This window comes from Streptomyces sp. NPDC006529, from assembly GCF_040611795.1.
Lineage (GTDB): Bacteria > Actinomycetota > Actinomycetes > Streptomycetales > Streptomycetaceae > Streptomyces.
Genome location: NZ_JBEXPB010000044.1, coordinates 1 through 55,565 on the forward strand (window position 1 = coordinate 1; position 55,565 = coordinate 55,565).

A 55,565-nucleotide genomic window follows, 5' to 3' on the forward strand; every position below is an offset into this window, starting at 1 on the left:
GTGGGCCGTGGGCCCCAGGGCTCGGGACCAAGGCCCGCGGGCGCCCGGGCCCAGGGCCGGGGGCCGCGGGCGGCGGGCCCGGGCGCCCGGAGCCGAGGGGCGGCGGGACCCGGCCGAGGCCGAGGTCCGCGGACACCGGCGCCCGGAGCCGGTGCCCGTGCGCACCGGCGCCCGGGACCGAGGTCCGCATGCACCGGCGCCCGGGACCAAGGCCCGCGGGCGCCCGGGCCCGGGGCCGGGGGCCGCGAGGCAGCGCTTCGGGCTGGGGGCGGCGCTGCCAGGCGGCAGAGGCGTGGGGTGGCGTCGGGGCGTGTGTCGGCGCCCTCCGTCCGGCCGTACGCGGGGCGGCCGGGGTGGAAGAGGGGGTCCCGCGCCGGGCGGCTACGGGTAGCACGCCGCCGCCCGGCCCGATTCCGTCGAGAGGTCGAGGGTGCCGGGCGCGGCCGGATCCGCCATGCCCGGGGCCACGTCCAGGCGTCCGCTGCCCGCCCGGCTCGTCACCCGGAAGCGGGTGGCGACGGGCAGGGTGAGCGCGATCCTCCCCGAGCCGGTGCGCGCGGCGAGCCGGTCCGGCGGGGCGAGGAAGCGGGCGTCGACCATGCCCGAGCCGGCGCGGAGGTCCGCTTCCGGGGAGGTGAGCGCGGTGGCTTCCAGCGCGCCCGAGCCGACGACGGCCCGCAGCGGGCCGCGCAGCGCGGTCAGCCGCACGGCGCCGGAGTCCGTCCGCACGTCGACGGCGCCGCCGAGGCCGCTGATGTCGACCTTGCCCGATCCGCCGGTCACCGTGACCGGGATGCCCACCGGCACGGTGACGCCGAGGTCGACCCCGCAGCCGCCGCCCGCGTCGAGCACGCCGCCGGCGCCCGGGCAGCGCGGCGTGAGCCGCAGGGTGCCGCCGAGGCGGCTCACCTCGATCTCCGGGCGCGCCAGGGACCAGCGGAGGTCCGCGCGGTAGGCCACCCGCTGGTCCCCGCGGGGGCTGACGGTCACCGCCGCGTCCCCGGCGTCGATCTGCAGCGCGGTGACCGTGAACCCGCCGCTGTCGCCGCGCAGCACCCCGCTCTCGGCGGACCGGTGGCTCCAGGCCTTCCAGGCGGCCGGGGCCACGATGAACACGGCGCTCAGGGCCGCGGCCACGGTCCACGCGGTGCGGCGCCGGGGCCCCGGGCGCTGCGCCGCAGCCCCGGGCCGCGCCGGAGCCGCCGCGCCGGTCGCGGCCGCCGCACCCGCGTCCGCCCCCGCCGTGGAGGCACCCGTACCGCCGTCCCCGCGCTCGCGGCTCACGGGGATCCGTCCAGGAAGCGGAGCACCGCGAGGACCCGCCGGTGGTCGCCGTCGGCCTGCGGGAGGTCGAGCTTGGCCAGGATGTTGTTGATGTGCTTGGCCACCGCGCTTTCGCTGATGACGAGTTCGGCCGCGATGCCCGCGTTGGAGCGGCCCTCGGCCATCAGCGCGAGCACCTCGCGCTCGCGCGGGGTCAACCGGTCCAGGGGGTCCAGTCCACCGCCCCGGCGCAGCAGCAACTGCGCGACCACCTGCGGGTCGAGAGCGGTGCCACCGGCCGCGACCCGCTTGAGGGCGTCGATGAACTCCTCGACGTCGGCGACCCGTTGCTTGAGGAGGTAGCCGATGCCCCCGGTCTGGGTGGCCAGCAGGTCGGCGGCGTAGCGCTCCTCGACGTACTGCGAGAGCAGCAGCACGGAGGTGCCCGGCCACTGACGGCGAATCATCAGCGCGGCCCGGACGCCCTCGTCGGTGAAGCCCGGCGGCATCCGGACGTCGACCAGGGCGAGTTGGGGGGCGTGCTCCTCGACGGCGGCGAGCAGCCCCTCGGCGTCCCCGGTTTCGGCGGCCACCTCGAAGCCCGCCATTTCGAGGACTTTGACCAGCCCTATTCGCAGCAGCACCGAGTCCTCGGCGATCACAGCGCGCACGGCAGCTCCACAGTCACGGCGGTCGGGCCCCCGAGAGGGCTGTTGATCACGATGGTTCCGTCGACCGACCCTACGCGCTTGCGCAGGCCCACCAGCCCGGTGCCGCCCGCGGGGTCGGCGCCGCCCACCCCGTCGTCGGTGACGGTGATGCGCAGCCGGTCGCCGTGGCGCCGGGCGACCACCTGGCAGCGGTTCGCCCGGGCGTGCTTGGCGACGTTGGCGAGGGCTTCGGAGACGACGAAGTAGGCGACGGCCTCGACGGTGGGACCCGGCCTCTCGGCCAGTTCCACGGTGAGTTCGACGGGCAGCGGCGCGCGGGCCGCGATGCCGGAGAGGGCCGCGTCCAGGCCGCGGTCCTCCAGAACGGCCGGATGCAGGCCGCGCACCAGGCTGTTGAGTTCCTCGATGGCCTCCTTGGCCTCGCGGTGGGCCTCGTCGATGACGGCCTTCGCCTCGGGCGGCAGGTCGCGCAGGGCGGCGCGGGCGATGCCGAGGTTCATGGCGAGGGAGACCAGGCGCTGCTGTGCGCCGTCGTGCAAGGCCCGCTCGATGCGCCGGCGTTCGAGGTCGGCGGCGTCCAGGACACCGGCCCGGCTCTCGGCGAGGTCCTCGACCCGGCGTTCGAGTTCGCGGGCGCGGTTGGGTCCGAGGAGCCTGCGCGCGAGGCCGCTGTCGAGCCGGGCGAGGCCCGCGGCCAGCCAGGGCGTGAGGAGCAGCAGCAGCGCGCCCGCCACGGTGAGGAGGACCTCGTCGTCGGTCCATCCCGTGCCGCGTTCGGAGACGGGCCGCATCCACGACCAGGCGAAGACGCTCGTGCCCGCGAGCCCGACCGCCCAGCCCAGCGCGACGAGGCCGCCGCCGAGGCCGGCGAGCGGGCTGACCAGCAGGTGGTAGCCGTACTGCCGCCAGGTCGATTCGGCCCGCAGCCGCTCCAGCCAGCCGCGCGGGGTCCACCAGGGCCGCAGGTGGCCGACGGGCGGCACGTCCTGGGCCAACAGGGCCCACAGGCGGCTGCGTTGGAGCACGGTGAGCAGGGGTTGGAGGAGGAGCAGGAGGAGCAGCGCCACGGGGGCCCGGCCCGGGGCCGGGATGAGGACGGCGAACGCGGCGGTGGCGGGCAGGGCCGTCGGGACGGCCGCGACGGTGAAGACGGTGTTGCGCCGGGCCCAGGCCGACCACGGCGTGTGCCCGGCGATCCAGGTGTACGTACGCCGCAGCGCGCCGGGAGGTGCCATGCGCTCACGGTAACGGCACTGGTCAGGGACCTGCCACCACCCTGGTGCCCGTGCGGGGGTGTAGCCAGTGCCACCCCCTTTTCGGACCGTGCCACTACTGACCCGGGCGCTCCCGACCAGCAGTGTTGTCACCGTGCCCGGGGGACGGACCGCCGGGCCGGAGGGAGTTCCGCCGCATGACGCTCGTCGCCCCGCAGTTCCGGACCCGCGGTGTCCCCCTGAACCCGCTCCCCCGGCTCCCCCGTCCCCGGTCGGCCGCCTCTGCGCTCAGCCGGCGCCGGTCCCCGCGCGTCCCCCGGCCCGCCACGGTGCTCACGACGGCGGGGATCGTGCTGGTGCCGTGGATCGCGGTGCTGGCCAGGACCCTGCCGCACACCGTCGAGGTCTCCCACTGGTCCACGGCCTGGATCGGACTGGACGTCATACTGGCCGCAGGCCTCGCCGGTACGGGGCTGCTCCTCGGCCGGGGCGACCCGCGGGCCGGGGCGGCGGCCGCCGCGACGGCCGCGGTGCTGGTGCTGGACGCCTGGTTCGACGTGACGACCTCGGCGGCGGGCGGCGCCCGGATGACGGCGGTGGCGCTGGCGGTGTGCGCGGAACTCCCGCTGGCCGCACTGTGCGCCCGGGCCGCGGTCCGGAGCCCCGAGCCGGAAGCGGCCCCCGCCACCGTCTAGTTCGGCTCCGGGAGCGGGTGGCCGTCCGGGTCGGTCGCGTCCGCCTGGGTGGAGAAGCGGGACAGGAACGCGTCGAACCGGCCGTCCGGGCGCCGCACGAGCAGGGCGCCGTCCTGCCAGGTGCCGTTCTCGGCCCACCACCGGGTGCCGAGGGGGTCGCCCTGGTTCTGGTGCACGCGGCGCAGGCCGAGCCCTTCCTGCGAGGGCTCGCCGAAGACGAGCACCGGCCGCCCCGGCACGAGGAGCGCTTCCAGCGCCTGCGAGGCCTCCCGGCAGGAGCCGGAGGTCCACGGCCGCGGCGGCCTCAGCCGGTCGAGCGGGCCCCGGAGCCATCCGGGCACCCGGCGGCCGAAGAGCCGGCCCGCCCGGACGCCGAGCGCGGGGTGCCGGAGGTAGTCGAGCGCGCCCGATCCGCGGGCGCGGGACAGGTCGTGGTAGCCGGGCGCCGGCGCGTCCACCGGTTCCAGCACGGAGGGGTAGAGGGTGAGCACCTTCCACTGCACGCCGGCGCCGCGCTGCCCGCCGTCCACGTCGATCGCGCACGTGTGACGGCCCGCCGGGGTGTCGATCTCCAGGTGCACGCGCGACCAGCGCCCCTGCGCGTCGGGGTCGTCGCGGACGTGCCGGTGGAGGGTCCCGGACAGTACTCCGTAGTTCTCGAGGGGCATGGGCTCCAGTCAAGCACCGGGGCCCGCGGAAATCCGCGGGAAGAATTCTTCCGGCGTGTGTCGATCCCGCCGGGCGCCGTTCGACGTATGAGTGAGGGGCGGGGAAGGACCCCCGCCCCGGACGGAACGGCACAAGGAGTACGTCATGCCCCGCTACCTTTCGATGATCCGCCTCGACGAGGCCAACGCCCCGGCCGAGGGCCCCAGCGACGCGCTGATGGAACGGATGGGCCGGCTCATCGAGGAGATGACGAAGGCCGGTGTCCTGCTGGACACCGCCGGTCTCGCGCCCACCGCGCAGGGCGCCCGGGTGACCTGGGAGGGCGGCCGGACCTCGGTCGTGGACGGGCCGTTCACCGAGGCCAAGGAGGTCGTCGGCGGCTACGCGATGCTCCAGGCCAAGGACCTGGCGGAGGCGGTCGAGTGGACGAAGCGGTTCCTGTCGGTCCACGAGGACTACTGGACGATCACCTGCGAGGTCCGCGAGGTCGCCGAGGGCTGAGCCCGCCGCGGGCACCGCGCCCGGCCCGGCCCGGCTGCGTTGCCGGGCCGGGCCGCGGGGTGCTCTGATGGGTGGTCGTGAGCACTGACAGCACGGTGGAGACCGTCTTCCGGATCGAATCCGCGCGGATCGTCGCCACGGCCGCGCGGATCGTGCGGGACGTCGGGCTCGCCGAGGAGATCGCCCAGGACGCCCTCGTCGAGGCACTGGAGCAGTGGCCGCGCACGGGTGTCCCGGACAACCCGGCGGCCTGGCTGACGACCACCGCCCGGCGCCGGGCCGTCGACCTGGTGCGCAGGCGGGAGACCTACGCCCGCAGGCTCGCCGACCTGGGGCGCGACCTGGACGAGGCGGCGTACGATCCCGAACCCGCCGGGCCGGGCGACATCGACGACGACGTGCTCCGGCTGATCTTCACAGCGTGCCACCCGGTGCTGCCCCGGGACGGCCGGATCGCGCTCACCCTGCGGCTGCTGGGCGGGCTGACCACGGACGAGATCGCCCGGGCCTTCCTCGCCCCGGAGGCCACCGTCGCCCAGCGCATCGTGCGGGCGAAGCGGACCCTGGCCGCGGCGGGCGTGCCCTTCGAGGTGCCGTACGGGCCCGAGCGCGCCCAGCGGCTGGCGGCCGTGCTGGAGGTGGTCTACCTGATCTTCAACGAGGGGTACTCCGCCACCGCGGGCGAGGACCTGATCCGGCCCGCGCTCTGCGAGGACGCGCTGCGGCTCGCCCGGCGGCTGGCCGCGCTGATGCCCGCGGAGGCCGAGGCACACGCGTTGGCTGCGCTGCTGGAGATCCAGGCCTCGCGGACGGCGGCCCGCACCGACGCCGCGGGCCGCCCGGTCCTCCTCGCCGACCAGCGGCGCACCCGCTGGGACCGGCTGCTGATCCGGCGCGGGTTCGCCGCGCTGGCGGCGGCCGGGGACCTCGGCGGCGAGCCGGGGCCGTACGCGCTGCAGGCCGCGATCGCCGCCTGCCACGCCCGGGCCGGCAGCTACGAGGAGACCGACTGGCGGGCCATCGCCGCCCTGTACGGGAGGCTCTCGGCGCTCACCGGCTCGCCCGTGGTGGAACTGAACCGGGCGGTCGCCGTCTCGATGGCCGAGGGTCCGGCGGCGGGCCTGGCCCTGGCCGACGCCGTGGCGGGGGCGCCCGTACTCAAGACGTACCACCTGCTGCCCAGCGTCCGGGGCGAGCTGCTGGCCCGGCTCGGGCGGTCCGCCGAGGCGCGCGCCGAGTTCGCCCGCGCGGCGGAGCTGACCCGCAACGCGCGGGAACGGGCCCTGCTGCTGCGCCGGGCCGAAGCGGCCGGGGCGGACGTACCCGGCGCGCCCGGCACCGGTTCGCCGGCAGCACCGGAACCGCGCTCCCCCGGCGCGCCCGTCAGAGAGCGGCGTCCAGGAACGCCCTGAGCCCCGCCCGGTCCAGCGCCCCTTCCCGGGTGGCCACCACCTCGCCCGCCGTGACGAGCACGAACCAGGGCGCGCTGGTGACCCCGTAGCGGGCGGTCGGCCCCGGGCAGCGGGTCATGTCCGCCTTGACGGCGGTCAGCCGCCCCTCGTACGCGTCGGCCGCCTCCCGCACCAGGGCGTCCATGTCCTTGCAGACCGCGGCCACCTTCGGCCAGGTCCCGGTGAAGCAGACGAGGACCGGCCCGGGGACGTGTCCGAGGATGAAGTCGAACTCCTCGTTCTCCAGCGGTTGGTGGACCCGGCTCGCCATCGGTGCTCCTGGGGTGGTGATCGGTGCGGCAGCACCATCATGCGAGCACGGGCCTCCGCCCCGCCAACCGGGGCCGCCGTCAGCGGGGGCTGACCGTGATGGCTCCCACCGGGCAGGCGCGGGCCGCCTCGCGCACCAGCGCGCTTCCGTCGCCGTCCTCCTTGCCGGGCAGCAGTTCGCTGAGCCCGTCGTCGTCCTGCGTGAACACTCCCGGGGCGGTCAGGGCGCACTGTCCGGCGCCGATGCAGACGTCCTTGTCGATGTCGATGCGCGGGCTCACGGCAGGCCTCACCAGGTCACGGGGAGTTCGAGCATCCCCTGGATCGTGTCCCCGGGTTTGAAGGGGATCCGCTCGGCCGGTGCGGCGAGGCGCAGCCCCGGCAGGCGCTCGAACAGGGCGCCGAGGGCGATCTCCATCTCGGCTCGGGCCAGGTTCTGCCCCAGGCACTGGTGGATGCCGAAGCCGAAGGCGACGTGGTGGCGGGCCGAGCGGTGCCAGTCCAGGGCGTCGGGGACCGGATAGGCGGATTCGTCGCGGTTGATGACCGAGGTGGAGAAGACCACCCCGTCGTCCTTGCGGATGGTCACCCCGGCGATGTCGATGTCGACGGCGGCGACCCGGAGCATGCCGTCCGCGATCGAGAGGAACCGCAGCAGCTCCTCCACGGCGGCGGGCATCAGCTCCGGATCGGCGCGCAGCTCGGCCAGCTGCTCGGGATGGCGCAGCAGGGTGAAGGTACCGAGCGAGATCATGTTGGCGGTGGTTTCGTGCCCGGCGATCAGCAGGATCGTGGCCAGGTCGATCAGTTCGGTACGGTCCACCTCGCCGGTGACCAGCCGCTGGGCGATCAGCTCGTCCAGCAGCCCGTCACCGCCGGGTGCGGCGCACTTGCGGTCGATCAGGTCGCCCAGGTAGTCGGTCAGTTCGTCGCGGGCCCGCTCGGTGTCGGCGGCGTCCTTGCCGCGCAGCAGGCGGCGCGAGCGGGCCTCGAAGAACTCGTGGTCGGCGTACGGCACCCCGAGCAGGGCGCAGATGACCATGGACGGCACGGGCAGGGCGAAGGCGCTGACGAGTTCCGCGCCCGGGCCGTTCTCGATCATGGCGTCGATGAGGCGGTCGACGGTCTCGCGGATCTGCGGCCGCAGGGCGGCCGTCCGCTTGAGGGTGAAGCTCGGGATCAGCATGCGGCGCTGGACGTTGTGTTCGGGGTCGTCGAGGCCGAGCAGCGCCACCCGCCGGTTCCGCAGGCCCTTCAGGCGGGCCACGGTGTTGGGGAACGACGCGTTCTCGCGGTCGGCGGAGAGCCGGGAGTCGGTCAGCAGGGCCCGCGCCTCGGCGTGGCCGGTGACCACCCACACGGAGCGGCCGTCGTAGAGGGTGACCCGCGAGAGGGGTCGCGCCTCGCGCAGCGGCTGGTAGGCGGCCGGCGGGTGGTAGGGACAGGTGCGGTCCTGGGGAAAGGCGACGGCGGGTTCTGTCATGTGTTGACCTCACAAGCGATCGATCGGTCGTGTGCCGCTCCCCATTAGATGCCTGAGGCACCTATAACTGCTATGTGAAGTTCGGCCAAATCACCCGACCGGCCGCAATGCCGGATCAGACGGCCGACGGCGCCGGACCGCGGCCCGTGCGCCGATCCCGGCCGGATCAGCCGCGCCCTTCGGGATCCCACGGCGGCCGGTCCTGCGACGGGCGCCCCGGCAGGAGGCTGTCCACCAGCTCGGCCATCTCCAGGCACGCCTCCTCGATCTTCTCCCGGATGTGCTGCTGCTCGGTCACGAGCGCCGACAGCAGCAGTCCGGTCAGCGCCACGGAGCCGTTGAGCGCCTGGAGGTTGACCATGACCTGGAAGAGGGTCTGGTCCGCGAACGGCCCGACCCGGTCGTTCGCCGCCGCGATCGCCAGGACCGACACCAGCAGCACGCACGGCGCGGCCCCCGGAAGCCGGAACCGCAGGGCCGCCCAGATCAGCAGCGGGAAGACGAGGAAGAGCAAGGCGATCGAACTGCGCGTCACGAACAGCGAGACCAGGACCACGCCGGCCGCCAGGACCACCGCCTCCGCCCACCGCACCGGGTCCCGGGACAGCCCGTACGGCCGCCGCAGCACCAGGAGCAGCGGCGTGAGCACGAGGACCCCCATGGCGTCACCGGCCCACCACGCCGCCCAGAACGACCAGAACCCGCCCGACGCCAGGCTGCCGCTGAGGTAGACCACCACGGAGCCGACGGTCGCACTGATCAGCATCGGCACCATGCCGCCGAGGAAGACCAGGGCCACACCGTCGCCGAGCCGGTCCAGCTCGGTGCGGAAGCCGACCCGGCGCAGCAGCAGGAAGGCGCACACCGGCGCCAGGGTGCTGCCCGCGAGGATGGCCAGGCCGGAGGGCTGGAACGGGTTGATCGTCTCGATCACGAGGTAGCTGCCGAGGGCGATTCCCGGCCACACCCGCAGCCCCAGCCGGAGCAGGCAGCTCAGCGCGATCCCCGTCGGCAGGAAAAGGGGCGTGACGACGGCGCCGTCGATCGCGACCCGCTGCAGCAGGCCGATCCGTCCCGTCACGTAGTACGCGACGGCCACGGCGAGGATCCGGAGAACCGCTCCGCGCAGACGTCGCCACCCCTCGTTGCGCACCGCACCATCAGAACACCGTCCCCGCGCCCCGGCGGGGCGTGACACGCGCCCGGCCCCGTCCCCCGGGACCGGCGGACGGCCCGGGCGAGCGGGGCCGCGGCCTCACCCCGGGTCGCCGCCGGCCGCGTCGTGGCACAGCACGAGCACCGCGGCGTCGTCCGCGTGCCCGGTGGAGTCCGCCACCTCCATCACCGCGGCGGCCAGCTCGCCCGGTTCGGCGCCGGCCCCCTCGCGGACCACCCGGGCCACCCGGGCCAGCCCCTCGTCGATCGGGAAGGTGGGCCCCTCGACGACCCCGTCGGTGAGCAGCACGAAGGCCCCCGCCTTGGTCAGCCTGCGCCGGGTGACCGGGTACACGGCGCCCGCCAGCATCCCCAGGGGCACCCCGCCCGCGTCCAGGGAGATCCCGTACTCCCCGTCGACGGTCGCCCAGACGGCCGGCACGTGCCCCGCGCGGGCGCTCTCCAGGGCCCAGGTCTGCGGGTCGAAGCGCAGGAAGCTGCACGTCGCGAAGAGGTCGGTGTCCACCGACAGCAGCAGGTCGTTGGCGCGGCTCAGCACCTCGCCCGGGTCGGCGGCAGAAGCGGCCACCGCGCGCAGCCCGATCCGCACCTGCCCCATGAAGGCGGCCGCCTCGACGTCGTGCCCCTGGACGTCCCCGAGGGAGAAGCCGAGGGCGCCGCCGGGCAGCGGGAAGCCGTCGTACCAGTCGCCGCCTATGTCCAGGCCGTGCCGCGCGGGCGCGTACCGGGCGGCCGTCCGCAGTCCGGGGACGTTCGGCAGCGCGGCCGGGAGCATCCTGCGCTGCAGGGCCTCGGCCAGCTCCACCCGGGCCAGCTGGAACTCCGCGCGTTCGCGCGCCTGCGCGGTCAGCCGCCCGAGCCGGTTGAGCAGGTCGTCGGCGCTCGTCGGCCGCGGGGCACGTGGCGGGGCCATGGACCGCTCCCAGGTCTGGCGGGTTCAGCGGCCATCATATTTCGGGGCGGCCCCCGGCGCCCGCCGGGAGCCGGCCGCGCCCGCCGGGAGCCGCCCCGGGCCGCCGGTCAGCGGACGCGGCCCCGGGGCTTGAGGGCGACGGGGGGAAGTTCGGGCGCGGGGATCGGCGGGCCGTCGTAGCCCTTCACCTCGCCGTAGCGGCTGCCGCCCATCCACTCGGCACGGGCCTCGCGGATCTCCTCGTCGGTGCGGGCCACGAAGTTCCACCACATGAGGATCTCCTCCTCGAACGGCTCGCCGCCCAGCAGCATCAGGCTCGCGTCGGAGGCGGCGCGCAGCGGGAGTTCGCTGCGTCCGCAGCCCAGGTAGAGCATCGAACCGGGCAGCACCGGAACGCCGTCCACGACCGCCTCGCCGGCCATGGACAGGACCGCGTACTCGAAGTCCGGCTCCAGCGGCAGCCGCGCCTCGGTTCCCGCGGCGAGGCTGATGTCGGCGCCCACCAGCGGGCTGTACGTCGTGCCGGGCGAGGTCGCGGTGTCCAGGGTGCCCATGATCACGGTGGCGGACAGTCCGGGGGTGGTGACGTGCGGCAGCTCGCCGTGGTGCTCGAAGTGCGGGGCCACCCGGCGGTGCTCCTCCGGCAGCGCCACCCACAGCTGGGCGCCGTGCAGGAAGCGGGCGTGCGGGCGGGGGCTCTCCTCGGAGTGGCTGATGCCGCGCCCCGACGTCATCAGGCCCAGCTCCCGGACCCCGACGGTCTGGAGGCTGCCCACGCTGTCGCGGTGCAGCACCTCGCCCTGGTGCAGCCAGCTGACCGTCTGGAGCCCCTGGTGGGGGTGCGGGGCCACCTGCATGCCCGGCTCCTCCGCGATGTCGTCCGGTCCGTAGTGGTCGACGAAGCACCAGGCGCCGACCATCCGGCGGCCCAGGTTCGGCAGCAGCCTGCGCACTTCGGTGCCCGCGCCGAGGGTGACGCGGCGGGGGCTGAGGAGTTCACGGACCGGTTCGGCGACGACGAAGCCGCGCCCGCCGCAGGCGGACAGGGCGGGCCGGCGTTCGAGATTGCTCATGGGCACAACCTACGCGGCGCGTGGCGGGCGCGTTCGCCGGAATGTCCGGCCGTACCGGCGTGTTGCAGCGACCGGAACCCCGCCGACCGAGTAGTGCGGGGGCAGACCGGCACAGCCGGGAGGACCGATGAGCACGCCGATGGACACGACGCCGACCGTCCCCACCCCCGCCGCGTACTACGAGCAGGGCACGGCCGCCGAACGCTGGACGCGCGCGGGACTGTTCTTCGACGCCAAGGAGTACGTCCCCGCCGCCCGCGTGCTGGAGACTCTGACCGCCCAGGCCCCCGAGCAGCTGGCCCCCCGGCTGCTGCTGGCCCGCGCCTACTACCACTCCGCCCGCCTGTCCCAGGCCGAGCGCGAGCTGCGCGCCCTGCTGGAGCGCTGGCCCGTGGAGGACTATGCGCGGCTGCTGCTCGGGCGCACCCTGGAGCGCCAGGGCAGGGCGGCCGAGGCGGCCCCCCACCTGCGCCTCGCCGCCGCGATGTCCGGCGACTTCCCCTCGCCCGGCGACGCGTAACTCCCCCCGGCGGCCCCCGGCCCGGCGGGTGCCGGGGACGCTCCCGGGCCGCCGGGTGCGGGAGCGGGGCCCGCACTCGGCTAGCCTGGGTCGCATATGAACCGTCTCACCACGCCTTTCGGCTCCCACGAGCTCACCCGCTTCCCCGAGGACGCCCGCGACCGGCTCCGCGCCTGGGACGCCGCCGACGAGTACCTGCTGCGGCACCTCGCCGCCGGTACCGGTGAGCGCCCGCCGGTGGAGCTGGACGGGCAGATCACCGTGCTCGGGGACCGCTGGGGGGCCCTGGTGACGGCGCTGGCCGCGCACCGGCCCGTACAGATCACGGATTCCTCGCTCACCCGCGAGGCGACCCGGGCCAACCTGGCGCGCGCCGGGGCGGCCGACGCCGGGGTCCGGCTGCTGACCACCCAGGACGCCCCGCCGGAGCGGATCGACGTGCTGCTCGTCCGGGTGCCCAAGAGCCTCGCACTGCTGGAGGACCAGCTGCACCGGCTGGCCCCGCACCTGCACGCGGACACCGTGGTCGTCGGCGCCGGCATGGTCAAGGACATCCACACCTCCACGCTGCGGCTCTTCGAGCGGATCATCGGCCCGACCCGGACCTCCCTCGCGGAGAAGAAGGCCCGGCTGATCTTCGCCACGCCCGGCCCGCAGGCGGCCCGCGAGGCGGCCGCGCCCGGGCCCTGGCCGCTGACGTACACCCTGGACGAGGACTCGGGCGCCGGCTCCGGGCTCACCGCGGTCAACCACGCCGGGGTCTTCTGCGCGGACCGGCTCGACATCGGGACCCGGTTCCTGCTCCAGCACTTCCCCGCCCGCACCGGCGCCGCCCGGATCGTGGACCTCGGCTGCGGGAACGGCGTGGTCGGCACGGCCGCCGCGCTGGGCCACCCGGACGCCGAGGTGATCTTCACCGACGAGTCGTACCAGGCCGTGGCCTCGGCGGAGGCGACGTACCGGGCCAACGTCCCGGGTGACGACCGCAAGGCCGAGTTCCTGGTCGGCGACGGGCTCGCCGGGGTCCCGGACGGCTCGGTGGACCTGGTCCTGAACAACCCGCCGTTCCACTCCCACCAGGCGACGACCGAGGCCACCGCGATGCGGATGTTCGCCCAGGCCCGCCAGGCCCTGCGGCCCGGTGGCGAGCTGTGGGTGGTCGGCAACCGCCACCTCGGCTACCACGTCCGGCTGCGCAGGCTCTTCGGCAACAGCCAACTCGTGGCGAGCGACCCGAAGTTCGTGGTCCTGCGCGCCGTCAAGCAGGCACCCCGGGCCCAGGACCGGCCCGCCGGAGAGTGATCGCCCCCTACCCGCGGGTACCCGCCGAGGCGTCCTGATCAGGTCCTAGACTCGGCGGGTGAGCAGCATCCGGGTCGGGCCGACCCCATCGGGCGGTGAGGGCACGGCGCACCGCGAGGGCGTACCGGCGGCCCGCTACCGCCGGGAGGAAGTCGCCCTCGCGGCGGGCGTGAAGGTGCGCAACCTGCGCTACTACCAGGAGCGCGGCCTGCTCCCGCCGCCCCTGCGCGAGGGCCGGATCGCCTGGTACTCCGACGACCACCTCGCCCGGCTGCGGCTGATCAGCGACCTGCTGGGCCGGGGCTACACCGTCAACGGCATCGCGGAGCTGCTGGACGCCTGGGAAGAGGGCGGCGGCATCGGCAGACTGCTGGGCCTGGAGCGGGAGATGACCCGGGGCTGGGTGCACGAGGACCCGGTCACGATGACGCTGGCCGAGCTGCGCGCGCTGTTCGGCCCGGCGGCCACCCCGCAGGACACCCGGCGCGCGGCGGCCCTGCGGTACGTCACGATCGAGGGCGACACGGTGACCTTCCCGAGCCGCGGGCTGCTGGAGGCGACCGTGACGCTGGTGCGGCAGGGGGTGCCGCTCACGGAGATCCTGGACGCGGGCGACTTCGTACAGACTCAGGCGGCGGCGCTCGCGGACCGGTTCGTGGGGCTGTTCCGATCGTATGTGATCGGTCCGGACGGGTTGGAGCACCTTTCGGCCACCCAGGTCCAGCACGTCACGGACGCGGTGGCGGCGCTGCGCCCGGTGGCGGGCGAGGTCGTGGCCGCGGAGTTCGCCCGCGCGATGGCCCGGCGGGTGGAGGCGGAGGTCGCCGAACTGCTGCGTACGGAGCAGTAGGAGTCGGCCGAAACCGGGCGTTCCCGCAACCTTGCCAACCACCATTGGCACTCTTACATTCAACTCGTCGGTAACAACGGTGCACAGCCGATATACAGGGGCATCCGGTGGAAGATTCCCAGCACTTACCTGACAACGCTGTCAACAGCGCCGACGGCCGGGTCAGATGGCGGCGCTTCGCCGTCCTGACCCTCCCGGCGGTCGCGGTCACGGCGGGCCTCGGGATAGCCCTCGCGCAAGGGGCGCTCGCCGCCTCCTTCGCCGTGTCGGGCCAGCAGTTCAAGGTGTCGGCGCAGAGCCTGGAGGGCGAGGGTTTCGCCCAGTACGGCAGCGTCGACGTCAACGCCCGCGAAGAACTCATACCGGTGGCCATCACCGCCATCAAGGAGGCCAAGCTCCACAGCCTCTGCCAGTCGGTGGTCACCACGCTCCCGATGATCGGGGACATCTCGCTCAACCTCACGGCGGGCCAGAAGGACCCGGTCGAGGCGAGCAACCTGTTCGTGGACGCCACCCAGCTCTCCGGCGACGCGGTCTTCAGCAACATCGAGATCGGCCGGGACGCCTCCACCCTGGACAAGGGTCCGGCGGAGGCCGTGGGCATGCAGGACCTCTTCGCCCAGCAGGCGGACACCGTCAAGATCACCGGTCTGCACCAGACGGCGTGGGCGACCAACGCCGGCACCTTCAAGCTCTCCGGGCTGAACATGAACATCAGCAAGGGCAAGAAGGAATGCTTCTGACCCGGGGCCGCGCCCGGGGCCGCGCCCCGGGCGGTGCCGGTCCGCAGCCCGGAGCCCCGGCCGGCGGCGCCCGGCGGGCGGGCCGGTTCCGCCGCTGGAGGCGGAGCAGACCCTTCTGGGGCGGCTTCTTCGCCCTCCTCGCCGGAGCCGAGATCTGTGCGCTGCCGCTGGCACCGCTGAAGGTCATGCTCAGCCAGGGCGTGGCGGGCATCCCGTCCGTCCTGATGGGCATCGTCATGATCGTGATGGGGCTCTCCGCCTGGTTCTCCCCTCAGCACCGCACCCTGGCGGGGATCCTCACGACGCTCATCGCCACCGCCGCGCTGGTCCTGTCGAACCTCGGCGGGTTCCTCGTCGGCACCCTGCTCGGCATCCTCGGCGGCGGACTGATGTTCGCCTGGCAGCCCTCCGCCGCGCCGCGCCGCACGTCCGCCACGCCCCCCACGGAGACCTCTCCTCCCCCCTCTCCTGCGCCCCCCACGCAGGACACCGATCCCCAAGGAGCGCCGTCATGACCCGTACGCGCACCCGCACCGCCCTCGCCCTGGCCGCCGCCACCGCGGCCGCCGGGGCCCTGACCCTGGGCTCCGTCCCCGCGATGGCCGGCCCCTTACCCCTGGCGGGCTCGACCACCGTCACGCCCGCCGGTCACGCGTTCAAGGCCACCCTCAGCGGCAAGGCCACCCTCAAGGCCGGCTCGGTCACCGTGACCTGCACGGTCTCCGTTTCCACGGGTGCGGTGCCGGCCGCGCCCGGCAACCACAACGCGGCCGGGCCCGTCTCCTCGCCCATCTCCCCGCCGTCGTACAGCTCGTGCACCTCCAGCCTGCCCGGGGTGACGCCGACGGTCACCACGAGCGGCGCGTGGAGCGTGTCGATGCAGAACGGCTCGCCCGTCACGGCCACGATGACCGTGCCCACCGGCGGTCTGGTGGTGCACACCACCGGTCTCGCGACCTGTACCGTCACGGCCGCGCCCGCCGGCCCGGCCGCGGTGGCGGGTGCCTGGACGAACGGCGCCCCCTCCAGCCTCACGTTCACCAACGCGAGCGTGCCGGTCACCGTGACCGGCGGCTTCGGCTGCCCGACCAGCGCGACCAGCTCCACCTTCAACGCCGTCTACAAGGTGGCGGACACCACCGACCCGGCGCAGCAGATCACCGTCGGCCCCTGACCGGGTCCGCGTGAACGCGGCCCCGCCGTTCCCGGTGCGCACCGGGAGCGGCGGGGCCCTTCGCGTGCGGCCGGACGGCCGGGGCGGGATGCCCACCCCGGCCGGGTGGTTCAGCGGTGCGCCGGGAACTCCACGACCTGCTGGTAGGTCGGCCGGTTCTGCCAGGTGGTCATCGGGTGCGCGAGCCCGCCGACCGGGCGCTGGACGATGGCGTCCGCGCACCACTGCCTGCCCGCGGCGCAGGTGCCGTCGGCCGGGTACACGGTGGCCGGGGACGCGGCCGCCGCCTGCTTGAGGGTGGCGAGCAGGACGTCGCGGCAGCCGCTCAGCGTGCCGCCCCCGCAGTAGACCTTGGACGGCGGGTCGGCCACCGGCCGCCCGAGGACCATGCGCAGGTCCTCGTCCGCGTAGCTCCACCAGCCGTACTGGAACGCGGATCCGGCGTGCGAACCGGTGGGCCCGTGGCCCGCGTTGGGCGCCTCGTCGATGGTCAGGGAGGCCCGCAGGGCGTCGTAGAGCGGCGCGCCGAGCCCGGGTTTGAACTCGGCTTCCACCAGCAGCGGCCACCACGCGTCCATGATGCGGATCGCGTCGGCGTGCGCGTAGGTCTGCGACCCGGGGGTGGTCTCCTTGCGTTCGCTTCCGGCGTCCCGCCAGGCGGTCAGTTTCTGCACGGCGGCGGCCGCCGCGGGGTCGGTGACGGCCGAGCTGTTCAGGACGTCGATCAGCTCGGGCAGCAGGTTCTCCCCGCGCAGGTCCGTGACGGCGGCGTCCTCCATGGCCCGGGTGAGCGAGGCCCGGGTGACCCCGCCCGCCGCGACGAGCGGTTTGACCCGGTCGTCCAGGAGGCTCGCCCGGTGCACCGCGCCCATCCCGAACCCGGCGGCGCCGTAGCCCTTGGCCTGCTTGTTGTTCCAGCTGATGTAGTAGTCCTGCCCGATGGACTGCGGGTGCTGGGCGGGCGGGGTGTAGGCGGCCGTGTTCACCACCGGGTCGAAGCCCTGCCACTCGTAGGCGGGCCGGCCGAGGACCGGGAGCGCGGGGTCGACCCCGGCGGCCCGGACCGGGTTCAGGCCGCTGTTGTAGTAGGCGGCCTCGCGGGAGTCGGCGTAGAACCAGTTGAAGGCGTAGCCGATGTGCTGCGCGGCCTGCTGGAAGGCGTGCGCGTCCGTCACGTACGCCGGGTCGTTGAGCATCTGGAAGCCGATCATCGAGTCGGCCTCGTGGCGGTAGGTGGAGCGCAGCGCGGTGTAGGCGACGGGCTTGCCGGCCACCGTCGCCCGGTGGGTGACGATGCCGTAGCCGGTGCGCCAGACCTGCATCCGGTAGGAGCCCGCCGCGGTGCCGTCGGCGACGGTGGGGGTCCAGGCGTTGCGGTGCTCCAGCTTCTCCATCGGCGTGCAGGCACCGCGGAAGAGGTAGGAGGTGGAGGCGGTGGTCGGGGCGGCGCCGCCCGGTTCGCAGAGTTCGACGGCGAAGGTGTCGGTGATGTCCTGTCCGGCGGAGGTCGCGCTCCAGGCGTAGTCCTGGCCACGTCCGAGCTGTACGTACATGCTCACGCCCGCGAAGGAGGCACCGCGTGCGCTCAGTCCCGGCCCCTGGAGTTCCTGGAGCATCAGCAACTGAGGTGCCAGATAGCCGGTCTGGGGTCCGAAGACGGCGACCGGCCGGCCGCTCGCGGTCTTCGCGCCGGAGACGAGCAGGGCGTTGGACATGCTCGGCTTGACGGGCTTGGGCAGGGCGGTCGCGGTCTGTGCGGCCGCCGCTCCCGTACGGTCGTACACCAGCGGTTCGGCGACGACGGAGCCCGCGTCCGGGAGGGCGGTGCCCTGCGGGTTCGCGGGCTTCTGGGCGTAGGGGAAGCTCGTCCCGTCGTGGACGGTCAGGACGGCCTCGGGGTCCTCGCGCTCGCGGAAGGACTCCCAGATGCGGGTGCCCTCCTCCAGGCCGAACTTCTGCTGCGCGGCGAGGAGCGAGACCGCGGCCTGCACCTCGCCGCCGCCTCCGCCGCCGAACAGGCCGCCGACGACGGAGGCGAGGGCGATCAGGTCGGTGAGCTTGAACGGCTGGATCTCGCCCGCGTTGGTGACGGAGTCGATGTGGCCGGTGAGCACGTACTCACCGGGGAAGTAGCGGCCGTCCTTCGACTGCTGCCGGTAGGCGTTGACGCCGTCCACGTAGGCCTGCGCGTCCTCCATGGCCTGGCGGCCGCGGTCCCCCTCGGTGGTGCGGATGCGGTCCACCTGGGCCTGGAGGTCGGCCTCGGTGTAGGGGGCCTGCGGCCAGAACTCCTGCTCCAGGCCCTGGTTGGCGAGGGCGCCGCCCGCGAAGGGGGTCAGGTCCCCGCGGCCGACGTGCCGGAAGAGGTCCATCTGCCAGAGCCGGTCCTGTGCGGCGGCGTAGCCCGCGCCGTACTCGGTGCCGTAGCGGGTGGTGCCCTTGATGTGCGGGACCCCGGACTTCTTGTCCCGGGTGATGGTGACGTCGGGGCGCGGGCTGACCGTGGATTCCACCTGCGCGGCGGGGACGCCGAAGGAGGCGTCGTTGAAGAAGTCGTTGATCTTGGCGTCGGTGAGGCCGGGGTAGCCGCCCGCCAGCGAGGCGTAGCGCGCCAGCTGGTCCGAGGTGTGGGCGGGCAGGGTGCCCAACGCCTTGTGGAGCAGGATCTGTGCCAGGGTGGCGTTGCCGCTCTGGCCGGGCGGCAGGATGTCGGCGCACTGCCCCCCGCAGTAGTCCGCGACGGGGAGCGGGACGGGATCCGCGGCGGGGGACGCCACGGCCGGTGCGAGCGGGGCGAAGAGGGCGGCGCCCAGGGCGATGAGCCCGGTGGCGACCGCGGTGCGCAGCCGTGCGGTGGGGCTTCTCATAGTGCTCCTCCGGAAGGGACGGGGAACGGTTCCCGGAGGGTACTGCGGGGACTACCACTCAGTAAGGTGAAGGAGCGTCACTTTTCGCGGGACGTCGCCGGCAGCGGGAAAAGCGGTTGCCGCGGCCCGCGGCGCCGGGCGAGGCTGCTGCTCATGTCCGACATCGAAGCGCAGCACCCGCCCCACGCCCAGGCCCACCCCCGGCACCGGGTCCGGCCCCCGGCCGGAACCCCGTCCGAAGACGGGGCCCGGTCCGCGGGCGGGGCCGGCAGCGGGGGCCGCACCGCGACCGAACGGCGCGGCGTCGCCGACCTGTTCTCCGCAACCGGCCGCCTCAAGGCCGTCCCGCGCAAGCCCGTCCGGCGCGAGCAGCTGTTGCGCCACCTCGCCGAGACCTTGTTCGCCCCGGGCCGCGCGTACACGGAGCCCGAGGTGAACGAGGCGCTGTGCACGGTCCACGACGACAGCGCGGCGCTGCGGCGCTACCTGGTCATCGCGGGCCTGCTGACGCGGACCACCGACGGCGGCGACTACCGGCGGGCCGAGGTCTGACGCAGGGGCGTCAGTTGACGTTCACGGCCTTCCAGGCCGCGGCGACCTGCTGGTACTCGGCGCCCGTCGTGCCGTAGAGGTCCCCGGTCGCCTGCAGGGTCGCCTTGCGCGCGCCCGCGTAGTCGGTGGTCGACGTCATGTAGGTCGAAAGGGCCTTGTACCAGATCTTGTAGGCCTTGGTGCGGCCGATGCCGGTGACCTTGGAGCCGTCGTAGGTCGGGGAGTTGTAGGAGACGCCGTTGACCGTCTTGGCGCCGCTGCCTTCGGAGAGCAGGTAGAAGAAGTGGTTGGCGACGCCGGAGGAGTTGTGGACGTCGAGGCCGCCCACCGACTTCGACCAGTAGTCGGCGGAGGCACCGTCCTTGCTGGGCTTGTCCATGTAGCGCAGCGGCGAGCCGTTGCCCCGGATGTCGATCTTCTCGCCGATGAGGTAGTCGCCGGGGTCCGAGGAGTTGTTGGCGAAGAACTCCACGGACGTGCCGAGGATGTCGCTGGTGCCCTCGTTCAGACCGCCGGACTCGCGGCTGTAGTTGAGCTTGGCGGTGGCCGCGGTCAGGCCATGGCTCATCTCGTGCCCGGCCACGTCCAGCGAGGTGAGGGGCTTGGAGTTGTTGGCGCCGTCGCCGTAGGTCATGCAGAAGCAGCTGTCGGACCAGAAGGCGTTGACGTAGGCGTTGCCGTAGTGGACCCGCGAGTAGGCGGCCTTGCCGTCACCGGCGATGCCGTTGCGGCCGAGCTCCGACTTGTAGAAGTCCCACGTCACCGCGGCGCCGTAGTGGGCGTCGACGGCGGCGGTCTGACGGTTCGACGGGGAGCCGGTGCCCCACTTGTCGTCGGCGTCCGTGAACAGGGTGCCGGTGGCGGTGGAGGTGGCGCCGTTCAGGTCGTAGGTCTTGTGGCCGCCGCGGGCCGCGTCGGTCAGGCTGTACGACGAACCGCTCAGGGTGGTGCCGAGGGTGACGGCGCCGGAGTACTCGCTGGTGCCCGTGCCGGTGTCGATGGCCTCGTAGGCGTAGAGCTCGGCGCCGGTGGCGGCGTCGGTGATGACGTGGCGCTCGCTGGGCGTACCGTCCGCGCGGGTGCCGGTGACGACGGCCTCGTAGGCGAAGACCGGCTTGCCGGTGGCGGCCCAGACGACCTCGCGGGCGCCGGCCGGCGCCGCCTTGAGGCTGCGGGCGGCGGCCGGGGCCAGGCGGGCCTCGGTCCCCTTGGTGGTCTTGCGGCTGCCGTCCTTCTTCTGGTGGACGACCAGGTCGCCGCCGAGCACGGGCAGTCCGGCGTAGGTGCGCTCGTAGCGCGTGTGGACGGTGCCGTCCGCGTCCTTGATCACGTCGCGGGCCACGAGGCGCTCGCCGTCGGCGAGGCCGAGGGCGCGGCCCGTGCCGTCCGCCTCGGCCTGTGCGGTCGATATCGCCTCGGCGCGCGCACCGGCGGTCAGGCTCAGGGCGGTTGCTCCGGCCTCGCGCTCGGCCGACGCGCTGGCGGAACCGCTCTGGGCCACGATGGCGACCATCGCCGCCGAGGCGACGAGGGCGGCGGCGCGCAGCGCGCGGGTGCGGTTGCGGGTGGTGGGGGATGAGGACATGGGTGGGGTCTCACTCTCCTGGTGTGCCGTGGGGGGAACGGCTGTGACATTGCCAGGAGGAAGACCCAAAATGACAGGGACGCAACAAGGATTTGACCTGCTGTTATCCGGAGAGCGGTTCACGATGTCCGCTCAACGGTCGAAAACGGACCATTCCGCTTTGCTGCGAACCGAGGTGCCCGGGTGGCCACTTGACGACCTCTTGACGATCACTCGGCGCCCCGGCCGGTCCTCTCGGGCGGGGCGCCGCGCGCGGGCCTGAGCCGGCCGGACTACTCGATTCCGGGAATCTGGCGGTTCTTGAACGCGGTCCGCACGGCGTCCGCCGCGCTCGCGCCGTACATGCTCCGGGCGGTGGCGATCGTGGCGAGCGCCGCGTCCTGGAAGCTCGTGCCGGGGGCGAAGGAGAACTGCGCGTTGACGATCACCCGGTCCGCCGTGCGCGCGCCCAGGGCCCCGCGGATGTCGAAGAGGGCGCGGGACCAGATCTCACCGTCGGCGTGCACCTCGCCGACCCGGTCCGCGTAGACCTTGGTGCCGTCGATGCGGCGCAGGCAGTGCGGGGCGGCGCTGTAGGGGACCGAGTCCCAGTCGGCCACGCACGCCAGGTCCGTGCGGCGCGGCCAGCCCCGCGCGGCGTCGGCGTAACTGCCGACCTCGACGGCCAGGTAGTCGCCGAAGGCCTCGCCTATCGCTCCCGCCTCCGGGGAGGTGCCGAAGCCCGGGACCTGCGCGTTGTGCACCGCGTGCCCGTACTCGTGGACGATGACCTCCGCGTCCTCGGCGTCGTCCACGCCTCCCTTGCCGAAGCGGATCTCGGCCTTCTTGTCGGTGAAGAAGGAGTTGTCGGCGCCGTACTGGTTGATGCGGACCGGCTGCGCGCGGTCGTTGGCACCGCGCAACTCGCTGCCGAAGCCCAGGGATTGCAGGTACTCCTGCGCCTCGTTGACCCAGAAGTAGGCCATGACCTGCTCGAACTGGTCGTCCGCCCGGGTGTAGCGGCCGGCGTCCGAGAGGGCGGCGGGGGCTCCCGTCTCCGAGCGGACGTACGCCCACCGGCCGGACAGGCCGCCGCTCGCGTCCAGGTTGCGCAGCGCGACCGTGGCGTAGGCGGAGTCCGGCACGGCGCCGGCGGCGTCCTTGCCGTCGGTGAGCGTCTGATCGCCGGACGACTGGACGGGGTTGACCATGAAGACGCGGCCCTGGGGCGGGCCGGCCGGCGCGGATCCGGACGTGTCGGCGGCCGCCGGGACGGCGCAGCCGAGCAGGGTGAGGGAGGCGATGAGCGCGGCGGTGCGGCCGCGGGAAGAACGGCGGGGCATGGACATCCTCCTGTGAGGGACGCGTGGCGCCGGAAGAACGCCGGTGGAGAGGTGCGGACGCGATCTTTGCCCACCGGCGACGACCTTGACCAGCCCCCGGACGCGACCGGAGTCCGTGGCCCCGCTGCGTCCTCAGCCCCGGTAGGCCTCCAGCAGCCGCAGCCAGATCTCGCTCACCGTCGGGAAGGCGGGAACCGCGTGCCACAGCCGAGCGATCGGCACTTCACCGGCCACCGCGATGGTGGCCGCGTGGAGCAGTTCGGCGGTCCCCGGCCCCACGAACGTGGCGCCGAGGAGGACTTCGCGGTCCAGGTCCACCACCATCCGGGCCCGGCCGCGGTACCCGTCGGCGTACAGGCCCGCTCCGGACACCTGGCCGAGGTCGTAATCGACGGCCCGCACCCGGTGGCCCGCGCGTTCGGCCTCCTCCAGGGTCAGCCCGACCGCCGCCGCCTCCGGATCGGTGAAGACCACCTGCGGCAGCGCGGCCGTGTCCGCGGTGGCGGCGTACGAGCCCCACGCCCCCTCGTCGGAGGCGGCGACGGCGCCCGCCGCGCGGGCCGCGATGACGGCCCCCGCGATCCGCGCCTGGTACTTGCCCTGATGGGTGAGCAACGCGCGGTGGTTGACGTCACCGACCGCGTACAGCCAATCGGTTCCGGGCACCCGGCAGCTCTCGTCGACCCCGATCCACCCACCGGGTTCGAGCCCGACCGTGTCGAGGCCGACGTCCTCGGTGTGCGGGACCCGGCCCGTCGCCATCAGCAGTTCGTCGCCCTCCAGGGTCTCCCCGCCGGCGAGCACGACCGTGACGGGGCCGGTCGACCCGTCGCGGACGACGGCCTCCACGTCCACGCCCGTACGGACCACCGCGCCCGCCTCCCGCAGCGCATCCGCGACCAGCTCGCCCGCGAACGGCTCCATCCGGGGCAGCAGCCGCGCACCGCGCACCAGCACCGTCACCTGCGAACCGAGGCCCTGCCAGGCGGTGGCCATCTCGGCGGCCACCACCGAGCCGCCCACGATCAGCAGCCGCTCCGGCGCCTGCTGCGCCGAGGTGGCCTCCCGGCTGGTCCACGGCCTGGCCGCGGCCAGCCCCGGCACGTCCGGCACCAGCGCCCGCGTCCCGGTGGCCACGACGACGGCGTGCCGGGCGGCGAGCACGTGGTGCTCGCCCTCGGGGCTGGTGACGGAGACCTTGCGGATCCCGTAGAGACGGCCGTGCCCCCGGTAGAGGTCCACGCCGATGGAACGCACCCAGTCGGCCCCTCCGTCGTCCTTCCAGTGCCCGGCCCAGTAGTCCCGGTGCGCGAACACGGCCGCCGTGTCCAGCGGCCCCCGCACGGCCTCGGCCAGCCCGGGCACCTTGCGCGCGTCCGCGCGCGCGAGCACCGGCCGCAGCAACGCCTTGCTGGGCACGCAGGCCCAGTACGAACACTCCCCGCCGACGAGCTCGCTCTCCACCAGCGCCGCGCTCAACCCGGCGGCCCGCACCCGGTCGACGACGTTCTCGCCCGCAGGTCCCCCGCCGATCACCACGACGTCGTATTCCACCGCTTCAGTCATGGGGTCCAGTCTCGCGGCAGCGCAGGGTCCGCGCGACCAACCGCCGGGCCGCGGCGTGCCGGAGCCGGGCCGCGGCGTGCCGAGCCGGGCCGCGGCGGGCGTGCCGCGGCCCGGGCCGGTGTGCTCGGCGGGGGCCGGCCGTTACGCGCCTTCGGCGGGGGGCTGGGCCGGGCCGTCCCCGGGCTTCGGGGCCGCCTTCTCGGCGGCGATCTTCGTGCGGACCTCGTCCATGTCCAGAGCGCGGGCCTGGCCGATGACGTCCTCCAGCATGGCTTCGGGGAGGGCGCCCGGCTGGGCGAAGATGGCCACCTGGTCCCGGATGATCATCAGCGTCGGGATCGACCGGATGTCGAAGGCGGCGGCCAGCTCCTGCTGCGCTTCCGTGTCCACCTTCGCGAAGACCAGGTCCGGGTGGGTCTGCGAGGCCCGCTCGTAGACCGGGGCGAACTGCCGGCAGGGGCCGCACCACGACGCCCAGAAGTCGATCAGCACGAACTCGTTCTCGCTGACCGTCCGGTCGAAGTTCTCCTTGGTGAGTTCGACTGTAGCCACGGTTTCCAGACCTCCGTAATTCGCGCTTCCTGTCCCCTGGAACGAACGGAACGCGCCCGGCATTCCGGAACCGGTCAGAACGGGTGGCCGGCCGGGGTGCGGCGGACCGTGGTCCAGCGCAGTTCCGTGAAGGCGTCGAGGTTCGCCTCGCCCCCGAACCGGGCCCCGTTGCCGGAGGCGCCGACGCCGCCGAAGGGGGCGACCGCCTCGTCGTTCACCGTCTGGTCGTTCACGTGCACGATCCCGGTGGGTATCCGGTCCGCCAGCTCCAGCCCGCGCGCCGCGTCACGGGTGACCACGCCGAGGGAGAGGCCGTACGGGCCCGCCGAGGCCAGGGCGACCGCCTCCTCCTCCGACGCGAAGGACCGTACGGGCGCCACCGGGCCGAAGACCTCCTCCGCGTAGGCGGGGGTGTCGTCGCCGACGCCCGCGAGGACCGTCGGCCGGTAGAAGAGCTCGCGGTGGGTGCCGCCCGCGATCAGCTTCGCGCCGCGCCCGGTGCTCGCCTCCACGAGGGCGTGGACCCGCTCCAGCTGGGCGCGGTCGATGAGCGGGCCCAGGTGCACCTGTTCGCGGTACGGGTCCCCCACTGCCAGCGCCTCGGCCCGCGCCGCGAGCCGCTCGACGTATTCGTCGTACAGGGTGGCGTGCACCAGATGGCGGCCCGCGGTCATGCAGATCTGGCCCTGGTGGAAGAAGGAGCCCCAGGACGCCTGGGCCACCGCGGCCTCCACGTCGGCGTCGGCGAGCACGACCAGCGCCGAGTTGCCGCCCAACTCCAGGTGCACGCGCTTGAGGTGACGGCCGGCCGATTCCCCGACGGCCCGGCCGCTCGCGGTCGACCCGGTGAACGAGACCACCCTGACCAGGGGTTCGGCCACCAGCGCCGCCCCGGTGTCCGCGTCCCCCGGGAGCACGTGCAGCACCCCGGCCGGCAGCCCGGCGGCGGCGAAGACCGCGGCGAGCACGAGGCCGCCGCACACGGCGGTGCGCCGGTCCGGCTTGAGCAGCACGGCGTTGCCGAGGGCCAGCGCGGGCGCCACCGAGCGGATGGCGAGGATCAGCGGGGCGTTGAAGGGGGCGATGACCCCGACCACCCCGGCCGGGGAGCGCCGGGTGTACGAGAGGCGGGGCGCCTCGGTCGCCAGCACCTGGCCGGTCGGCCGGGACGCCAGCGCGGCGGCCTCGTAGCACTCCTGGGCGGCGACGTGCAGTTCGAAGTCCGCCTTGCCGGGGATCGACCCGGATTCGCGGATCAGCCAGGTGCGCAGCTCTTCGGCGTGGGCGGCGAACAGGTCCCCGGCGCGGCGCAGCACCGCCGCGCGCTCCAGGTGGGTCGAGCGCCCCCAGTCCCGCTGGGCGGCCCCGGCCCGTACGGCGGCCTCGGCGACGTCGGGCGCCGAGGCGAGGTCGAGAGTGGCGAGGGTGCGGCCGGTCGCCGGTTCGATGACCGGCGCCGTACCCCCGGTCAGGGTCGGTCCGTCCTGCCAGAGCTGCGGGTCGAGGAGCGGCATGGCGCGGGGCCTCCGGTGGGTGGGGACGGAACCGGCGCAGGACGGAGCCGGCCGGGGGTGGGGGGCGGCACGCGTCATCGTGCCAGAACGGAGTTCCCAATTCTGTTCAGTTATTGGGCAGTTGCCGGGCGCACATGTCCGGAATCGATCGGACCACCCGGCCCCCCTGGAGCCTGCCCCGCGTCCCCGCGCGCCCCGCCGGGCTCCCGCGTACCGTGCCCCGTCAGCGCTCCAGCACCAGGGCGATGCCCTGTCCCACCCCGATGCACAGCGCGGCCATCCCCGTCCCCGCACCGGCCGCCGCCAGCTGGTGGGCGACCGAACCGGCGAGCCGGGCGCCGGACGCGCCGAGCGGGTGGCCGAGGGCGATGGCGCCGCCGCGCGGGTTGACCACCTTGCGGTCCAGTTCGGGCCAGGCCTCCAGGCAGCCCAACGCCTGCGCGGCGAACGCCTCATTCAGCTCCAGGGTCGTCAGGTCGGCGAAGCCGCGGCCGGCCTTCTCCAGCGCCCGCCGGACCGCCTCGACCGGCCCCAGTCCGAAGAGCTGCGGCTCGATCCCGGTCACCGCGGAGGCCCGGATCCGGGCGAGCGGCTCGCGCCCGGTCTCCGCGAGTCCCGCCTCGTCGGTGAGCAGCAGGGCGGCGGCGCCGTCGTTGAGCGGTGAGGCGTTGCCCGCCGTGACCGTGCCGCGGCCGTCGGTGCGGAAGGCGGGCTTCAGCCGGGCGAGGGCCTCCATGCTGGAGCCCTCCCGGACGCATTCGTCGCGCAGCAGCTCGACGCCGGGGTACGGGACCACCTCGGCGTCGTACTCCCCCGCCGCCCAGGCCGCCGCGGCCTTGCGGTGGCTCTCCAGCGCGAAGGCGTCCTGAGCCTCGCGCGTCAGCGCGTACTTGTCCGCGACCAGTTCCGCGCCCTCACCCAGCGAGCCGGTCCATTCACCGGGCATCCGCGGGTTGGTCATCCGCCAGCCGAGGGTGGTGGACCACAGCTGCTGGTGGGCCGCGGGGAACGCCCGCTCGGGCTTCTGCACCACCCAGGGCGCGCGGGTCATCGATTCGACGCCGCCCGCGATCGCCACGGAGGCGTCCCCGAGGGCGATGGCCCGCGCCGCCTGGATCACGGCCTCCAGGCCCGATCCGCACAGCCGGTTGACGGTGACGCCGGGGACCGTGACCGGGAGCCCCGCCAGCAGCACCGCCATGCGGGCCACGTCGCGGTTGTCCTCACCGGCGCCGTTGGCGTCGCCGAAGACGACGTCGTCGATCCGCGCGGGGTCGAGTCCGGGCGTACGGTCCACCAGGGCGCGGACCACGTGCGCGGCCAGGTCGTCCGGGCGGACCCCGGCGTAGGCACCGCCGAACTTGCCGATCGGGGTGCGGACGGCGTCGACGATGTAGACGTCGCGGATGCGCATGGGGGTCTCCTGGGCAGATCCGTGCGGGCGCGCCGGTGGGCGCGCCCGCAGTCTCCGTCCCCGGCTCGCGGCCTGTCAACGCCTCCCCGCTGCCGCAGGGGCAGGTCAGGGCTCACGCCGTGCGGGTGGACTCGCGCGGGACGGCCGTGGCCGACATCAGGTCGTGGCGGGCCGGGGGCTCGGAGGGCTCGCGGACCGCCCGGTCCACCAGGGCGGCCAGGTGATCGCCGGTGGGCATTTCGATCCGGACCGTGCTCAGGCGGGGCCGCAGCAGCCGCCCGATCAGCAGGTCGTCGGCGCCCATGACGGCCACGTCCTCGGGCACGCGCAGCCCCTCGTCCTGGAGGGCGCGCATCAGCAGCATCGCGTACTCGTCGTTGTAGGCGAAGACGGCGTCCGGGCCGTGCGTCCGCCAGCGGGCGGCGAGGGCCCGCGCGGACTCCTCGGTGTAGGCCATCGGCAGCGGCTCGATCACGGCCACGCCGTCGGCGGCGGTCCGGGCGCCCTCCAGGCGCGGGGCGGAGAACAGGTCGAGCCCCTCCTCCTCGGGGACGATCACGCCGATCCGGCGGTGACGGCGCTCGATGAGGTGGGCGGCGGCCCGCAGGCCGACCTCCGCCTGGTCCATGACGCAGGCGTGCGCTCCGGGGACGCCGACCGGCCCGAGCGTGATCACGGCGCGGGCGCCCGCCCGCTTGAGGGTCTCGACGTTCTGCGCGCTCAGGACGATCTCACCGAGGGAGATCACCGCCACGGGCCGCAACTCGGCCCAGGCGCGCGCGGCCTGGTCACCGGTGAGGCCGAGGCTGCCGTACTGGACCACGGTGTAGTCGAGGCGGCGCAGCGCCCACTGCAACGCGTTCAGGAAGGAGCTGTACAGCGGTCCGGCCGGGACGTGCGACGTGGGCAGCAGCACGATGCGGGTGTGTCCGGCGCGCAGGCTGCGGGCGGCGGCGTGCGGGACGTAGCCGAGCTCCTCGGCCGCCTCGCGGACCTTGCGGCGAGTCGGTTCGCTGATGCGGACGGCCTCGGCGTTGTTCAGCACGTAGGAGACCGTGGCGCGCGAGACTCCGGCGAGGCGCGCCACGTCGGCGCTGGTCGCCGCGGCGGGCAGTGGGGGATGCGGGGCCGCGGCGGGCGGGGCCGAGGGCGGCGGCGGAGGCAACTTCGGTGACTGGGGCATGGCCCGGGAATCCTTCCAGACCGCTCGCGTCCGAGGGCCGGCGGATGGCTGGAATCATGCCGCGGGGACTTCGAGGGGTTCGTGAGCTCGCTTGAAGGAGGGATATAGCAAGCTTCAAGATCTCCCCGTTACCGTCTGTATACCGATGAGTAACGGGGAGGTCCGGTTTCGATGACCACAGTTCCTGGCACGGCTCCTGGCGCGACGACCGTCTTGACTCCGGGGACGACGGCCGTCGCGGCGCCCCGCCCCACGGCCGCCCCGGACCCCGGTCCGCCGCCGGGCTTACTCCCGCTTCCGGCCCCGTACGCGGTGCCCGGTCTGGTGGACATGGCCCGGGCACTCGCCGAGGGCAGCGTGTCCTCGCGCTGGCTGACCGAACAGTGCCTGGAGCGGATCGAGGCCTCGCAGCCGGAGCTGAACGCCTTCCGGGTGGTGCACGCCGAGGCCGCCCTCGCGGAGGCCGACGCGGCCGACCGGCGGCTCGCCGCCGGTGAGCGGCTGCCGCTGCTGGGCGTACCGCTGGCGGTCAAGGACGACATGGACGTGGCCGGGCTGCCGACCGCCTTCGGCTGCGCCGGGGAGTTCCCGCCGAAGGCCGAGGACAGCGAGGCCGTACGCCGGCTGCGCGCCGCGGGGGCCGTCATCGTGGGCAAGACCCAGACCCCGGAGCTGGGCCAGTGGCCGCTCACCGAGGGGCCCGCATTCGGCGCGACCCGCAATCCCTGGAACCCGGCGTTCACTCCCGGCGGCTCCTCGGGCGGTTCCGCGGCCGCCGTGGCCGCCGGACTGGTCCCGGCGGCGCTGGGGTCGGACGGCGCCGGGTCCATCCGCATCCCCGCGGCCTGGACCCACCTGGTCGGCATCAAACCGCAGCGCGGCCGCATCTCCACCTGGCCCGAACCCGAGGCCTTCCGCGGGCTGACCGTCAACGGCGTCCTCGCCCGTACGGTCGCCGACGCGGCCCTCCTCCTGGACGCGGCCAGCGGCTCGCACCGGGGCGACCTGCACCGGCCCGCGCCGGTCTCCGCCGTCCGGGCGGCCCGTACCGCGCCGGGCCGGCTGCGGATCGCGCTCTCCTTCGGGATGCCGTTCACCGGCACCTCCAAGTCCCTCGACCCGTCCGTCCGCAGCGCCGTGGAGCGGCTCGCGGGGCGGCTGGAGGCGCTCGGCCACGAGGTGGCCCTGGAGGACCCCCGGTACGGGAAGATCGGGCTGAGCTTCATACCCCGCGCGACCGGCGGCGTCCACGAGTGGGCGGCGCGGGTGCCGGACGCCTCGCTGCTGGACCCGCGGACGAGCGAGGCCACGCTCATGGGGCGCATCCTGAGCGGTCTGCCCCTGCGGGCGGCCCGCCGGGCGGAGGCCCTGCACCAGTACCGGATCGGGGAGATCTTCCAGCGCTACGACGTGGTCCTCACGCCCACGACGGCCACCGCGCCCCTGCGCGTCGGCGCCCTGACGGGCCGCGGCTCGCTGGAGACGGAACGGACGATCATCGCGGCCTGCCCGTACGCGTGGCCCTGGAACGTCCTCGGCTGGCCGGGCGTGAACGTCCCGGCGGGCTTCACGCCCCAGGGTCTCCCCGTCGGCGCCCAACTCCTGGGGCCTGAAGCCTCGGAGCCCCTCCTCATCTCCCTGGCGGCCCAGCTGGAGGCGGCGGAGAACTGGCAGTCCCACTGGCCGCACTGGTCCGCTCCCCTGCGCGCGGCGCCCCGGACCCCCCGCGCCCAGCCGGTGGGGGCGCGGTAGCGGCGGCCGCGCTCCCCCTGCCGTCGTAGCTGCGGCCCCGCGGCGGCGCGGCCACGGGCCCCTTCCCGCTAACCTCACCCGGATGACGGCACTTTCGCACCGCACCGGGCCCACCGACCCGCTCCCCCAGCCCCACCAGCCCGGCCGCGCCGGGGCCGGGGCGACCGCCGAGGTCGATCCGCACGCCATCGGGGCCGTGCGCACCTCCTACGCGCCCGATCACGACGGGGACCCCGATCCCGGCGAGATCGTGTGGACCTTCGTTCCGTACGAGGAGAACGACGGGCGCGGCAAGGACCGCCCCGTGCTGGTCGTGGCCCGCGAGAGCGGCAGCGGGGCCGTGCTCGCCGTACAGCTGTCCAGCAAGCGGCACGACCACGACCGGGAGTGGGTGCCGATCGGCACCGGTCCCTGGGACAGCGCCGGACGGGAGTCCTGGGTGGCGGTTGACCGGGTGCTGCGCGTGCACGAGGACGGCATGCGGCGCGAGGCCTGCGCCCTGGACCGGGACCGGTTCGAGCTGGTCGTGGACCGGCTGCGCGCACGGTACGGCTGGACGTAGGGCGCCCCGGGTGCGCACCCGGCCCTCAGTCCGCGAACGCCGCCTCGAAGGCGCGGCGCGGGCCCGGGGCCCGGTCCAGGATGCCGAAGACCACCCGGTCGAAGACCCCGGCGAAGCGGCCCGTCAGCGGGGCGCGGAACGCCTGCGCCACCTCGGCCGGGTCGTTCATGAACACCCCGCACCCCCACGCCCCCAGCACCAGGTCCGGGTAGCCGTGCAGCGCGGCCACCTCCAGGACCCGCTGCGCCCGCCGGGCCAGCGCCGCCGGGATCTCGTGGGCGCGGTCCGGTTCCTGGCGGCGGATGGTGCCCGCGTTCGGCGCCGGCGAGGTCAGGAACCCGGCGCGGAAGGGCGCGTCCAGGAGTTCGCCCCGGTCGTCGCGGAAGACCGGGACCCCGGGCGAGTGAATCACCCGGTCGGTGTAGAAGGTGCTGGGCTCGGCGCGGTGGACCTCGTAGTACGCGCGCGCCTCCAGCAGGGTCTCGTAGAGGGCCGACGCACGGCACAGGGCTTCCTCCTGGGCCTTGGCCCCGCGGACGTAACCGCCCCCGGGATTACGGGCCGAGGCGAAGGTGAGCACCGCGACCGGGCCGTCCACGGCGAGCCTGCGGGCGGCGACGGTGCTGCTCTCCCCGGTCACCTCGAAGGCGGTCGCGCGGCTTCCCGCCCCCGGCACTTCGTCTGGAATGACCGGATCCGGGCCATATATTCTGGTTCCTGCCTTGGCCTCCGCCACGGCGGCGGCGAGCGCAACCTGCCGTCCGGACCGCGTCCGGTACCCCCCGGCCGCCACGATCTGCGCGTTCTCCGTCGCGATGGCCCGCAATCTGCTGCTCATCTCCTGATCTTCGGGAAGGCGACCACCCGTGGCAACGCAATTTCTTGCGCGATCCGGCACTGATTTGCGCGATCTTGATGCGATCCGCACGATTCACGGCCCGACCACGACGGGTAGGCAACGGTGATGCCACGGCTCGCGCCAGGAGATGAGGAACCGTTCATGACCCAGGACTCCCCCGCCCCACCCGTCCGGGCGCACGCCCCCGGGCCGCCTCCCGGCCTCGCCGGTCCCGACCCGAGCCCGCTCACCGAGACCGCCGCCGAGGACCTCGTACGCGGGATATGTTTCAAGACGGGGCCGCCCCGTCTGGTCGGTGCCGAGCTGGAATGGCTGCTGCTGGACGCGGAGGACCCCGCGCGTCCGCTGCCGCCCGCCCGCCTCACCGCCGCCCACGACACGGCGGCCGCCCTGCCCCTGCGCTCCCGGTTCACGGTCGAGCCCGGGGGCCAGCTCGAACTCAGTTCGCCGCCCGCCGCCTCGCTGATGGGGTGCGTCGGCGACCTCCAGGCCGATCTCACGGCGGTACGGGAGGCCCTGGGCGCCCAGGGCGTCGTCCTCGACGGCCTCGGCCACGATCTGCGCCGGCCGCTGCGGAGACTGCTGGACCACCCGCGCTACGCCGCGATGGAGACGTACTTCGACCGCACCGGCCCGGCCGGGCGCGCCATGATGCGCGCCTCCGCCTCGGTCCAGGTCTGTGTCGACGCGGGCCACGAGGAACCCGGGCCGCTGGGGCACGGCCGGCGCTGGCGGTTCGCGCACCTGCTGGGCGCGGTGCTCGTCTCCGCCTTCGCGAACTCCCCCGCCGACAGCGGCCCGTACGCGGGGTGGCGGTGTTCGCGCCAGGGGGTCTGGAGCGACCTCGACACCGCGCGGGCGCTGGCTCCGCCGCTGGACGGCGACCCGCGCGAGGTGTGGACGCGGCACGCGCTCGACACGGCGGTGATGTGCGTACGGCCCGCGGAGGCGGACGGTCCGGACGCAGCGGGCGGTGCCTGGGAGGTGCCCCGGGGCCTGAGCTTCCGCGCATGGCTGCGCGGCGCCGGGCCCCGGCCCCCCACCGCCGCGGATCTCGACTACCACCTGACCACCCTGTTCCCGCCGGTGCGGCCGCGCGGGCACCTGGAGCTGCGGATGATCGACGCGCAGCCGGGCGAAGACGGCTGGCTGGTCCCCGTGGCCGTGGTGCACGCCCTGTTCGACGACCCGGAGGCCGCGGAGACGGCGTACCGCGTGGCGAAGGGACTGGCCGACACCCACGGCCCGCGGCCGGCGCCGCGCAATCCGCTCTGGCTCTCGGCGGCCCGCCACGGGCCCCGGGACCCGGAGCTGCGCGCGGCCGCCCGCGCCTGCTTCCGGGCGGCGGCCGAGGCGCTGCCGCGGCTCGGCGCGGACACCCGGGTGCGGGACGCCGTCGGCGAGTTCACCGAGCGCTTCGTGCGGCGCGGCCGCTGTCCCGCCGACGAGGTCGACGACGCGCGGGCCCGTTCCACCACCGCGGCGCCGCGGGGCACCGCCTCCGCCACCGACCGGAAGGAGACGCGCCCGTGAGCACGGGAGCCGACCGGACCGCCCCCGCACCGCCCGGGGACCTGCGCGCGCGGGCGGCCGCCGCGCTGACCGCCGCCCGGGCCAGGACCGCGGCGCTGACCGACCCGGTGAGCGACGGGGACCTGGCCGCGCAGCACTCGCCGCTGATGTCCCCGCTCGTGTGGGACCTCGCGCACATCGGCAACCAGGAAGAACTGTGGCTGCTGCGGCGCGTCGCCGGGCGGGAGCCGATGCGTCCCGAGATCGACCCCTTGTACGACGCCTTCGCGCACCCCCGCGCGGAGCGGCCGGCGCTGCCGCTGCTGGGTCCCGCCGAGGCCCGCGGCTACAGCGCCGAGGTGCGGGGGCGGGTGTTCGACCTGCTGGAGCGGACGCCGTTCGAGGGTTCGGCGCTGCTCGACGGCGGCTTCGCCTTCGGGATGATCGCGCAGCACGAGCAGCAGCACGACGAGACGATGCTGATCACCCATCAACTGCGGCGCGGAGGCCCCGTGCTGGCTGCTCCGGACCCCGGAGCGCCGACCGGCCCGCCCCCGTCGGCCGCCGAAGTCCTCGTCCCCGGCGGGCCGTTCACCATGGGGACCTCCACCGAGCCGTGGGCGCTGGACAACGAGCGCCCCGCGCACACCCGCGACACCGGCCCCTTCTGGATCGACACGGTCCCGGTCACCAACGCGCGGTACCTTGACTTCATCGCGGACGGCGGCTACGCCGAGCCCCGCTGGTGGGCGGCCGAGGGCTGGGAGCAGATCCGCCGCCACGGGATCGGCGCGCCGCTGTTCTGGCACCGGGAGGCCGGCCAGTGGCTGCGCCGCCGCTTCGGAGTGGTGGAGCCGGTGCCCGGGGACGAGCCGGTCCTGCACGTCAGCTGGTACGAGGCGGACGCCTACGCCCGCTGGGCCGGCCGGCGGCTGCCGACCGAGGCGGAGTGGGAGAAGGCGGCCCGCCACGACCCGGCGACCGGCCGCTCCACCCGGTATCCGTGGGGCGACGCCGACCCCGGGCCCGCCCACGCCAACCTCGGCCAGCGCCACCTGCGCCCCGCCCCCGCGGGCAGCTACCCGGCCGGGGCCTCCCCGCTCGGGGTGCGCCAGTTGATCGGCGACGTGTGGGAGTGGACGGCCAGTGACTTCCTCCCCTATCCGGGCTTTCGCGCCTTCCCCTACCGGGAGTACTCCGAGGTGTTCTTCGGGCCGGAGCACAAGGTGCTGCGGGGCGGTTCGTTCGCGGTGGACCCGGTGGCCTGCCGGGGCACCTTCCGCAACTGGGACCTGCCGGTGCGCCGCCAGATCTTCGCCGGGTTCCGCACCGCGAGGGACGCCTGATGTGCCGTCACATAGCCTGGCTGGGACCGGCCGTCCCGCTGGGCAGGCTGCTCTCCGAGCCGGAGTACTCGCTGGTGCGTCAGGCGTGGGCGCCGCGCCGCCAGCGGTTCGGGACCGTCAACGCCGACGGGTTCGGCGTGGGGTGGTACGCGGAAGGGGACCCCGTGCCGGCCCGCTACCGCCGGGCGGGCCCCGTGTGGGGCGACGCCACCTTCAGCGACCTCGCGCGGGTCGTGCGCAGCGGATCCGCGCTGGCGGCCGTCCGCGACGCGACCCTGAGCAGCGCGGACGGCGAGGCGGCGGCCGCGCCCTTCGCGGCCGGGCCGTGGCTGTTCAGCCACAACGGGGCGGTGCGGGACTGGCCGGACGCGGCCGCGGACGCCGCCGCCTCGCTGCCCGCCGTGGAACTGCTCCAGCTGGCCGCCCGCTCCGATTCGGCGCTGGTCTGGGCACTGGTCCTGCGCGCGCTGCGCGCGGGCGCGGCTCTCGGTGACGCGCTGAGCGCTCCCGTCCGCGAACTGGCGGCGGCGGCCCCCGGATCGCGGCTCAACCTGCTGCTCACCGACGGGCACGCGATCGCGGCGACGGCCTGGGGCGATTCGCTGTGGTACCTGGCGGACACCCGGACGGACCGCATGGTCGTCGCGTCCGAGCCCTACGACGACGATCCCCGCTGGACCGAGGTCGCCGACCGGACCCTGCTGACCGCTTCGCGGACGCACGTCGAGCTGACCCCGCTCAAGGAACTCCCCCCGCACGCGACCAAGGAGAACGAGGACAGTGAGTGAATTTCCCACGGGTGACTTCCGGTTGACCCGGACCCTGGACGAGAACGCGGCCGAGAAGGCGCTGCGCGCCGATGTGCGCGAGGGCTTGACCGGCTCTCCCAAGTCACTGCCGCCCAAGTGGTTCTACGACAGCCGGGGCAGCGAACTCTTCGAGGAGATCACCCGGTTGCCCGAGTACTACCCGACGCGCGCGGAGCGGGAGATCCTGCTGGAGCGCGCCGGCGAGATCGCGGCCGTCACCGGCGCCCGCACCCTGGTCGAGCTGGGCTCCGGGTCCTCGGAGAAGACCCGGCACCTGATCGAGGCACTGCCCGGGCTGGACACGTACGTCCCGGTGGACGTGAGCGAGAGCGCGCTGCGGGGCGCGGCCGGGGTGCTGCTCGCGGACCGTCCGCGGCTGCGGGTGCACGCGCTGGTGGCCGACTTCACCCGGCCGCTGGCGCTGCCGCCCTCGCCGGGGCCCCGGCTGGTGGTGTTCCTGGGCGGGACGATCGGAAACCTGCTGCCCGCCGAGCGGGCCGCCTTCCTGGCGTCCGTCCGGGCGATGCTGTCGCCCGGGGACGCGCTGCTGATGGGGACCGACCTGGTGAAGGACGAGGCGGTGCTGGTGGCGGCGTACGACGACGCGCAGGGGGTGACGGCCGAGTTCAACCGGAACGTCCTGGCCGTCATCGACCGCGAGCTGGGCGCGGACTTCCACACCGCCGACTTCGCGCACGTGGCGGTGTGGAACCGGGAGCACGAGTGGATGGAGATGCGGCTGCGGGCCCGGACGGACGCGCTGGTGAAGATCCGGGCCCTGGACATGGTGGTGCCGTTCGCGGCGGGCGAGGAGATCCTGACCGAGGTCTCCGCGAAGTTCCGTCAGGAGGGCGTGCGCCGTGAGCTGGCGTCCGCCGGGCTGGAGCTGACCCAGTGGTGGACGGACCGGGAGGGCCGGTTCGCCCTGTCCCTGTCGGTCGCCGCGCCCGCGCCGCAGGACGGGCGCGGCGCCGGGACGCCGGCCAGCGGCGCGGGCCCGGAGCCGACGGCCGCCTGAGCCGCCGCGGCGAGTTCCCGCCGGTCCGGGTGACGGCCCGGCGGGATCCGCGGCAGCAGCGTGATGTCGGCCCGCACCCCGCGGGCCCGGGCGATCCGCCACAGCGAGGCGGTCAGCGGGTCGTCGCCGACGAAGGCGGGCGCCCCCGCGAGCCGCCCGTCGGCCAGCCGGTAGTCGATGCGGACGGGCTGTACGGCGACCCGCGCGTCCAGCGCCGCCTGGAAGGCGGCCCGGCGGAAGAGCCCCCGGGTGCGCCCGCACCAGGTGCTGCCCTCGGGGAACACGGTCACCCGGTCCCCGGACCGCAGCGCGGCCGTGAGCGCCGCCACGGTCGTCGGCAGCGCCCTGATCCGCTCCCGCTCGATGAACAGGGTGCCCGCGCCGGTGGCGAGCCCTCCCAGCAGCGGCCAGTCCCGGATGTCGCTCTTGGCCAGCATCCGGGAGGGCAGCACCGCCGCGACGAGCGGGATGTCCAGCCAGGAGACGTGGTTCGCGACCACGAGCCGGCCCCCGTCCGCGCCGGGGCCGCCGTGGACGGTGATCCGGACCCCGAAGGACCGTACGAAGGCGCGCGCCCAGGCCCGTACCAGCGCGCCGCGGGCACCGGAGGGCAGCAGCCGCAGGGCGGGCGCCGCCAGGATCCCCAGCAGCAGCACCAGCGCCGCGGTCAGCAGGCGCACCGCGGCGTGCACGGCGCCCGCGGCCGGGCCGCGGTGGGCGGCGCAGTCCTCGGGGGTGCACGGCGCGGTGGGCAGCCAGGCGCTCATGCGGCGGGGGCCAGCGAGAGGAAGTGCCGGAGGTAGCGCGGGTGGGTGCGGCGCAGCGAGAGCAGCACGTACAGGTCGGCGACGCCGAAAGCGGCGTCCAGCGCGGGCTCCCCGCACACCCAGGCGCCCAGCCGCAGGTAGCCGCGCAGCAGCGGCGGCAGCTCGGCGCGGTCGGGGAAGGAGATGCCGTCGGGGCTCCACGGGCGGTGCGGGGTGACCCGGTACTCCTGGGGGGCGAGGTGGCGGGTGAGGACCCGCTCCCGGGTGGCAGCGGCGAGGACCCCGCCGTCGGCGAGCGGGACCGAGCAGCAGCCGGCCAGCCAGTTGTGTCCGCCGCGGTCCATGTAGCGGGCCAGCCCGGCCCAGATCAGGCCGATCACGGCGCCGTTCCGGTGGTCGGGGTGGACGCAGGAGCGGCCGACCTCGACGAGGTCGGAGCGGATCGGGGTGAGCGCCGAGAGGTCGAACTCGCCCTCGGAGTAAAGCCGTCCCGCGACCGCGGCGCGCTCCGGGGGCAGCAGCCGGTAGGTGCCGACGACCCGGGCGCTCTCCTCCTCGACGACGAGGAGGTGGTCGCAGTAGGCGTCGAAGGCGTCGGCGTCGAGGCCCGGTTCGGGGCCGTCGAGGCGGGCGCCGAGTTCGCCCGCGAAGACGTCGTGGCGCAGCCGCTGGGCGGCGCGGACCTCGTCCTCGTCGCGGGCGAGGCGGACGGTGTAGCGGGCGGCGGGATGCGCGGCGGGGGTGGGGACCGCCCGCGGGGGCGCGGCGAGGGGGAGGGTGGCGACGTCGACGGGGGACAGGGGGGCGATGGTCATGACGGCTCCTGATCCGGGAAGCGGGAGCCGGGCCGGCGGCGTATCGGCCTGGCTCCTCTACTTCTTCCGTGACCGGCTGGATTCGACGTGACCGAGCGGCGGCAGCGGGATGTGCGGTCGCTGAACTCAGCGGTCGGAGCTGAGGACCTTGCTGATCGCCTCCGAGGCCGTCCTGGCGGCTTCCTTGGGGTCCTGTCCGGACAGGACGGCCGTCATGAAGGGTTTGATCGGATTCTTCGCCTCCACCTCGGCCCAGCGCGCGGACTTGGGCGTGGCCCGGCCCTGGGCGGCTCCCGGGGCCATGGCGGTGGCGCCGTCGTTGCCCTCGACGACGTGCGCGAGCGTGGTCTTGTTGGGTACGTAGCTCATCTCCCGGGCCAGTTCGGTCTGCCACTTCTCGCTGACCAGGGCCGTGATCACGTCCACGGCGGCCTTCCGGTCGGCGGTGCGGTCCGGGATGATCAGGTCGGATCCGCCGGTGAAGACGGCGCCGGGCTTCTCGCCGGTCTTCCCGGGTATCGAGAAGAAGCCGAGCTTGCCCTTGAGGGCCGGGTTCAACTCCTCGATCTGCGCCGCCTGTCCGGGCGGGGCGATGATCTGGGCGATCTGGCCGCGCGCGAAGACCTCGGCCTGCGAGGGCGTTTCCTCGTCGGCGCTCTTGGGGCCGTCGCCGAGCGCCTGGAGCTGCTTGTAGAACTCCATGCCGTCCAGGGCCTCGCGGGTGTCGAGGGTGCCGATCCACTGGCCACCGGTTTCCATGGCCAGATCGCCGCCCTCGTCCCAGATGAATCCGGACAGCACGTACCAGTTCTGGCCGGGCAGGTAGATGCCCTGCTGGGCGCCCTTGTCGAGCTTCTGGGTGGTGGAGATCCACTCCGCGCGGTTCTTCGGCGGCGCCTTGATCCCGGCGCTCGTGAACATGTCCTTGTTGTAGATCACCACCCGGTTGGCCGCGTACCAGGGCACGCCGAACTGGGCGCCGTTGACGCTGCCGGGGTCGGCGAGGCCCTTGAGCCAGTCCTTGCTGCCCCAGTCGCGCAGGCCCTCCAGGGTGAGTTCGGACAGGCCGCCGGTCTCGATGTACTGGGCGACCTGGGTGTTGCCCACCTCGATGACGTCGGCCCTGTCCTTTCCGGTGCCCTTCAGGACGGCGTTGACCTTGTCGCCGATGCCGGTCCACTCCTGGATCCTGACGTCGAGGTCGACCCCCGGGTGGTCCTTCTCGTAGGCGTCGGTGAACTTCTTGATGAAGTCGTCCGACGCGCTGCCCTTCATGAGCCACAGCGTGACCTTGCGGGGCCCGCCGTCGGAGCCGCCCAGCACACTGCAGCCGGTCAGTGCGGTGGCTGCGACGAGGGCGGTGCATACAGCGAGGAAACGCTTCTTCACAAGGACACCTTCTGGGAGGTCGATCTCAGATGGCTTGAAATTGGCATGGACCAATGAGCGGGTCAAGGGCCCTGGGCGCCGGATTCTCCCGACAAAGCCGACGAACCGGTACGTCTCCTCCGCCTCGCGGACCGGGACGTCCTGGGGCACCGTGGAACGAGGCACCAGAACCCACCCTCGGGAGAGCCCATGTCCAACCACACCTACCGCGTGACCGAGATCGTCGGCACCTCCACCGAGAGCATCGACCAGGCCATCCGCAACGGCATCACCCGGGCGGGCCAGACCCTGCGGAACCTGGACTGGTTCGAGGTCTCCCAGGTGCGCGGGCACATCGAGAACGGCGAGGTCGCGCACTTCCAGGTGGGACTCAAGGTCGGCTTCCGCCTCGACGGCGAGGACTGACGCCGCGACGGGCTCAGGTGCGCCCCTCGCCCTCCTGGGCCTCCCGCAGCTCCGGCGCGTCCGCGGCCCAGTCCGCCCGCACCACGGGGAATCCCGCGGCGCGCGCCGCCTGGCAGACCAGCTCGTCGTCGTCCACGAGCATCCGCACCTCGCGGCCGCGGGCGATCCGGCGGAGCACCTCCAGCTTGGCCGTCCGGGCCGGGCGCCGGTCCTGGTTTCCGCGCATCCACACCCGCCCCCCGGGCAGCCCGTGCCGCGCCAGCCACTCCTCGGTGTCGGCGCGGCACCGCTCCGGGCGCCCCGTCAGGTAGACCACCTCGCAGTCCGCCGCGCTCTCGACGGCCATCGCCACGCCCTGCGCGAGCGGCCGGTCGGCCGGGGCCGCGCCGAAGAAGCCGTCCCAGTCGCGGGGCCGCCGCTCCAGGAAGTGCTGGCGGTGCGCGGTGTCGGAGAGGGTTCCGTCGATGTCGAAGACGGCCAGGGGGCGGCGGCCGGTCGTGTGATCGCTCATGCGGCCCAGCGTAGGCCGGGGCTCCGACAGGGACCGGAAAGGCTTCGCTCGTGCGCATGCCCGGCCTCCCGTCCGGTCCGGCCGGGGTCGTTGCCGACGCGGAGGCGGGGGCCACGGACCCGTAAAATGTACGGAATGCGCCGACCGACCGATCCCCCCGCCCCCGATTCCTTCGTCCGCGTGCGGGGCGCCCGGGAGCACAATCTGCGCGGGGTCGATGTCGACGTTCCCCGGGACGCGCTGACCGTGTTCACCGGGGTGTCCGGTTCCGGAAAGAGTTCGCTCGCCTTCGGGACCCTGTACGCCGAGGCGCAGCGCCGCTACTTCGAATCGGTGGCCCCCTACGCCCGTCGGCTCATCCACCAGATCGGCGCCCCGAAGGTGGACTCGGTGACCGGGCTGCCCCCCGCCGTCTCCCTGGAGCAGCGTCGCTCCACGCCCGGTTCGCGCTCGTCCGTCGGGACGGTGACCCTGCTGTCGAACTCCCTGCGGATGCTCTTCTCCCGGGCCGGCACCTATCCGCCGGGGGCGCCCCGGCTCGACTCCGACGCCTTCTCCCCCAACACCGCCGCCGGGGCCTGCCCGTCCTGCCAGGGGCTGGGGCGCGTCCACCGCACCAGCGAAGAACTCCTGGTGCCGGACCCTTCCCTGTCGATCCGTTAGGGGGCGATCGCGGCCTGGCCGGGCGCCTGGCAGGGCAAGAACCTGCGGGACGTCCTGGCCGCGCTGGGCCACGACGTGGACCGGCCGTGGCGGGAACTGCCCGCGAAGGACCGCGAGTGGATCCTGTTCACCGAGGAGCAGCCGGTCGTCACCGTGCACCCGGTGCGGGACGCGGACCGGATCCAACGCCCCTACCAGGGCACGTACATGAGCGCGCGGCGCTATGTGATGAAGACCTTCGGCACCACGAAGAGCGCCACCCTGCGGGCGCGGGCCGAGCGGTTCCTCGCCGATGCGCCGTGTCCCGTCTGCGCGGGCAGCAGGCTGCGTCCGGAGGCGCTGGCCGTGACCTTCGCGGGCCGCACGATCGCGGAGCTGGCGGCGCTGGCGCTGACCGGGCTGGACGCCGTACTGGCCGCCGCTCCCCCGGCCGACGAGGCGGCCCGGGTGCTGTCGGCGGACCTTCGGGCGCGGATCGCTCCGGTCGTCGAACTCGGCCTGGGATACCTGAGCCTGGACCGGACGGCGCCGACCCTGTCGGCGGGCGAACTGCAGCGGCTGCGGCTGGCGACGCAGCTGCGCTCCGGGCTGTTCGGGGTGGTGTACGTGCTGGACGAGCCGTCGGCGGGTCTGCATCCGGCCGACACGGAGGCGCTGCTCGGCGTCCTGGACCGGCTGAAGGAGGCGGGCAACACCGTCTTCGTCGTGGAGCACGACCTGGAGGTGGTGCGCCACGCGGACTGGCTGGTGGAGATCGGGCCGCTGGCCGGGGAACACGGGGGGCGGGTGCTGTACAGCGGGCCGCCGCAGGCGCTGGCCGGGGTAGCGGATTCGGCGACGGCCCGGTTCCTGGCCGGGCCGCGGGGACCGTCGGGGCGTGCGGGCCGGGCGCCGCGTACGCCGACGGGTGAGGTGCGGTTGTCCGGGGTCACCCGGCACAACCTGCGGGAGGTGACGGCCGCCTTCCCGCTGGGCGTGTTCACCGCGGTCACCGGGGTGTCCGGCTCGGGCAAGTCCACGCTGGTGGGCCAGGTGCTGGCGGACACGGTGCGGGAGCGGATCGCGGCGCGGGACCCGGATTTGCCGGTGCGGCGACTGGTGGAGGTGGACCAGAAGCCGATCGGGCGCACCCCGCGCTCCAACCTGGCGACGTACACGGGCCTGTTCGACGCGGTCCGCGCCCTGTTCACGGCTTCCCCGCAGGCCCGGGAGCGCGGCTGGAAGGCGGGCCGGTTCTCCTTCAACGTGGCGGGCGGGCGCTGCGAGACCTGCCAGGGCGAGGGCTTCGTCTCGGTGGAGCTGCTGTTCCTGCCCAGTACGTACGCCCCCTGCCCGCGGTGCGGGGGCGCCCGGTACAACGAGGAGACCCTCCAGGTCCGCCACGCGGGCCTGAACATCGCCGAGGTGCTGGGGCTGACCGTGGAGGCGGCGGCCGCGTTCTTCGCGGAGGTCCCGGCGGCGCACCGCGCCCTGCGCGCGCTGGACGACATCGGCCTGGGCTACCTGCGGCTGGGGCAGCCCGCGACGGAGCTCTCGGGCGGCGAGGCGCAGCGGATCAAGCTGGCGAACGAGCTCCAGCGGGTGCGCCGGGACCACACCCTGTACCTCCTCGACGAGCCGACGACCGGACTGCATCCGGCGGACGTGGAGGTGCTGGTGGACCGGCTGCACGGGCTGGTGGACGCCGGGCACTCGGTGGTGGTCGTGGAGCACGACATGGCGGTGGCTGCGGGCGCGGACTGGGTGATCGACCTGGGTCCGGGCGGCGGCGCGGACGGGGGCCGGGTGGTGGCGGCCGGTCCCCCGGACCGGGTGGCCCGGGCCGGCGAGGGGCGTACGGCGGGCTACCTGGCGCGGGCTACGCGTCTCCGGTGAGCAGGTGCTGCGGTAGTTCGCGGAAGCTCCACCGGCCCTGGCGGCGGGTGAGGAGCCAGACGAGGTCGTAGCGGTCGGGCCAGCCGGCGGGCATCCCGAGGACCTGGTCGGCGCCGAGGGCGCGGACCAGCCGGGGGATGCCGCTGTGCTCCCAGCAGATCAGGACGGGGGCCGGGGCGGCGAGCGCGGCGCGGGCGAGGTCCGCTTCGCGGCCCACCGCGAGGTCGGCCCGGACGGGGGTGCGCAGGAGGTCGGCCAGCGGGGCGACGGTCTGGCGGGAGCGGGCGGCTCCGGCCGCCCCGCCCGCGAAGATCACCGCGGGCCGGGGCAGGACGGCGCCCGGGGTGGGCGGGAAGAGCTGGGGCAGTGCCTCGGCGCGGCGTCGGCCGCGGCCGGCAAGGGAGCCGGTGTCGTCGTTGCCCTCGTCGTCCTCGCCCGTGTCTCCGGCGTACGGCTTCTCGGCGTGCCGGATCACCATGATCAGGGCGTCCTTGGCGGCGGCCTGGGGGCCGGGTGCCGGGGCGGCCGGGTGTGCCTCGCCCGCGCAGCCGGCCAGGGCCAGGGGGGCGAGCGGGGTCAGTGCGGCGAGCACGGTCCGGCGCCGTGGTCCGATCCCGGCGGGTGCTGGTGCTTCTGCCATGCCGGACACTGTCACGCATGACCGGGCGCGCCGGGGGGTCCGGCGCGGCGTACGCCCCCGCGGTCAGCCGATCGGCGCAGGCACGGAGGGCCGCTCCCCCGCGTCGGCGGGCACGTCGGCGGGCTTCTCGTACGGGGAGGCCACCGGGAAGTACGCCTCCAGGAACGCGGCGACCGCGCGGCGCTGCTCCTCGGGCGACAGCTCCGTACCGCCGTCGTCGGCGAGGCAGAAGGCGTCGGTGCGGCGGTCGTGGACCAGCTCCGGGAGCCGTTCGATCTCCTCGGCGCGGTCGGTCGCGACATAGGCGAGGGTCAGTTCCCCCTCGACGGCGCGGCCCTCGGCGAGCGCGAGGTGCGCGGCCAGGGTGATCGGGGCGAGGTCCGTCGCGCTGCGGAAGGCCGAGCGGCTGGTGGCGGCGAGGCGTCCGGGGAGCCGTTCCTCGGCCGCGGCGAAAACGGAGCGGGTCATCGGGTACGGCGCGTGGGCCAGGATCCGCGGGTAGGTGCGGTGGACGGCTTCCTCGACGGCGCGCCGGGTGGCCCGCTGGGAGGCGGTGAAGACGTCGTCGCGCACCTCCGGCGAGCTGGGCGGGACGGCCCGGGTGTCGTGGAAGACCTTCGGCAGGCCGGAGGGCAGGAAGTAGCTCTGCGGCCGCTGCGGGCGTCCGAGGAACATGTCGTCGTTGAAGTAGAGGTAGTGCTCGGCCAGCCCCGCTATCCGGTGCAGCTGCGTTTCGATGGCGTGCGAGTTGAAGACCGGCAGCGCGCCGGGGTCGGCGAAGAGTTCGCGGTGCGGGACCACGGTGATCCCCGGGTGGTCGGCGGCGAGCCAGCCGGGCACCTGGTCGTCGGTGACGAGGAAGATCCGCCGGACCCAGGGGGCGTGCGCGGCGATGGAGCGCAGGCAGTAACGCAGCTCGCCGCGGTCGCGGTAGCGGTGGGCGGCGTCGTCGAAGGCGGGTTCGCCGTGCGCCCCGGCGCCGACTGTGTCCTGGGCGTACTCGGCCAGCGCCCGGTCCCGGCGGCGGCGCCAGGCGGGGTCGGCGGAGTCCACCCAGGTGATCACGGCGTCGATCGGGAAGTCGATGTCGTCGGGGAAGCACCGGGCGAGCGCGTCCACGACGGGGTACTCGCGGTCGCCGACGCGGCGCGTCCCGGTGGCCGCGAGGGAGGGCACCCACCAGCCGAACGGCGTGTCGCGCAGGGAGGCGACCCCGCCGGCGCCGGACTCCGGGGGGTCCCAGAACTCCAGGTCGCAGCCGTGGTCGGCGCCGAGGTAGAGGGTGCGCCCGGAGGTCACCACGGGCTGGTGCAGCCGGACCCCCTTGACCTTGTGGTGGGGGTCCTCCTCGTCGGGGGCCGCGTCGGGGCGGCGCTCGCCCTCCTTGGCGGCGACGGCCGCGGGCAGCGCCTCGGCCAGGGTGACGGCGAGGGTTCCGCCGTGTCCGAGCAGTTCGGCGTAAACGGGCCGGCCGGTGAAGGCCTCCGCGCAGGCGGCGAGGGCGTCCGCGCGGGTGCCGGGGGCGAGGGCGACGCGGTGGAGGAGGCCCCCGTCGGGGACCAGTCCGTAGTCGATCCCTGCGGCTTCCAGGGCTTCGGCGGCGGCCCGGAGGTTCGCGGCGCGCAGGTCGCCGGGCAGCAGGTCGTCCCGTACGAGGGCCAGCCGGCCCCGGTAGCGGACGACGCCCCCGCCCGGGGCGAGGTCCGCCAGCAGCTCCTCCTCGCGGTCGGGCGGGCGCGGCGCGTGCGCCTCCGCCGGCGCGGCGTCGAGCCGCTCGCGCTCCGTGCGCGCGGGCTGGCGCGGGACGCGGGCGGACGGTCGCAGGGCGCGGACGAGCCGGTGCAGGCCCGTACGGCGCAGGTGTCTGCGGAAGCCGCTCATGTCCACCTCGGGGTCGCGATGGTGTGTCCGTCGGCCGTGAACGGGGATTCCGCTCGGGCCGACATCACCCTAAGCCGAGATGGCTGAATCTTGAACCGGATGTGGAACCTTTGGCGGTCCGTACAAGTCACCGCAGGTCACAGCCATTGCACAGGTTTCCCTCGCCGTCGGGCCGGCGGCCTAGTGACCGCCCTTGCGCACCGCCCGGAGCCACTCCTTGTTCATCGCCGCGATGGAGGGGAGCGGGATGCCCTTGGGGCAGGCCGTGGCGCACTCGCCCGTCAGCGTGCAGCCGCCGAACCCCTCGCCGTCCATCCGGGCCACCATGTCCAGGACCCGGCTCTCGCGCTCCGGGGAACCCTGCGGGAGCACGTTGAGGTGGTTGACCTTGGCCGCGGTGAAGAGCATGGCCGAGCCGTTGGGGCAGGCCGCGACGCACGCCCCGCAGCCGATGCACTCGGCGTTCTCGAAGGCGTGGTCGGCGACGGGCTTGGGCACGGCGGTGGCGTGCGCCTCGGGCGCCGCGCCGGTCGGCGCGGTGATGTAGCCGCCGGCCTGGATGATCCGGTCGAAGGCACTCCGGTCCACCACCAGGTCGCGGACCACCGGGAAGGCGGCGGCCCGCCATGGCTCGACGTCGATGGTGTCCCCGTCGGCGAAGGAGCGCATGTGGAGCTGGCAGGTGGTGGTGCGCTCGGGCCCGTGCGCCTCGCCGTTGATGACGAGGCTGCACGCGCCGCAGATGCCCTCGCGGCAGTCGTGGTCGAAGGCGACGGGGTCCTCGCCGCGCAGGATCAGGTCCTCGTTGAGGGTGTCGAGCATCTCCAGGAAGGACATGTCCGCCGAGATGCCGTCGACCTCGTAGGCCGTCATGGCGCCGGGTGCCTCGGCGTGTGGCTGGCGCCAGACGCGCAGGGTGAGCTTCATGCGTAGCTCCGCTGGGTGGGGTGGACGTACTCGAAGACGAGGTCTTCCTTGTGCAGGACGGGGGCGGCGCCGGTCGCGGTGAACTCCCAGGCCGCGGCGTAGGAGAACTCCTCGTCGCGGCGCTCGGCCTCGCCGTCCGGCGTCTGGGACTCCTCGCGGAAGTGGCCGCCGCACGATTCGGCGCGGTGCAGGGCGTCGAGGCACATCAGCTCGGCCAGCTCCAGGTAGTCGACGACCCGGTTGGCCTTCTCCAGGGTCTGGTTGAACTGCTCGCCGCTGCCGGGGACCTTGATCCGCCGCCAGAACTCCTCGCGGATCTCGGGGATGCGGGCCAGCGCCTTGCGCAGCCCCTCCTCGGTGCGGGCCATCCCGCAGTACTCCCACATCAGTTCGCCGATCTCCCGGTGGAAGGAGTCGGGGGTGCGGTCGCCGTCGACCGCGAGGAGCCGCTCGATGCGGTCCCGGGTCTCCCGGACCGCGGCCACGGCCTCGGCGTGGGTGTCGTCCACCGCGGTGGTGCGGGGGTGGCGGGCGAGGTAGTCGTTGATGGTGGACGGCAGGACGAAGTAGCCGTCGGCGAGGCCCTGCATCAGGGCGGAGGCCCCGAGCCGGTTGGCCCCGTGGTCGGAGAAGTTGGCCTCGCCGATCGCGAACAGGCCGGGGACCGTGGTCGACAGGTCGTAGTCCACCCAGAGACCGCCCATCGTGTAGTGCACGGCGGGGTAGATCCGCATGGGGACCTCGTACGGGTTCTCCGCGGTGATCCGCTCGTACATCTCGAAGAGGTTGCCGTACTTCTCGGCCACCTTCTCCCGGCCCATGCGGCGGATGGCGTCGGCGAAGTCCAGGTAGACGCCCTGGCCGCCCGGGCCCACGCCACGGCCCTCGTCGCAGACGTTCTTGGCGGCGCGGGAGGCGATGTCGCGCGGGACGAGGTTGCCGAAGGACGGGTAGATCCGCTCCAGGTAGTAGTCGCGTTCCGCTTCGGGGATCCGGTCGGGGGGCCTTGTGTCGCCGTGGGCCTTGGGGACCCAGATCCGGCCGTCGTTGCGCAGCGACTCGCTCATCAGGGTCAGCTTGGACTGGTGCTCGCCGGTCCGCGGGATACAGGTGGGGTGGATCTGGGTGAAGCAGGGGTTGGCGAAGTAGGCGCCGCGGCGGTGGGCCCGCCAGATCGCGGTCGCGTTGGAGTTCATGGCGTTGGTGGAGAGGTAGAAGACGTTGCCGTAGCCGCCGGTGGCGAGAACGACGGCATCGGCGAAGTGGGTCGAGATCCTGCCCGTGACCAGGTCGCGGGCGACGATGCCGCGGGCGGCGCCGTCCACCACGATGAGGTCGAGCATCTCGGTGCGCGCGTGCATCTCGACGTTTCCGGCGGCGATCTGCCGGGAGAGGGCCTGGTAGGCGCCGAGCAGCAGCTGCTGCCCGGTCTGGCCGCGGGCGTAGAAGGTCCGGGAGACCTGGACCCCGCCGAAGGAACGGGTGTCGAGGAGGCCGCCGTACTCGCGGGCGAAGGGGACGCCCTGGGCCACGCACTGGTCGATGATCTCCACCGAGATCTGGGCGAGGCGGTGCACGTTGGACTCGCGGGCGCGGAAGTCGCCGCCCTTGACGGTGTCGTAGAAGAGGCGGTGCACGGAGTCGCCGTCGTTGCGGTAGTTCTTCGCGGCGTTGATGCCGCCCTGCGCGGCGATGGAGTGGGCCCGGCGCGGGGAGTCCGAGAAGCAGAACTGGACGACGTGGTAGCCCTGTTCGGCGAGGGTGGCGCCGGCCGCGCCGCCCGCGAGGCCGGTACCGACGACGATGACGGTGTGCTTGCGGCGGTTGGCCGGGTTGACCAGCCCGGCCTCGAAGCGGCGGCGGTCCCAGCGGTCGGCGACCGGGCCCGCGGGGGCCTTCGCGTCGGCGATCGGGGAGCCGGTGGTGTAGTCGGCGTAGGCGCTCATGGGGATCGCGGTGTTCTCCGTCCGTGGTGTCGCGGTGCTCATGGTCAGCCCACCCGTCCGGTCATGACGGCGACGGGGACGGACACGAATCCCGCGAAGAGGAGCAGGGCCAGCAGGTTGGCGAGGGCCTTCAGCGTCCTGTCCCGGCGGGCGTTGCCCGCGCCGAGGGTCTGGGCGGCGCTCCAGAAGCCGTGCCGGACGTGGAAGGCGAGGGCGGTCATCGCGGTGAGGTAGATGGCGTTGCCGTACCAGGTGGAGAAGGTCGCGACGACGTTCTCGTACGGATGCCCCTCCAGGGCCCGCTCGTTGACCGTGAGCGTGGTCAGGTCGAGGATGTGCCAGACGATGAACAGGCCGAGGATCACCCCGCCCCAGCGCATGGTGCGGGTGGCGTAGCCGGCGCGCCGGCGCTTGTGGGCGTACCGCACGGGACGCGCCTTGATGCCGCGGCGACTCAGCTGGTACGCGGAGACGGCGTGCGCGACGACGGCGGCGACCAGGGCGATCCGGGCGATCCACAGGCCCCAGTGGCTGTGCAGGACGGGCGCGCCCATGTGGCGCAGCCAGGCCGCGTAGCCGTTGAACTCCCCGGGCCCGAAGAAGATCTTCAGGTTGCCGAACATGTGGACCACGAGGTAGCCGAGCATGATCAACCCGGACGCCGCCATGACGGTCTTCTTGCCGACGGTGGAGTCCCAGAGCGTGCGCGTGGTGGACGGCCGTCGGCCCGTCCGCGTTGCCAGAGCCATGTTTCAGACGGTAGGGACCGAAGCCCTCAAAGGTCCAAGACATGATGAGGCTCATCTTGATAGGTCGCGACTATGAGCTGGTCTACGCTGGGAGGATGCAATTCCAGCAGCTGGTGTACTTCGTCGCCGTGGCCGAGACCCGGCACTTCACGCGCGCGGCGGAGCGGGTGCACGTCGCCCAGCCGTCGCTCTCCCAGCAGATCAGGGCGCTGGAGCGGGAGCTGGGGGCGGAGCTGTTCAGCCGGGCGCGGGGCAACATCGCGCTGACCGAGGCGGGCGAGACCCTGCTGCCGCTCGCGCGGCGGATCCTGGCGGACGCGGACACGGCGCGGCTGGAGGTGCAGGAACTGGCGCAGCTGCGGCGCGGGCGGGTCCGCCTGGGCGCGACGCCGAGCGTGTGCACGGGCCTGCTGCCGGACGTCCTGCGCGCTTTCCACACCGCGCACCCGGGGATCGAGCTGCTGATCGAGGAGAGCGGATCGCTGGACCTCGTGCGCGAACTGGCGCGCGGGGCCCTGGACCTGGCCCTCGTCACCCTTCCGCTGCCGCCGTCGGCGCCCGCGCTGACGACCGTGGAGCTGCTGACGGAGGACCTGGTGGTGATCTCCTCCGCAGAGCTGCCGCCGCCGGGCGACGGCGGACCGCTGCGGATCAGCGACCTGCGCGAGGAACCGATGGTCATGTTCCGGCACGGCTACGACCTGCGGGAACTGACGGTGACTGCCTGCCGCGCCGAGGGCTTCGAGCCGGTGTTCACGGTGGAGGGCGGGGAGATGGACGCGGTCCTCGGATTCGTCCGGGCCGGGCTGGGGCTCGCGGTGGTCCCGGCGATGGTGGTCGACCACGCGGGACAGGGACTGCGGACCACCGCCCTGGCGGGCTCCCCCCTGCGCCGCACGATCGCCCTGGCCCACCGCACGGACGTGGCCCCGCCCCGCGCGGCCCGGGAGCTGAAGCGGATCCTGGTGGGGTGAGGGCGGGGGGTGGGTTCGGGGTGAGGGCGGCGCGCCGAGCGGTGGGGGCAGGGACCGTCGTCCGGTGGAAATCAGGCTGGCTTGCGGCCGTGCACGGCCGTAGGGTCCCGGGATGATCGTTCCCACATATCCCCCCAAGCCCGTACCCGGCGACCGCATCGCGGTCGTCTCCCCTTCCTCCGGCTTGCCGGGTCTCCTTCCGCTCCCCTACGAGTTGGGGCTGGCGCGGCTGCGGGAGGAGTTCGGGCTGGAGCCGGTGGAGTACCCGTCGACCCGCACGATGGGATCCACGGCCCGGCAGCGCGCCGATGACCTGCACGCCGCTTTCGCCGACCCGATGGTCAAGGCGGTGATGGCGAGCATCGGGGGCGACGATCAGCTGACCGTACTGCCGCTGCTCGACCGGGAGTTGATCCGCTCCCACCCGAAGCCCTTCTTCGGGTTCAGCGACAACACGTGCCTGCTGCTGTTCCTGCGCAACCTCGGCATCGTGGGCTACCACGGTGCCTGCCTCATGACCGAGCTCGGGCGGCCGTACGCGCTCCACCCGGTGACCGCCGCGTCGATCCGCGCGGCCCTGTTCACCTCCGGGCCCTACGAACTGCGGCCCGCCGAACGCTTCCGCGACACCGACCGCGACTGGGCCGATCCCGCCACCTTCGACGTCGAGCCCGAGGTCCGCGACGGGGCCGGCTGGATCTGGCACCAGCCGGACCGGGTGGTCGAGGGACGCACCTGGGGCGGCAACCTGGAGATCCTGTCCGGGCTGCTGATGGCCGACCGGGAGGTCGCGGCGGCGCCCGAGGCTGCGGAGGGCGGCGTGCTGTTCCTGGAGACCTCCGAGGAGATGCCCCGCGCGGAGGAGGTCTTCCGGATCCTGCGCAGCATGGGCGAGCGGGGACTGCTCGCCCGCTTCTCCGCGCTGATGATGGGCCGGGCCAAGGCATGGTCCTTCGACCAACCCAACGACGTGGCCGGCAGGCTGCGCTACGCCGAGGGGCAGCGGGAGGCCGTACTGCGAGCGCTCACGACCTACGCCCCGGGCATGATGGCCGTCTTCGACGTGGACCTGGGCCACACGGACCCGCAGGTGGTGATTCCGTACGGCGGCGTCGTCCGGCTGGACGGCCCCGCGCGCAGGATCACCGTGACGTACTGATCCGTACCGGGCGGCGTAAGGACGGATGCGGGGCCTGGGGCTGGGGCCCGCGGGGCCGGGGCCAGGCCTGGGTCTTGGGCCTGGGGGGCCTGGGGGGCCTGGGGGCCTGGGCCTCGGCCTGGGCGGTGTGTGAGCCCGGATCCCGGGCAGGGGGGCCGGGCCAGAGGCAGGCCGGGGCAGGGGCTGCCGCGGTTCAGGCGGGGAGGGTTCGGTCCAGCCCCTCGGCCAGCATGGCGAAGGCCATGTCGGCGTCGGCCACCGCTGCCCCGTGCGCCGCGGCGGCGCTCTGCCCCGCGTCTATGCGCCGCCAGTTCGCTTGCGCCAGCTCGTGACGGGCGGTCACCAGATACAGGGCGCCAAGACGGGCCCGGAGACGCCGCCGCCCCACCTCCGCCCCGCCGGCCCCTGCCTCCTCCGCCTCCCGTTCCAGTACGGCGGCCAGCAGGTCCACCTCCCGGGCGGCGTAGTGGGCCAGGCGCGAGGCGAGGCTCGCGGTCGAGTACAGCAACCGCTGGAAGACCACGACGTTCGGGTGGTCACAGAGGCCGGTGATCGGATCGTTGGCGGCGAGGGCGTCGATGAAGTGGGCGTGTACGGCTTCCACCGGCGTCTGCCCGGAGGGCCGCTCGCGCACGACGCGCGCCGCCTCGTCCTGGTGGTCGGCGAAGCGGTCCAGCAACAGGTCCTCCTTGCTCGGGAAGTACCGGAACAGCGTCGGTTTGGAGACTTCCGCGGCGGCGGCGACATCCGCCACCGAAACGGCGTCGAAGCCGCGCTCCAGGAAGAGCTCCAGCGCGGTCGCGGCGAGCTGCTGACGCGTGCGCTGCTTCTTCGCCTCGCGCAGGCCGGTCACAGGGGTATCGGTCGTCTTGTCCATGCGCACACCCTAGCAGAGATTTCACAACCAAGTCATCTTTGTAACCCGGTTGCTTTTTCTGGTGAGAGCCGCTTCACTGGAGTCACGCCGAGGACACCGACCATGGCGACCGACGAACGAGGGAACCTGTGATGACGCACGCAGTGGACGTATTGATCGTGGGCTCCGGACCGACGGGCCTGACCCTCGCCTGCCACCTGGTCCGCCGGGGTGCCCGGGTCCGGGTGGTCGACCGCCGGTCCGCACCGCACCGCGAATCCCGGGGCAAGGCGCTCCACGTCGCCAGCCTGGAGGTCTTCGACACGCTCGGCGTAACCGGGCGGATGACCGAGACCGGGCGCACCGGCCTCGCCTTCCGCAAGTACTTCGACGGGGAGCACATCAACGACACTCCCCGAGGCGGCTCCTCGATCTTCATAGGGCAGTGGCAGATCGAGGAGATCCTGCGCGACAAACTGGCCGAGTCCGGTGTCGGCGTCGAGTACGAGGCCGAGGTCGAAGCGGTGTCCCAGGACGCGGACGGCGTGCGGGTGACGCTCACGGACGGGCGGACCCTGGGGGCGGCCTACCTGGCCGGCTGCGACGGAGGGAGCAGCACCGTCCGCAAGCGGCTCGGCATCGGCTTCGAGGGACGCACCGCCGACGAGGAGGCGATGGTGGTCGGGGACGTGACGGCGGCGGGACTGAGCCGGGACTACTGGCACCAGTGGTTCACCTCGGACGGCGGCGCCATGATGCTCTGCCCGATACCGGGGACGGACACCTTCCAGCTCCAGGCCTCACCGGAGACCGACGACCGGGGGGAAAGGCTCGCCCCGTCCCTGCAAGGCTTCCAGCGGCTCTTCGACCGGCACGCCCGGATGCCCGGGATACGCCTGGCCGACGCCACCTGGCTCTCGACCTGGCGGGTCAACGTCCGGATGGCCGACCGCATGCGGCAGGGCCGCTGCTTCCTCGCCGGAGACGCGGCGCACGTCCACCCGATAGCGGGCGGGCTGGGCATGAACACCGGCGTCCAGGACGCGGCCGCCCTGGGCCGGGTGCTCGGCGGAGTGCTGACCGCGACCGCCGGGGAGGAGGCCCTGGACGACTACGAGGCCGAACGCCTCCCGGCCGCCGCCGCGTTGCTGGCCGACACCTCCGCCCGCCACGAGCGCGTCCGCGCGGCGGTCCGCGAGCCGGGCCACGGCATCGAAGCCGCCCTCAGCTGACCCGCCCCCGACCCGGCGCCCGACGTCGCGGCAACGGGTTGGGTGGCCGGGTGAGGGGCGGCCGGGCGAAGGCTGGCCGGGTCACCGAGCGGCCCGGTCAGGGCGTGGCCAGGTCAGGGCGTGGCCAGGACTTGGCCCGGTCAGGACGTGGCGTGAGGGGGCGACGTCACGGGGTGGGGACCGCATCGCAGAGGGACAGGGCGTGTATCCGGTCCGGGGCGCCGGGGCGGGCGTAGTACCAGCCCTGGGCCGTGTCGCAGCCCAGCGCGCGGAGTTGGGCCGCCTGGACGCCGGTTTCGACACCCTCGACCGTCACGGCGAGTTCAAGGCTGTGGGCCAGGGCGACGATGCCCTCCACGATCTTGACGTCGACCGGGTTCGCGGGTTCCTGCTGCATGCCCTGGGTGAAGGAGCGGTCCAGTTTCAGGACGCTCACCGGCAGGCGGCGCAGGTTCGCCAGGTTCGAATAGCCGGTGCCGAAGTCGTCGAGGGCGATGTCCACGCCGAGGGCGGCGAGCCGGCGCAGCGGTTCCAGGAGTTCGTCGTCGGCGCCGATCAGGGCGGACTCGGTGACCTCCAGGCACAACGCGCCGGGGGCCAGGCCGGAGTTCTCCAGCACCGCCACCGTGTCGGCGACCAGGCCGGGGTGGTGGAGCTGGGTCGGCGAGAGGTTCACGTTGATCCGCAAGGACGAACCCCCGTGCTGGCGCTGCCAGGTGCGAGCCTGGCGGACCGCTTCCTCCAGGACCCAGCGGCCGAGCGGCACGATCAGACCGGTCCGTTCGGCGAGTGGGATGAACCGGTCCGGTCCGAGCACCCCGTACTGCGGGTGCGACCAGCGCACCAGCGCCTCGGCGCCGTGCACGCTGCCGTCGTGCATGTGCACCAGCGGCTGGTACTCGATGAAGAACTCGCCGCGCTCCAGGGCCGCGGGCAGCGCGTTCGTCAGCCCGTGGCGGGTGATCGCCCGGGCGTCCGCCTCCTCGTCGGCGAACTCGAAGCGGTTGCCGCCGGCAGCCTTCGCCCGGTACATCGTGATGTCGGCGCTGCGCAGCACTTCGGCAGCGGTCCGCGAGCCCGCCGGACCCTCCACGATGCCGATGCTGCCCCGGACCGTCAGCTCCCGGCCCTCCAGGCGGATCGGGGTGGCGAGGGCGGAGAGGATCCGCATCGCCAGGTCGGTCACCTTCTCCTCGGTCTCGGGCCCGGTGGTCAGCGCCACGAACTCGTCGCCGCCCAGCCGGGCGACGACCTCGCCGGGCCCGGTGGCGCAGCTCTGCAGCCGGTCCGCGACCTCCACCAGCAGCCGGTCGCCCGCCGAGTGCCCGAGGCTGTCGTTGACGGTCTTGAAACCGTCCAGATCGAGGTAGCAGAGGCCGAAGCGGCTTCCCCCGGCCCCGCCGAGGGCCTTCTCCAGCCGTTCGAAGAACAGGGTCCGGTTGGGCAGCCCGGTCAGCGCGTCGTGGGTGGCCTCGTACCGCAGCCGCAGGTTCAGCAGCCGCCGCTCGGTGGTGTCCTCCATCAGCGCCAGCTGGTACTGCGGCGTGCCGTCGGCGTCGCGCAGCAGGGACACCGTCAGGTTGGTCCACAGGACCGTCCCGTCGTGCCGGTAGTACGGCTTCTCCACGCGGTAGCTCTCGCGCTCGCCGCGCACCAGCTCGCCGTACATCCGCCACACGTGCGGGGTGTCGTCGGGGTGGCTCCACTCGTTCACGTTGCGGCCCCGGACGTGCCCCTCCAGCCCGCCGAACATCCGCAGCAGCGTGTCGTTGACCTCCAGGACGTTGCCCTGGAGGTCCGCGATGCCGATGCCGATGGCCGCCCCTTCGAAGACCGCGCGGAAGCGCGCCTCGCTGGCGTGCAGGGCCTGCTGGGCGTCGATCCGCGCGGTGAGCGCGGACCGGGCGATCGCCTCCTGCTCCTTGAGCGTGCGCTCCCGCAGGGCGCGGGCGAAGCCCGCGGCGATCCCGTGCTGGAGCCGGGCGCACCGGGCGCGGTACTCCTCGGACTCGTCCGGCCCGCCGCCGTCCGGGCCGCAGTACAGCACGAGGTAGGCCTCGACCACGCCGAGGGTGCCCGCGAGCGCGTCCGGGTCGGTGCAGTGCACGGCGACGAGCTCGCTGCCGACCCGCTGGCCGACGGACGCGTCGAAGGGGCGGGCGTGCAGGGCCTCGGCCAGGGTGCGCGCGAGCGGCACGAGATGGCGTTCGAACTCCACCCGGGTGAGCGAGGTGGCGGTCACCGGGAAGATGGCCCGGCTCCAGATGGTCGCGAACCGCCCGATCCGGTCCTCCGGATCGGCGGGCAGCCCGGTCGACGGCGCCGCGGGGGCGGTGGCCGCCGGTCCGGTGGTCGCAGCCCGGCGGGCAGCCGCCGTCACGGATCCGGCCGCGGG

Annotated in this window: 49 protein-coding genes and 2 pseudogenes; 21 read left to right on the forward strand and 30 right to left on the reverse strand. The window is 74.1% G+C overall.

The features are described from left to right. Positions 1-381 precede the first annotated feature (381 nt). The 3 genes from ABZY31_RS25135 to ABZY31_RS25145 are packed head-to-tail and all read right to left on the reverse strand — an operon-like array spanning position 382 to position 3,169. Entirely contained in the window at positions 382-1,284 is a 903-nt protein-coding gene (locus ABZY31_RS25135) for a hypothetical protein (RefSeq protein WP_356414069.1), read from the reverse strand. Further along, a complete protein-coding gene (locus ABZY31_RS25140) occupies positions 1,281-1,934 on the reverse strand; it encodes a response regulator transcription factor (protein ID WP_356414072.1) in 654 nt (217 codons plus the stop codon). Before ABZY31_RS25140 ends, ABZY31_RS25135 begins: the two co-directional genes overlap by 4 nt. Further along, positions 1,922-3,169 (reverse strand): histidine kinase, encoded by a 1,248-nt coding sequence (locus tag ABZY31_RS25145; RefSeq protein WP_356414074.1) that lies wholly within the window; start codon positions 3,167-3,169, stop codon positions 1,922-1,924. The genes ABZY31_RS25140 and ABZY31_RS25145 overlap by 13 nt, the downstream gene beginning before the upstream one ends. Before the next feature lie 176 nt (positions 3,170-3,345). Here ABZY31_RS25145 and ABZY31_RS25150 point away from each other — a divergent pair, with 176 nt between their 5' ends. After that, positions 3,346-3,843, forward strand: coding sequence for a hypothetical protein (locus ABZY31_RS25150; RefSeq protein ID WP_356414077.1), 498 nt, complete (start codon positions 3,346-3,348; stop codon positions 3,841-3,843). On the opposite strand, the gene ABZY31_RS25155 is transcribed toward ABZY31_RS25150, so the two are convergent. Then, a complete protein-coding gene (locus ABZY31_RS25155; RefSeq protein ID WP_356414079.1) occupies positions 3,840-4,511 on the reverse strand; it encodes a DUF2278 family protein in 672 nt (223 codons plus the stop codon). The two genes, ABZY31_RS25150 and ABZY31_RS25155, sit on opposite strands and share 4 nt — an antisense overlap. Before the next feature lie 145 nt (positions 4,512-4,656). On the opposite strand from ABZY31_RS25155, the gene ABZY31_RS25160 reads away from it, so the two are divergent. Both ABZY31_RS25160 and ABZY31_RS25165 read left to right on the forward strand, forming a co-directional pair. Further along, positions 4,657-5,013: a YciI family protein gene (locus ABZY31_RS25160; protein ID WP_356414081.1), complete on the forward strand. Its 357-nt coding sequence runs from the start codon at positions 4,657-4,659 to the stop codon at positions 5,011-5,013. Between the two features lie 77 nt (positions 5,014-5,090). Next, positions 5,091-6,425: a sigma-70 family RNA polymerase sigma factor gene (locus tag ABZY31_RS25165; protein WP_356414084.1), complete on the forward strand. Its 1,335-nt coding sequence runs from the start codon at positions 5,091-5,093 to the stop codon at positions 6,423-6,425. Here the strand turns inward: ABZY31_RS25165 and ABZY31_RS25170 are convergent. The 6 genes from ABZY31_RS25170 to ABZY31_RS25195 form a co-directional block, all read right to left on the reverse strand. Next, a complete protein-coding gene (locus ABZY31_RS25170; protein WP_356414086.1) occupies positions 6,397-6,735 on the reverse strand; it encodes a thioredoxin domain-containing protein in 339 nt (112 codons plus the stop codon). The two genes, ABZY31_RS25165 and ABZY31_RS25170, sit on opposite strands and share 29 nt — an antisense overlap. 79 nt (positions 6,736-6,814) lie before the next feature. Beyond that, the gene (locus ABZY31_RS25175; protein WP_356414089.1) at positions 6,815-7,015 is read right to left on the reverse strand and encodes a ferredoxin; all 201 of its coding nucleotides are present in this window, start codon (positions 7,013-7,015) and stop codon (positions 6,815-6,817) included. Positions 7,016-7,023: 8 nt separating this feature from the next. Beyond that, on the reverse strand, positions 7,024-8,217 hold the full coding sequence (locus tag ABZY31_RS25180) for a cytochrome P450 (RefSeq protein WP_356414092.1): 1,194 nt from the start codon (positions 8,215-8,217) through the stop codon (positions 7,024-7,026). A gap of 166 nt (positions 8,218-8,383) precedes the next feature. Next, positions 8,384-9,370: an MASE1 domain-containing protein gene (locus ABZY31_RS25185; protein WP_356414095.1), complete on the reverse strand. Its 987-nt coding sequence runs from the start codon at positions 9,368-9,370 to the stop codon at positions 8,384-8,386. Positions 9,371-9,472: 102 nt separating this feature from the next. Then, the gene (locus ABZY31_RS25190; protein ID WP_356414098.1) at positions 9,473-10,306 is read right to left on the reverse strand and encodes a PP2C family protein-serine/threonine phosphatase; all 834 of its coding nucleotides are present in this window, start codon (positions 10,304-10,306) and stop codon (positions 9,473-9,475) included. Between the two features lie 107 nt (positions 10,307-10,413). Further along, positions 10,414-11,379, reverse strand: coding sequence for a pirin family protein (locus ABZY31_RS25195; RefSeq protein ID WP_356414101.1), 966 nt, complete (start codon positions 11,377-11,379; stop codon positions 10,414-10,416). 127 nt (positions 11,380-11,506) lie between these two features. On the opposite strand from ABZY31_RS25195, the gene ABZY31_RS25200 reads away from it, so the two are divergent. The 6 genes from ABZY31_RS25200 (at position 11,507) to ABZY31_RS25225 (ending at position 15,968) form a co-directional block, all read left to right on the forward strand. Further along, positions 11,507-11,899, forward strand: coding sequence for a tetratricopeptide repeat protein (locus ABZY31_RS25200; protein WP_356414104.1), 393 nt, complete (start codon positions 11,507-11,509; stop codon positions 11,897-11,899). Between the two features lie 96 nt (positions 11,900-11,995). Continuing rightward, positions 11,996-13,201 carry a methyltransferase gene (locus ABZY31_RS25205; RefSeq protein ID WP_356414107.1) on the forward strand — a complete coding sequence of 402 codons (1,206 nt, stop codon included), beginning with the start codon at positions 11,996-11,998 and terminating at the stop codon, positions 13,199-13,201. Between the two features lie 58 nt (positions 13,202-13,259). Next, positions 13,260-14,051 carry a MerR family transcriptional regulator gene (locus tag ABZY31_RS25210; RefSeq protein WP_356414110.1) on the forward strand — a complete coding sequence of 264 codons (792 nt, stop codon included), beginning with the start codon at positions 13,260-13,262 and terminating at the stop codon, positions 14,049-14,051. A 107-nt stretch (positions 14,052-14,158) separates the two neighbouring features. Continuing rightward, positions 14,159-14,794: a DUF6230 family protein gene (locus ABZY31_RS25215; RefSeq protein WP_356414113.1), complete on the forward strand. Its 636-nt coding sequence runs from the start codon at positions 14,159-14,161 to the stop codon at positions 14,792-14,794. Then, positions 14,785-15,309, forward strand: a complete 525-nt coding sequence (locus ABZY31_RS25220) for a DUF6114 domain-containing protein (RefSeq protein WP_356414116.1) — start codon at positions 14,785-14,787, stop codon at positions 15,307-15,309. The genes ABZY31_RS25215 and ABZY31_RS25220 overlap by 10 nt, the downstream gene beginning before the upstream one ends. Continuing rightward, the gene (locus ABZY31_RS25225; protein ID WP_356414119.1) at positions 15,306-15,968 is read left to right on the forward strand and encodes a hypothetical protein; all 663 of its coding nucleotides are present in this window, start codon (positions 15,306-15,308) and stop codon (positions 15,966-15,968) included. Before ABZY31_RS25220 ends, ABZY31_RS25225 begins: the two co-directional genes overlap by 4 nt. Positions 15,969-16,078: 110 nt before the next feature. Here the strand turns inward: ABZY31_RS25225 and ABZY31_RS25230 are convergent, their stop codons facing one another. Further along, positions 16,079-18,835, reverse strand: coding sequence for a penicillin acylase family protein (locus ABZY31_RS25230; RefSeq protein WP_356414121.1), 2,757 nt, complete (start codon positions 18,833-18,835; stop codon positions 16,079-16,081). 312 nt (positions 18,836-19,147) lie between these two features. On the opposite strand from ABZY31_RS25230, the gene ABZY31_RS25235 reads away from it, so the two are divergent. Further along, a complete protein-coding gene (locus ABZY31_RS25235) occupies positions 19,148-19,387 on the forward strand; it encodes a DUF2087 domain-containing protein (protein WP_356414205.1) in 240 nt (79 codons plus the stop codon). Between the two features lie 10 nt (positions 19,388-19,397). On the opposite strand, the gene ABZY31_RS25240 is transcribed toward ABZY31_RS25235, so the two are convergent. From ABZY31_RS25240 to ABZY31_RS25270, 7 genes are all read right to left on the reverse strand, one after another. Beyond that, on the reverse strand, positions 19,398-20,972 hold the full coding sequence (locus tag ABZY31_RS25240; RefSeq protein WP_356414124.1) for a M4 family metallopeptidase: 1,575 nt from the start codon (positions 20,970-20,972) through the stop codon (positions 19,398-19,400). Positions 20,973-21,244: 272 nt separating this feature from the next. Beyond that, positions 21,245-22,294, reverse strand: coding sequence for a M4 family metallopeptidase (locus ABZY31_RS25245; protein WP_356414126.1), 1,050 nt, complete (start codon positions 22,292-22,294; stop codon positions 21,245-21,247). Between the two features lie 132 nt (positions 22,295-22,426). After that, entirely contained in the window at positions 22,427-23,860 is a 1,434-nt protein-coding gene (locus ABZY31_RS25250; protein WP_356414129.1) for an NAD(P)/FAD-dependent oxidoreductase, read from the reverse strand. Between the two features lie 141 nt (positions 23,861-24,001). After that, on the reverse strand, positions 24,002-24,412 hold the full coding sequence (trxA, locus tag ABZY31_RS25255; RefSeq protein ID WP_356414132.1) for a thioredoxin: 411 nt from the start codon (positions 24,410-24,412) through the stop codon (positions 24,002-24,004). A 74-nt stretch (positions 24,413-24,486) separates the two neighbouring features. Beyond that, positions 24,487-25,926 (reverse strand): aldehyde dehydrogenase family protein, encoded by a 1,440-nt coding sequence (locus tag ABZY31_RS25260; protein ID WP_356414135.1) that lies wholly within the window; start codon positions 25,924-25,926, stop codon positions 24,487-24,489. A 223-nt stretch (positions 25,927-26,149) separates the two neighbouring features. Beyond that, a complete protein-coding gene (locus tag ABZY31_RS25265) occupies positions 26,150-27,340 on the reverse strand; it encodes a thiolase family protein (RefSeq protein WP_356414138.1) in 1,191 nt (396 codons plus the stop codon). A 112-nt stretch (positions 27,341-27,452) separates the two neighbouring features. Further along, entirely contained in the window at positions 27,453-28,523 is a 1,071-nt protein-coding gene (locus tag ABZY31_RS25270) for a LacI family DNA-binding transcriptional regulator (RefSeq protein ID WP_356414141.1), read from the reverse strand. Between the two features lie 330 nt (positions 28,524-28,853). On the opposite strand from ABZY31_RS25270, the gene ABZY31_RS25275 reads away from it, so the two are divergent. Both ABZY31_RS25275 and ABZY31_RS25280 read left to right on the forward strand, forming a co-directional pair. Then, positions 28,854-30,275 carry an amidase gene (locus tag ABZY31_RS25275; protein ID WP_356414208.1) on the forward strand — a complete coding sequence of 474 codons (1,422 nt, stop codon included), beginning with the start codon at positions 28,854-28,856 and terminating at the stop codon, positions 30,273-30,275. An 82-nt stretch (positions 30,276-30,357) separates the two neighbouring features. Further along, on the forward strand, positions 30,358-30,837 hold the full coding sequence (locus ABZY31_RS25280; protein WP_356414144.1) for a type II toxin-antitoxin system PemK/MazF family toxin: 480 nt from the start codon (positions 30,358-30,360) through the stop codon (positions 30,835-30,837). 25 nt (positions 30,838-30,862) lie between these two features. Here ABZY31_RS25280 and ABZY31_RS25285 read toward each other — a convergent pair whose 3' ends face one another. Then, a complete protein-coding gene (locus ABZY31_RS25285; RefSeq protein WP_356414147.1) occupies positions 30,863-31,675 on the reverse strand; it encodes a TIGR02452 family protein in 813 nt (270 codons plus the stop codon). Positions 31,676-31,837: 162 nt separating this feature from the next. Between ABZY31_RS25285 and egtA the strand changes: the two genes are divergently transcribed. The 4 genes from egtA to egtD are packed head-to-tail and all read left to right on the forward strand — an operon-like array spanning position 31,838 to position 36,381. After that, complete coding sequence (gene egtA, locus ABZY31_RS25290; RefSeq protein ID WP_356414149.1) at positions 31,838-33,229, forward strand: ergothioneine biosynthesis glutamate--cysteine ligase EgtA; 1,392 nt, start codon at positions 31,838-31,840, stop codon at positions 33,227-33,229. Continuing rightward, positions 33,226-34,554 carry an ergothioneine biosynthesis protein EgtB gene (gene egtB / locus ABZY31_RS25295; protein ID WP_356414152.1) on the forward strand — a complete coding sequence of 443 codons (1,329 nt, stop codon included), beginning with the start codon at positions 33,226-33,228 and terminating at the stop codon, positions 34,552-34,554. The genes egtA and egtB overlap by 4 nt, the downstream gene beginning before the upstream one ends. Next, the gene (gene egtC / locus ABZY31_RS25300) at positions 34,554-35,342 is read left to right on the forward strand and encodes an ergothioneine biosynthesis protein EgtC (RefSeq protein WP_356414154.1); all 789 of its coding nucleotides are present in this window, start codon (positions 34,554-34,556) and stop codon (positions 35,340-35,342) included. The genes egtB and egtC overlap by 1 nt, the downstream gene beginning before the upstream one ends. Beyond that, complete coding sequence (gene egtD / locus ABZY31_RS25305) at positions 35,335-36,381, forward strand: L-histidine N(alpha)-methyltransferase (RefSeq protein WP_356414157.1); 1,047 nt, start codon at positions 35,335-35,337, stop codon at positions 36,379-36,381. Before egtC ends, egtD begins: the two co-directional genes overlap by 8 nt. 188 nt (positions 36,382-36,569) lie before the next feature. Here egtD and ABZY31_RS25310 read toward each other — a convergent pair. The 3 genes and pseudogenes from ABZY31_RS25310 to ABZY31_RS25320 all read right to left on the reverse strand — a co-directional run. Beyond that, positions 36,570-37,148, reverse strand: a pseudogene (locus ABZY31_RS25310) (lysophospholipid acyltransferase family protein); the annotation flags it as partial. Continuing rightward, positions 37,145-37,963 (reverse strand): GNAT family N-acyltransferase, encoded by an 819-nt coding sequence (locus ABZY31_RS25315; protein WP_356414160.1) that lies wholly within the window; start codon positions 37,961-37,963, stop codon positions 37,145-37,147. The pseudogene ABZY31_RS25310 and the gene ABZY31_RS25315, both read right to left, overlap by 4 nt. 126 nt (positions 37,964-38,089) lie before the next feature. Then, the gene (locus ABZY31_RS25320) at positions 38,090-39,352 is read right to left on the reverse strand and encodes an extracellular solute-binding protein (RefSeq protein ID WP_356414163.1); all 1,263 of its coding nucleotides are present in this window, start codon (positions 39,350-39,352) and stop codon (positions 38,090-38,092) included. 189 nt (positions 39,353-39,541) lie between these two features. On the opposite strand from ABZY31_RS25320, the gene ABZY31_RS25325 reads away from it, so the two are divergent. After that, the gene (locus ABZY31_RS25325; protein ID WP_356414166.1) at positions 39,542-39,757 is read left to right on the forward strand and encodes a dodecin; all 216 of its coding nucleotides are present in this window, start codon (positions 39,542-39,544) and stop codon (positions 39,755-39,757) included. A gap of 13 nt (positions 39,758-39,770) precedes the next feature. Here ABZY31_RS25325 and ABZY31_RS25330 read toward each other — a convergent pair whose 3' ends face one another. Further along, entirely contained in the window at positions 39,771-40,268 is a 498-nt protein-coding gene (locus ABZY31_RS25330) for a hypothetical protein (protein WP_356414169.1), read from the reverse strand. A 135-nt stretch (positions 40,269-40,403) separates the two neighbouring features. Here ABZY31_RS25330 and ABZY31_RS25335 point away from each other — a divergent pair. After that, positions 40,404-42,806, forward strand: a pseudogene (locus ABZY31_RS25335) (excinuclease ABC subunit UvrA). Here the strand turns inward: ABZY31_RS25335 and ABZY31_RS25340 are convergent. The 5 genes from ABZY31_RS25340 to ABZY31_RS25360 all read right to left on the reverse strand — a co-directional run bounded on the left by ABZY31_RS25340 (position 42,790) and on the right by ABZY31_RS25360 (position 48,949). Continuing rightward, complete coding sequence (locus tag ABZY31_RS25340; protein WP_356414172.1) at positions 42,790-43,446, reverse strand: hypothetical protein; 657 nt, start codon at positions 43,444-43,446, stop codon at positions 42,790-42,792. The pseudogene ABZY31_RS25335 and the gene ABZY31_RS25340 overlap by 17 nt on opposite strands. Positions 43,447-43,509: 63 nt before the next feature. Beyond that, on the reverse strand, positions 43,510-45,327 hold the full coding sequence (locus tag ABZY31_RS25345; RefSeq protein WP_356414175.1) for a stealth family protein: 1,818 nt from the start codon (positions 45,325-45,327) through the stop codon (positions 43,510-43,512). Positions 45,328-45,507: 180 nt separating this feature from the next. After that, positions 45,508-46,254 (reverse strand): succinate dehydrogenase/fumarate reductase iron-sulfur subunit, encoded by a 747-nt coding sequence (locus ABZY31_RS25350; protein ID WP_356414177.1) that lies wholly within the window; start codon positions 46,252-46,254, stop codon positions 45,508-45,510. Then, positions 46,251-48,200, reverse strand: coding sequence for a fumarate reductase/succinate dehydrogenase flavoprotein subunit (locus ABZY31_RS25355; protein WP_356414211.1), 1,950 nt, complete (start codon positions 48,198-48,200; stop codon positions 46,251-46,253). The genes ABZY31_RS25350 and ABZY31_RS25355 overlap by 4 nt, the downstream gene beginning before the upstream one ends. Before the next feature lie 44 nt (positions 48,201-48,244). Continuing rightward, on the reverse strand, positions 48,245-48,949 hold the full coding sequence (locus ABZY31_RS25360; RefSeq protein WP_356414180.1) for a succinate dehydrogenase cytochrome b subunit: 705 nt from the start codon (positions 48,947-48,949) through the stop codon (positions 48,245-48,247). Positions 48,950-49,044: 95 nt separating this feature from the next. Here ABZY31_RS25360 and ABZY31_RS25365 point away from each other — a divergent pair, with 95 nt between their 5' ends. Beyond that, positions 49,045-49,923 (forward strand): LysR family transcriptional regulator, encoded by an 879-nt coding sequence (locus tag ABZY31_RS25365; RefSeq protein ID WP_356414183.1) that lies wholly within the window; start codon positions 49,045-49,047, stop codon positions 49,921-49,923. 112 nt (positions 49,924-50,035) lie between these two features. After that, the gene (locus ABZY31_RS25370; protein WP_356414186.1) at positions 50,036-51,082 is read left to right on the forward strand and encodes a S66 peptidase family protein; all 1,047 of its coding nucleotides are present in this window, start codon (positions 50,036-50,038) and stop codon (positions 51,080-51,082) included. 193 nt (positions 51,083-51,275) lie between these two features. Here ABZY31_RS25370 and ABZY31_RS25375 read toward each other — a convergent pair whose 3' ends face one another. Continuing rightward, the gene (locus ABZY31_RS25375) at positions 51,276-51,959 is read right to left on the reverse strand and encodes a TetR family transcriptional regulator (RefSeq protein ID WP_356414189.1); all 684 of its coding nucleotides are present in this window, start codon (positions 51,957-51,959) and stop codon (positions 51,276-51,278) included. A gap of 131 nt (positions 51,960-52,090) precedes the next feature. Between ABZY31_RS25375 and ABZY31_RS25380 the strand changes: the two genes are divergently transcribed. Beyond that, the gene (locus ABZY31_RS25380; protein ID WP_356414192.1) at positions 52,091-53,170 is read left to right on the forward strand and encodes an FAD-dependent oxidoreductase; all 1,080 of its coding nucleotides are present in this window, start codon (positions 52,091-52,093) and stop codon (positions 53,168-53,170) included. Positions 53,171-53,336: 166 nt separating this feature from the next. Here ABZY31_RS25380 and ABZY31_RS25385 read toward each other — a convergent pair whose 3' ends face one another. Beyond that, positions 53,337-55,478 carry an EAL domain-containing protein gene (locus ABZY31_RS25385; RefSeq protein WP_356414214.1) on the reverse strand — a complete coding sequence of 714 codons (2,142 nt, stop codon included), beginning with the start codon at positions 55,476-55,478 and terminating at the stop codon, positions 53,337-53,339. Between the last annotated feature and the right edge of the window lie 87 nt (positions 55,479-55,565).

What these genes read in the sequence shown, in the direction of transcription:
- ABZY31_RS25145 (WP_356414074.1), bottom strand. Translation starts at nt 3,169, where the DNA reads ATGGCACCTCCCGGCGCGCTGCGGCGTACGTACACCTGGATCGCCGGG.
- ABZY31_RS25150 (WP_356414077.1), top strand. Translation starts at nt 3,346, where the DNA reads ATGACGCTCGTCGCCCCGCAGTTCCGGACCCGCGGTGTCCCCCTGAAC.
- ABZY31_RS25155 (WP_356414079.1), bottom strand. Translation starts at nt 4,511, where the DNA reads ATGCCCCTCGAGAACTACGGAGTACTGTCCGGGACCCTCCACCGGCAC.
- ABZY31_RS25160 (WP_356414081.1), top strand. Translation starts at nt 4,657, where the DNA reads ATGCCCCGCTACCTTTCGATGATCCGCCTCGACGAGGCCAACGCCCCG.
- ABZY31_RS25170 (WP_356414086.1), bottom strand. Translation starts at nt 6,735, where the DNA reads ATGGCGAGCCGGGTCCACCAACCGCTGGAGAACGAGGAGTTCGACTTC.
- ABZY31_RS25180 (WP_356414092.1), bottom strand. Translation starts at nt 8,217, where the DNA reads ATGACAGAACCCGCCGTCGCCTTTCCCCAGGACCGCACCTGTCCCTAC.
- ABZY31_RS25190 (WP_356414098.1), bottom strand. Translation starts at nt 10,306, where the DNA reads ATGGCCCCGCCACGTGCCCCGCGGCCGACGAGCGCCGACGACCTGCTC.
- ABZY31_RS25195 (WP_356414101.1), bottom strand. Translation starts at nt 11,379, where the DNA reads ATGAGCAATCTCGAACGCCGGCCCGCCCTGTCCGCCTGCGGCGGGCGC.
- ABZY31_RS25200 (WP_356414104.1), top strand. Translation starts at nt 11,507, where the DNA reads ATGAGCACGCCGATGGACACGACGCCGACCGTCCCCACCCCCGCCGCG.
- ABZY31_RS25205 (WP_356414107.1), top strand. Translation starts at nt 11,996, where the DNA reads ATGAACCGTCTCACCACGCCTTTCGGCTCCCACGAGCTCACCCGCTTC.
- ABZY31_RS25220 (WP_356414116.1), top strand. Translation starts at nt 14,785, where the DNA reads ATGCTTCTGACCCGGGGCCGCGCCCGGGGCCGCGCCCCGGGCGGTGCC.
- ABZY31_RS25225 (WP_356414119.1), top strand. Translation starts at nt 15,306, where the DNA reads ATGACCCGTACGCGCACCCGCACCGCCCTCGCCCTGGCCGCCGCCACC.
- ABZY31_RS25230 (WP_356414121.1), bottom strand. Translation starts at nt 18,835, where the DNA reads ATGAGAAGCCCCACCGCACGGCTGCGCACCGCGGTCGCCACCGGGCTC.
- ABZY31_RS25240 (WP_356414124.1), bottom strand. Translation starts at nt 20,972, where the DNA reads ATGTCCTCATCCCCCACCACCCGCAACCGCACCCGCGCGCTGCGCGCC.
- ABZY31_RS25245 (WP_356414126.1), bottom strand. Translation starts at nt 22,294, where the DNA reads ATGCCCCGCCGTTCTTCCCGCGGCCGCACCGCCGCGCTCATCGCCTCC.
- ABZY31_RS25250 (WP_356414129.1), bottom strand. Translation starts at nt 23,860, where the DNA reads ATGACTGAAGCGGTGGAATACGACGTCGTGGTGATCGGCGGGGGACCT.
- ABZY31_RS25260 (WP_356414135.1), bottom strand. Translation starts at nt 25,926, where the DNA reads ATGCCGCTCCTCGACCCGCAGCTCTGGCAGGACGGACCGACCCTGACC.
- ABZY31_RS25265 (WP_356414138.1), bottom strand. Translation starts at nt 27,340, where the DNA reads ATGCGCATCCGCGACGTCTACATCGTCGACGCCGTCCGCACCCCGATC.
- ABZY31_RS25270 (WP_356414141.1), bottom strand. Translation starts at nt 28,523, where the DNA reads ATGCCCCAGTCACCGAAGTTGCCTCCGCCGCCGCCCTCGGCCCCGCCC.
- ABZY31_RS25275 (WP_356414208.1), top strand. Translation starts at nt 28,854, where the DNA reads ATGGCCCGGGCACTCGCCGAGGGCAGCGTGTCCTCGCGCTGGCTGACC.
- ABZY31_RS25280 (WP_356414144.1), top strand. Translation starts at nt 30,358, where the DNA reads ATGACGGCACTTTCGCACCGCACCGGGCCCACCGACCCGCTCCCCCAG.
- ABZY31_RS25285 (WP_356414147.1), bottom strand. Translation starts at nt 31,675, where the DNA reads ATGAGCAGCAGATTGCGGGCCATCGCGACGGAGAACGCGCAGATCGTG.
- egtA (WP_356414149.1), top strand. Translation starts at nt 31,838, where the DNA reads ATGACCCAGGACTCCCCCGCCCCACCCGTCCGGGCGCACGCCCCCGGG.
- egtC (WP_356414154.1), top strand. Translation starts at nt 34,554, where the DNA reads ATGTGCCGTCACATAGCCTGGCTGGGACCGGCCGTCCCGCTGGGCAGG.
- ABZY31_RS25315 (WP_356414160.1), bottom strand. Translation starts at nt 37,963, where the DNA reads ATGACCATCGCCCCCCTGTCCCCCGTCGACGTCGCCACCCTCCCCCTC.
- ABZY31_RS25325 (WP_356414166.1), top strand. Translation starts at nt 39,542, where the DNA reads ATGTCCAACCACACCTACCGCGTGACCGAGATCGTCGGCACCTCCACC.
- ABZY31_RS25330 (WP_356414169.1), bottom strand. Translation starts at nt 40,268, where the DNA reads ATGAGCGATCACACGACCGGCCGCCGCCCCCTGGCCGTCTTCGACATC.
- ABZY31_RS25340 (WP_356414172.1), bottom strand. Translation starts at nt 43,446, where the DNA reads ATGGCAGAAGCACCAGCACCCGCCGGGATCGGACCACGGCGCCGGACC.
- ABZY31_RS25345 (WP_356414175.1), bottom strand. Translation starts at nt 45,327, where the DNA reads ATGAGCGGCTTCCGCAGACACCTGCGCCGTACGGGCCTGCACCGGCTC.
- ABZY31_RS25350 (WP_356414177.1), bottom strand. Translation starts at nt 46,254, where the DNA reads ATGAAGCTCACCCTGCGCGTCTGGCGCCAGCCACACGCCGAGGCACCC.
- ABZY31_RS25355 (WP_356414211.1), bottom strand. Translation starts at nt 48,200, where the DNA reads ATGAGCGCCTACGCCGACTACACCACCGGCTCCCCGATCGCCGACGCG.
- ABZY31_RS25360 (WP_356414180.1), bottom strand. Translation starts at nt 48,949, where the DNA reads ATGGCTCTGGCAACGCGGACGGGCCGACGGCCGTCCACCACGCGCACG.
- ABZY31_RS25365 (WP_356414183.1), top strand. Translation starts at nt 49,045, where the DNA reads ATGCAATTCCAGCAGCTGGTGTACTTCGTCGCCGTGGCCGAGACCCGG.
- ABZY31_RS25370 (WP_356414186.1), top strand. Translation starts at nt 50,036, where the DNA reads ATGATCGTTCCCACATATCCCCCCAAGCCCGTACCCGGCGACCGCATC.
- ABZY31_RS25375 (WP_356414189.1), bottom strand. Translation starts at nt 51,959, where the DNA reads ATGGACAAGACGACCGATACCCCTGTGACCGGCCTGCGCGAGGCGAAG.
- ABZY31_RS25380 (WP_356414192.1), top strand. Translation starts at nt 52,091, where the DNA reads ATGACGCACGCAGTGGACGTATTGATCGTGGGCTCCGGACCGACGGGC.